A 56,152-nucleotide genomic window follows, 5' to 3' on the forward strand; every position below is an offset into this window, starting at 1 on the left:
CGTTCGACGCGCTGGCGATGGCGTTGAAGGAGATCGACCAGACGCGGGGCACGGGCGGCAACTATGCCTTCTACCTGTCGGTGCCGCCGAAGTTCTTCCCCGCCGTGGTGAAGCAGTTGAAGCGGACGGGGCTGGCCGACGCGCCGGAGGGTTCGTGGCGGCGGGTGGTGATCGAGAAGCCGTTCGGTCACGACCTGAAGAGCGCCCACGAGCTCAACGAGATCACCAACGAGGCCTTCCCGGAGTCGTCGATCTTCCGGATCGACCACTACCTGGGCAAGGAGACCGTCCAGAACATCATGGCGCTGCGCTTCGCCAACAACCTGTACGAGCCGATCTGGAACCGCTCCTACGTCGACCACGTGCAGATCACCATGGCCGAGGACATCGGCCTGGCCGGGCGGGCGGGCTACTACGACGGCATCGGCGCGGCCCGCGACGTGATCCAGAACCACCTGCTGCAGCTGCTCGCGCTGGTGGGGATGGAGGACCCGACCTCCTTCGAGGCCTCGTCGCTGCGCCGGGAGAAGGAGAAGGTCCTCAAGGCGGTACGCCTGCCGGCCGACCTGAAGAACAACACCGCCCGGGGCAAGTACGCGGCCGGCTGGCAGGGCGGCGAGAAGGTCGTCGGCTACCTGGAGGAGGAGGGCATCCCGGCCGACTCCACGACCGAGACCTACGCCGCCATCAAGCTGGAGATCGCCAACCGCCGCTGGGCGGGCGTCCCGTTCTACCTGCGCACGGGCAAGCGGCTCGGGCGCCGGGTGACCGAGGTGGCCGTGGTGTTCCAGCGCGCCCCGCACCTGCCGTTCAGCAAGGACGACACCGAGATCCTCGGCCAGAACGCGCTGGTCATCAGGGTGCAGCCGGACGAGGGCATCACGGTGCGCTTCGGCTCGAAGGTGCCGGGCACCGCGATGGAGGTGCGCGACGTGTCCATGGACTTCGCCTACGGCGAGTCGTTCATGGAGTCCTCGCCCGAGGCCTACGAGCGGCTGCTGCTGGACGTCATGATCGGCGACCCGCCGCTGTTCCCGCACCAGCGCGAGGTGGAGCTGTCGTGGAAGATCCTCGACCCGATCGAGGAGTTCTGGGCCACGCAGGGCCAGCCGGAGGACTATCCGGCCGGCTCGTGGGGCCCGCCGTCGGCCGACGAGATGATGGCCCGTGACGGGCGTGTGTGGAGAAGACTGTGACCACTTTCATGCTGACGGACACGACCGCGGGGAAGATCTCCGCGCAGCTCATGCACCTGCGCCACCAGATGGGCGCGCCCGCCATAGGGATGGTGCTGACGCTGGTGGTGATCTGTGACGAGCGCGACCAGTACGACTCCCTGCGCGCGGCCACCGAGGCTGCCCGCGAGCATCCCTCGCGCATCCTCGTGGTGATCAGCCGGGAGGCCGACGAGGCCAACCGGCTCGACGCCGAGCTGCGGATCGGCGAGTCCACGCCGGGCGAGGTCGTGGTGCTCCGCCTGTACGGCGAGCTGACCGAGCACGCCGACTCCGTGGTCAGCCCGCTGCTGCTGCCCGACACGCCGGTGGTGGCGTGGTGGCCCGGCGCGGCGCCGCGGGTCCCGGCCAAGGACCCGATCGGCGCGCTGGCCCAGCGCCGCATCACCGACGCCAAGGCCGTGCACGACGGCATCAAGGAGCTGGCGACCCTGGCCAAGGGCTACGCGCCCGGCGACACCGACCTGTCGTGGGCGCGGCTGACGCCGTGGCGCAGCCTGCTGGCCGCCGCCTTCGACCAGCCGGTGGGCAAGCTGAAGAAGGGCGTCGTGGAGGCCACCGCCGGGCACCCGAGCGCGCCGCTGCTGGCGGCGTGGCTGACCGAGCGCCTGGGCGCGCCGGTCAAGGTGGCGGACTCGGCGGGTCCCGGCCTGACCTCGGTACGGCTGTCGCTGGCCGACGGCGAGCTGACCGTGAGCCGCAGCGACGCCCGCCTGGCGACGCTGTCGCGGCCCGGCCAGCCCGACCGCAACGTGGCGCTGGCCAGGAGGACCACGGCGGAACTGCTGGCCGAGGAGCTGCGCCGCCTCGATTCCGATGAGATCTACGAGGCGGCGGTCAAGCGGCTGGCCAAGTCCTACAAGGGGTGAGAATGCCGGTGAGTGTTCCTTCTGTGGTCGTCCATCGCGACGCCGACGTGCTGGCCAAGGCCGTGGCCGCCCGGATCATCACGCGGCTGGTCGACGCGCAGTCGGCGAAGGGGTGGGCCTCGATCGTGCTGACCGGCGGCTCGGTCGGCATCGCCACGCTGGCCGCGATCGCCGCGACCCCTGCCCGCGACGCCGTCGACTGGCCGAGGCTGGACGTGTGGTGGGGCGACGAGCGGTTCCTGCCGGAGGGCGACCCCGAGCGCAACGAGACCGGCGCCCGCAAGGCGCTGCTCGACCACGTCGACCTCGACCCGGCCCGGGTGCACGTCATGCGCGGGCCGGACTCGGGGATGACCGCCGAGGAGTCGGCCGACGCCTACACCGCGGAACTGCGTGCGGCGGCGCGGCCGGAGGACCACGGGCCGGCGCCGAGCTTCGACGTGATGCTGCTCGGCATGGGGCCCGACGCCCACGTGGCCTCGCTGTTCCCGGGAATGCCGGCGCTGTACGACACGCGGCCGGTCGTGGCGGTGCACGGCTCGCCCAAGCCGCCGCCGACGCGGATCTCGCTGACGCTGCCGACGATCCAGGCCGCGCGCGAGGTGTGGGTGGTGGCGGCTGGAGCGGAGAAGGCCGGGTCGGTGCGGCTGGCGCTGTCCGACTCCGGCCCGGTGCAGGTGCCCGCGGCGGGCGCGCGCGGGCGCGGCCGTACGTTGTTCCTGCTAGATCGCGCCGCGGCGGCGAAGATACCGGCGGGGCTTGGCCGTATCGCCTCGCCGTGAGACGCGGCCCCACGGCTTGAAGATCGACAGCACGACGGCGACCAGCAGCAGGCTCGGGGCCACGAAGATCGGGTAGAGCAGCTGGTCCGGCGGCTGCGCGGCGGTGTCACCCGCCGCCAGCCGCCGTCCGTGCTCGGCCGCCTCGTACAACCCCGGGCGCAGGGAGAAGTAGATCAGCGTCGTCATGGCCAGGTTGATCGTCAGTTTGGCCGCCACCCACCAGTAGCGGATCAGCCCGTATCTGCCGCCCAGGCCCAGCGTGACACCGGTGGCCAGGCTGAGCAGGCTGGCGATGAGCATCGGCCAGACGGCGATCAGGTGCGCGGCCTGGAAGGCGGTCGCGGCGGTGGCGGTGTCGTCCGTGAGCATCGCGGTCAGCACGAGCACGCCGAGCGCGAGGTCGATGCCGATCCACGCGCTCACCGAGACGACGTGGCCGACCAGGACGACCTTGCGGGTTCTCGTTCCCAGTCTCATGACGTCCAGGGTCCGGGTTCGCGGCTCTGGCCGCGTCCGGCGCGGAGAGTCCGTGCGGGTACCGCGCCGCGTGTACGCGCGGGCGGGCGGGATCGGCCCCTGGGTGTACGCCCGCCGCCTGACCAGAAATGTTAGGCCTTGTCATGAGCAAGAGTCGCGTTTAGCTTCGGGGGCGAATCCTCACGAAGGGATACCCCCATGGCGTTATTCCGCTGGGCAGCCGCCCTGGCCGCGGCCGCCGCCACCGTCCTGGCGAGCACCACCCCCGCGCTCGCCGACCCCGCCCCGGCCATCCTCACCCCGGAGGCCGAACCGATCCCCGGCAGCTACATCGTGGTGCTCAAGGATTCCGGCGAGGTACGCGCACGGGCCGGCGACCTGACCGCGCGGCACGGGGGCACGACGTTCGCCGAGTACCGGCACGCGCTGCGCGGCTTCGCCGTGAACGCCACCGAGCGGCAGGCGCGCCGCCTGGCCGCCGACCCGGCCGTCGCCTACGTGCAGCAGAACGCCGTCCACCGCGCCTCCGACACCCAGCCCAACCCGCCGTCCTGGGGACTGGACCGGATCGACCAGCGCAACCTGCCGCTCAACAGCTCCTACACCTACGGGCCCACCGGGCAGGGCGTGCGGGCGTACATCATCGACACCGGCATCAGGCCGAGCCACGGCGACTTCGGCGGCCGCGCCTCGATCGGGTACGACGCCATCGGCGACGGCCAGAACGGCAACGACTGCAACGGCCACGGCACCCACGTCGCCGGGACCACCGGCGGCACCGCCCACGGCGTGGCCAAGCTCGTGACGCTGGTCGGCGTGCGCGTCCTGAACTGCCAGGGCTCCGGCACCACGGCCCAGGTCGTGGCCGGCATCGACTGGGTCACCGCCAACGCCGTCAAGCCCGCCGTCGCGAACATGAGCCTCGGCGGCTCCGCGAACACCGCGCTGGACGACGCGGTGAAGGGCTCGATCGCCTCCGGCGTCGGCTACGCGATCGCGGCGGGCAACGGGCTGTTCGGGCTGTTCGCGCTGGACGCCTGCACGCAGTCGCCGGCCAGGGTGCCCGAGGCGATCACGGTGTCGATCACGAACATCTCCGACACCAAGCCGTCGTGGGGCAACCGCGGCCCGTGCGTGGACCTGTTCGCGCCCGGCTACAACATCACCTCGGCCTGGAACACCTCCGACAGCGCCACCAACACGATCAGCGGCACCTCGATGTCGGCGCCGCATGTCGCGGGGGCCGCCGCCGCGTACCTGCAGGGCCATCCGACCGCGACCCCGCAGCAGGTCCGCGACGCCATCGTCGCCAACTCCACCACCGGCGTCGTCCGCAGCCCCGGCTCCGGCTCCCCCAACCGCCTCCTCTACACCCCGGGCCTGTGACGCCTGCGGGTTTCGGTTCGGGTTTCACCGCCCTTATGGGTTACGGCAAGCCGGGCTGACCCGCACGCGCCGACGTGCGCGGGCCCCCGTCCTGGCCGGTCGTGAGGGCCCACGGGGCCGCTCGCCGTGACGAGCGCCCCGTGGGCCCGCGCCGTGGCAGGGGGTGCCCGGTGGCCGCGTTCAGGGGGTCGGCACTGCGTCGATTTCGGCCAGGAGGGTGTGCTTGGCTTCCTTGGGCAGGTAGGAGGCGTTCACGCCGTTGCGGGCCAGCTGGGCGAGTTGGTCAGCCCCCAGGCCCAAGGTGTGGGCCACTCGGTACTCCTGGGACAGCGTGGTCGCGAACATGGGCGGGTCGTCGCTGTTCAGCGTGACGTACAGGCCCTCCTCCAGCAGGCGCGGCAGCGGGTGGTCCTCGATGCGGGCGACCTGGCCGGTGCAGACGTTCGAGGTCGGGCAGACGTCCAGCGGGAGCTGCGTCTCGCGCAGGTGGGCGACCAGGCGCTCGTCGCCCAGGCAGTTGATGCCGTGGCCGACGCGCTCGGCGCCCAGGCCCTCGATGACCTCCCAGATCGTCTCCGGGCCGGACATCTCGCCGCCGTGCGGGACACTGTGCAGGCCGGCGGCGCGGGCCGCGGCGAAGGCGTCGCGGAACGTGTCGCGGAAGGGCGGACGCTTCTGTTCGATCCCGCCCAGGCCGAAACCTACCAATGCGGCGGGAGGTTCGTTGAGCGCGTGGTCGAGCGTGATCCGGGCGGCCTCTTCGCCGCACTCGCCGGGGATGTCGAAGATGTAGGCCATCTCGACGCCGTGGTCCTCGCGGGAGGCGGTGGCGGCGAGGTTCAGGGCCTCTGTCACCTCGCGCATCGGCATGCCCGTGATCGCGTGGGCGTACGGGGTCACCTGGAGTTCTGCGTAGCGGGCGTTCTGGGCGGACAGGTCGCGGGCCAGGCCCAGCACCAGGGTGGCGACGTCCTCCGGGTCGCGGACCAGGGCGTTGACCGCCTGGTAGACACGGGCGAAGTGGGGGAAGTCGGTGAAGGTGTAGAAGGCGCGGAGTTCCTCCTCGCTGGTGGGCACGCCGCTGCCGGGGTGGCGCCGCGACAGTTCCAGCACCGTGGAAACCGAGGCGGAGCCGACCAGATGGACGTGGAGTTCCACCTTGGGCAGGGCGTCGATGAAGGCGTCGATCGTCATGCGGACGACCATAAGTCGCCCCAAACGGGCAACGACAGGCTTTACAGCGAAATTTCACACAAGAATGTGAGCTTTAGGGTTACAAGACGCGCCCCCGGCATCTCCCCCGCTAGGCTGCCGACCGTGACCAACCCCCAGGTGTACGCCCGCGGCTTCGCGAGCCTCACCGCCCACACCGTGGACCCGCTGCTCAACCTCGTCCGCAAGAGCCGCGCCCCACGACTTCTGGACCTCGGCTGCGGCACCGGCGTGGTGACCGCGGCGGCCCTGGCGCTGGGCGCCGACGTCACCGCCGTGGACTCCGACCTGGACATGCTGGAGTACACCGCCCGCGCCCACCCCCACGCCGCCGTCCGGCTGGCCACCCTGCCCGAGCTCCCCTTCCCCGAGGGCGGCTTCGACGCGGTGGCGGGCAACTTCGTCATCCAGCACGCCCCCGGCACCCCGGCCACCCTCGCCGAACTCCACCGCGTCCTGCGCCCCGGCGGCACCCTCGCCCTGAGCTGGTGGAAGCGCGACGAGATGCCCGCCACCACCCTGCTGGCCGACGCCGCCGCCTCCGCCGGACTCCCCCGGGACCCGGACCCGCCGCGCGACTTCGACCGGTACACCAGCCCCGCGGCCTTCACCGCGCTGCTCGGGAAGACCGGCTTCTCCGGCGGCGCGGTCGACACCATGCGCTGGCGCCACCGCGTCGACCTCGCCACCTGGTGGGACGACGTCACCGGCGCCGCCGGGCCGCGCTTCGCGTTCATCCTCGAACAGGACGCGGCCACCGTGGAGCGCGTCCGCCAGGCCTACTTCGCCCTGGCCGCCCCCTACGCCGAGCAGGGCTTCCCGGTCTGCGCCCACCTGGCCCACGCCACCCGCTAACCGGGGCGGCGATGACTTCGCGCGTCCGGAAGGGTCTGCCCTACACGTGAGCCGAACGCAAGGAGGCGCTTCAGGTGCGCAAGATCGTGTTCCACATGCAGACCACCCTGGACAACCGCATCGCCAACGCCGCCGGTGAGTTCTGGGAGCCGTTCCCGTGGGGCGAGGAGGAGACCGCGTACATCACCGGGCAGTTCGCCCGTGCCGACACCTGGGCGCTGGGCAGGACGGCGTACGAGACGATCGTGCCCTGGTGGGACCGGGTCGCGCGCGGCGAGAACCCCGGCGACGGCCCCCTCACCGCCGCCGACCACGGCTTCGCCCGGCGGCAGCGGGCCATGGCCAAGGTCGTCTTCTCCCGGACCCTGCGCTCCACGCCCGAACGCCTGGTCGTCGGCGGCGACCTCGTCGCCGAGCTCACGGCGCTGAAGCGCGAGGACGGCGGGGACGTCATCCTGTCCTGCGGCCCGGACACGCTCGCGCCGCTCGCCGCCGCCCCCGGGCTGATCGACGAGTACCTGTTCGCCGTCACCCCCGCCGTCCTGAGCTCGGGACCGAGGATGTTCGACGGCCTGACCGCCGGCCTCGGCCTGGAGCTCGCCGACACGCGGGTGTTCGACGGCGGCGCGATCGTCGCGCGCTACCGCGTCGTCAGCCCGCTCTAGTGCGCCTTCTCCAGGCGCTGGCGGGCCAGGCGCTCCTCCCGGCGGGCGACCTCGACGCGCTGGTGGCTCTCGTTCTGCTTCTTGCGGGCCTTGGCCAGCTTCTTCTCCAGCCTGGTTACCTTCTCCGAGCGCTCGTCCAGCTCCTGAACGGCCAGCGCCAGCGTGTCCCGCCACTCCTGGTAGTCGGACTCGGCCTGGGCCAGTTCCCTGGCCCGCCGTTCCCCGGCCTCGCGCCGCTCCCGCTCCACCTCCTCCGGTGAGCGGGTGGCGCGGCGGGGCCGGGCGGAGGTACGGCCCAGCCCCGGCCCGGCCGACGGCAGCCCGGAGGGTCCGCCGAAACCGCTGTAGCTGAGTGGCTTCACCAGGCGGCCGAGCCGTACGAGGCCCGCCGCCTCCTCGTCCACCACGGCCGCGTCGAGGGTCTGGTCGGCCTCCGTGGCCGCCGCGCCGGACAGGCCGCTCTGGCGCAGGAGCCGGGCGAGCTTGCCGGTCACCTCGCCGCGGCGCCTGGTCAGTTCGGCGAGCGCGTCGGCGTCGCCCTCGGCCCAGGCGGCGCGCAGGTCCTCCCCCACCGACAGGAGCTCGGCCAGCAGGTCGGGATGTTCCCTGCGGGCGCGGTTGACCGCTCCGGCCGAGACCGTGGGCTTGCGCAGCGCGGCGATCTCGCGCGCCAGCCGTACCTGCCCGGACTCCTTCGCCGCGGCGGCCTCGGCGGTGCGTGCGGCGGTGAAGTCGGCAGGCGGGAGGCCATACAGGCGGTCCGCCACCTCGTCAAGATCCACACCTGTCAATTACCCCACATCGGGGGGTTTGTAGCGCATAGTGGAGTCAGCCCTCTTAGCCGGGAGGCCCCCGTGTTCGAGCGTTTCACCGACCGTGCCCGCCGCGTGGTCGTTCTGGCCCAGGAAGAGGCCAGGATGCTCAATCACAACTACATCGGCACCGAGCATCTCCTGCTCGGGCTGATCCATGAGGGCGAGGGAATCGCCGCCATGGTGCTGCGGGAGAACGGCATCGCGCTGCCCGAGGTCCGCGTGGAGGTGGAGCAGATCATCGGGCACGGCCAGGCGTCGCCGTCGGGGCACATCCCGTTCACGCCGCGGGCCAAGAAGGTGCTGGAGCTGTCGCTGCGCGAGGCGTTGCAGCTGCACCACAACTACATCGGCACGGAGCACATCCTGCTCGGCCTGATCAGGGAGGGCGAGGGGGTGGCCGCGCAGGTCCTGGTCAAGCAGGGCGCGAACCTGAGCGCCCTGCGAGCGAAGGTCGTGGAGAAGACCCGCGGCCGCAACCCGGAGAGCCTGGCCGATCCGCTGATCGGGCCGCGGGCGACCCATCTGGAGGAACGGCTGACGCGCATCGAGGCGAGCCTGCGGCGGATCGAGCGGCACCTGGGCATCGCCCGTCCGGACGACCCGCCCGCCGAGGGCCGCGAGCCCGGCGGAGAGGACGACGGGGGCGAAGCCGCATCAGGCTGAGGCCTTTCCGCGGCGGGGACGTCAGGCCGAGGTCAGGGCGCCGACCGGAAGGCGCGACTCGACCACGCCGGGGTCGTCGGTGTAGCCCAGCGTCGCGCCCAGGGAGACGAGCAGGCGGCGCATCCTGACGTTGTCGGAGAGCATCGTGGCCCGCACCTCGGCGTAGCCCTGGTCGCGCGCCTCGGTCACCAGCATCCTGGCCAGCGCCGCGCCCAGACCGCGCCCCTGCCAGCGGTCCTCGACCAGGAAGGCCATCTCGGCGATGCCGGGATCCGGCGTGAACATCAGGTTCGCCATGGCCACGACCTGGCCGTCGTGCCCGGCCACGAGGGAGTGGCCGCGGGTGCGGTCGCAGAGGCGCTCGAACATGCGCGGCGGCAGCGCCGGCATCGAGGTGAAGTAGCGGAACCTGCGCGCCTCGGGCGAGCACCGGTCGTGCAGGTCGCGGACGGCCTCGCGGTAGATGCCGGTGAGCGGCTTGACCGTGACCTGGGCGCCGTCGGCCAGCCGGACGCCCTGCTCGGCGGTGGAGTGGTCGGGGGCGGGCTGCGCCAGCCGCACGAAGGAGGCCGCCCGCGCCGCCTCGGTCAGCGTGAAGGGCAGGTCCGCGCGGCGCAGCCGTACGGCGCGCCGGGCGGCGACCGGCACCACCAGCCGCGTCGGGTCGGGAAGATCGCTCACCGCTTCACCATAGGTCCATCGGCCGTCGTCCGCGCGCAGCAGCTCGGCCAGCAGCTCCGGCAGGCGCCACGGCATCGAGCGCAGCCGGGAGGCCAGCAGGAGCGCCCTGGTGGGCTCGTCGGTCAGCTCGTGGGCGGTGGCGGGCACCACCTGGACCCGGCGTCCGCCGGCCGCCTCCAGGGCGGTGCGGACGGTCTCGGGTGTGGCGGAGATCTCGGCGACGAACTCGTCGACGGTCCCGTCGGCGTCGGTCTGCACGCTCAGGCCGAGGATGTTGCCGCCCCGGCCGGCCAGGGCGGCGGCCAGCGAGGCGAGACGTCCGGGACGTTCGTCGACCGTGGTGCGGATGCGCAGGAATGCCATGTCTTCCAGCATGCGGGGAGGCTGTTTCGGACAAGCTAACACTCTGTTTCGCTCACACCCCTTTTCGATGCAGCGTGTTACATCCCGAATGCTGGAAGATGGGGTGCTATGAACGCGCGTGTGCCACTAGCTGAGGACTTCGTCAATGGCGAGGTGTCTTTCTGGTATCGCTCCTCCGGCGTACCGGAGCCCGGACCGCGCCTGAACGGCGACCTCCGGGCGGACGTGGTCATCGTCGGCGCCGGCTTCACGGGGTTGTGGACCGCGTACTACCTCAAGAAGGCCCGTCCCTCGCTCGACGTGGTGGTGCTGGAGCAGGAGTTCGCCGGGTTCGGCGCCTCCGGGCGCAACGGCGGCTGGCTGACCGGCGCGCTGGCCGGCTCCCACGGGCGCTATGCCAAGACCCACGGCGAGGACGGCGCGCGGGCGCTGCAGCGGGAGATGTACGCCACGATCGACGAGGTGATCGCGGTCTGCGCCAAGGAGGACGTGGACGCCGGCATCGTCAAGGGCGGCGAACTCACCGTGGCCCGCACCGGCGCCCAGGCCGGACGGCTGCGCGAGCTCGTCGCGGACGCGCGCGCGACGGGCCTGCGCGAGGAGGACCTGCGCGTGGTGGACCCCGCCGACCACCTGCGCGTGGCCGGCGCGGTGGGCGCGGTCTGGACGCCGCACTGCGCCCGCATCCAGCCCGCCAAGCTCGTGCGCGGCCTGGCGCGCGTGGTGCGCGACCTCGGCGTGCGCGTCTTCGAGCGCACCCCGGTCACGCGCATCCTGCCGCATCGGGCCGTCACGCCGTACGGCACCGCGGAGGCCCGGCACGTGATCCGCGCCACCGAGGGCTTCACCTCCCAGCTCAAGGGCCTGCGCCGCCAGTGGCTCCCGATGAACAGCTCCATGATCGTCACCGAGCCGCTGCCCGCGGCGTTCTGGGACACGGTCGGCTGGCAGGGCGCCGAACTCCTGGGCGACCTCGCCCACTACTACATCTACGCCCAGCGCACCGAGGACGACCGCATCGCCTTCGGCGGCCGCGGCCGCCCCTACCTGTACGGCTCCCGCGTCGACGCCCGCGGCAACACCCACGACTGGACCGTCGAGGCGCTCTGGCAGATACTGATCGACTTCTTCCCCGCCGCCGCCTCCTCGAAGATCGCCCACGCCTGGTCCGGCGTGCTGGGCGTGCCGCGCGACTGGTGCTCGACCGTCCACCTGGACCGTGACACCGGACTGGGCTGGGCGGGCGGCTACACCGGCCACGGGGTCACGACGACGAACCTGGCCGGCCGTACCCTGCGCGACCTGATCCTCGGCGAGGACACCGAGCTGACCGCGCTGCCGTGGGTGGGCAGGAAGGTGCGCGCCTGGGAGCCGGAGCCACTGCGCTGGGCGGGCGTGCACTCCATGTACCGCCTGTACCGTATGGCCGACCAGCGCGAGCGCTCCATGACCCGCACCTCGGCCCTGGCCCGCCTCGCCGACCTCATCACCGGCCACTGAAGGAGAACACTCCCCGATGACGACCCTCTTCCGCGGCGGGCGCGTGTTCACCGCGCTCGGCGGCTTCGCCGAGGCCGTACTCGTGCGCGACGGCGTGATCGCCGCCGTGGGCGACGAGGCCGACCTGGTACGGCAGGCCCCCCGCCACGAGAGCGTGGACCTGGACGGCGGCCTGCTGGTGCCCGGCTTCACCGACGCGCACATCCACCCGGTCCAGGCCGGGCTGGAGCGCGCCAAGTGCGACCTGAGCGAGGTCTACGGCCTCGACGCCTACATCGAGGAGATCAGCCGCTACGCCGCCGGCCATCCGGGCAAGGAGTGGATCGACGGCGGCGGCTGGGACATGTCGGCCTTCCCCGGCGGCCTGCCTCACCGCGCGCAGCTCGACTTCCTCGACCGCCCCGCCTACCTGATCCAGCGCGACCACCACGCCGCCTGGGTCAACACCCGCGCCCTGGAACGGGCCGGGATCACCAAGGACACCCCCGACCCCGCAGACGGCCGGATCGAGCGCGACCCCGACGGCACCCCGAGCGGCGTCCTGCACGAGGGCGCCATGGACCTCGTCGGCCTGCTGACCCCGCGCGCCACCGCCCAGGACGCCGACGACGCGCTCGTGGACGCGCAGGCGCACCTGTTCTCGCTGGGCATCACCGGCTGGCAGGACGCGATCGTCGGCTCCTACGCCGGCTCCGACGACCAGTTGCCGACCTACCTGTCGGCGGCCCGCTCAGGACGGCTGAAGGCCCGGGTGGTGGGCGCGCTGTGGTGGGACCGCACCCGCGGCGCCGAGCAGATCCCCGGCCTGGTGGAGCGCCGCGCCTCCGCCGAGGGACTGGAGCGCTTCCGCGCCACCTCGGTGAAGATCATGCAGGACGGCATCACGGAGAACTTCACCGCCGCGACGCTGGAGCCGTACTGCCAGTGCGGCGGCACCGGCCTTTCCTACGTGGACCCGGGCAAGCTCAAGGAGTACGTGCGCGAACTGGACCGGCTCGGCTTCCAGGTGCACTTCCACGCCATCGGCGAGCGGGCGGTGCGCGAGGCGCTGGACAGCTTCGAGGGCACCGACCCGGCCAACCGCCACCACATCGCCCACCTGCAGATCATCGAGCCGTCGGACGTGCCGCGCTTCGCCGCGCTCGGCGTCACCGCCAACCTGCAGCCGCTGTGGGCCACCCACCACGCCCAGATGGACGAGCTGACGCTGCCCTTCCTCGGCGAGCCACGCTCGTCGTGGCAGTACCCCTTCGCCGACCTGCTCGGCCACGGCACCCGCTTCTGCGCGGGCAGCGACTGGCCGGTCTCCAGCGCCGACCCGCTGCAGGGCCTGCACGTGGCGGTCAACAGGACCGAGCCCGGCGGCTCTGTGCACGCGAACTATCCGACCGCGCGCACGCCGTTCCTGCCCGGCCAGCGGATCGGCCTGGCCGAGGCGCTCACCGCGTACACGGCCGGATCGGCGTGGATCAACCGCTCCCCGGCGGGCGTCATCGAGCAGGGCCGTCCCGCCGACCTGGTTGTGCTCGACCGCGACCCGTTCACGCTGCCCGACAGCGAGATCTGGACGACTCGCGTGCGCCGTACGTTCGTGGACGGCGAGCAGGTCTACGCCGGCTGAGCACGGGAGCGTTGTCCGCGCCTTCACCGAAGGTTCCCCTCGTGTCGTCGTCGCGGACACCGATGCTGTGAAGGATCGGGCTGCGCGTCCACCACCCCGGAGCGCGCACGCCGGGAACATGCGGAAGCCCCCGCGAGGGCGCGGGGGCTTCCGTCGAACCGGGTCAGCGTCTACCAGGGCGACTTGTTGTTGCGCAGGCGCTCGAGCGCCTCCTCCAGAATCGCCTTGCCGTCCTTGTCGCTCCGGCGCTCCTTCACATAGGCCAGGTGCGTCTTGTACGGCTCGTTCTTCGGAGGAGCGGGCGGGGCCGCCTCGTCCTGACCGGCCGGGAGGCCACAGCGCGGGCAGTCCCAGTGCTCGGGGACGGCCGCGTCACTGGCGAAGCTGGGTCGCGTCTCATGCATGTTGGCGCACCAGAACGAGACCCGCACTCTGGGAGCTGCCTCGCCGCGCTCGGCCTCCCCCATCGGGCCGGCGCCGACACGGCTGCCACGGATCGCGTTGCCACTACCCACGGATGAACTCCTTGCTCGATCGCCCCGCGAGCGGCGGGGGGAGAATCACTGTCACGCGTCGCCGGGAAGCTCAGGGCTTGAGCAGCAGGCCGAGCGCGATGATGCAGACGAACCAGACCACGCCGGTGATGACGGTCAGCCGGTCGAGGTTGCGCTCCACCACGGACGAGCCGCCGAAGTTCGACGAGAAACCGCCGCCGAACATGTCAGACAGACCGCCACCCTTACCCTTGTGGAGCAGGACGAGCAGGATCATGAGAAGGCTCGCCAGGATGAGGGCGATGGAGATTCCGATTTCCACGGTATGCCTGTTCCTTCAATCCACTGTTACGCGTGACGATTCAAACTTGCTTCTAGAGGGTACGACCTGGTGTCAAGTCGCACCCCCTGAACGACCCAGTTAGCCGGACAATTCGCCGAATCGGCAGATCTTGACGTACTCCCCGGCGTCGATGCTGGCGCCGCCCACGAGCGCGCCGTCGACGTCGGGCTGAGCCATGATCCCGGCGATGTTGCCTGACTTCACCGATCCTCCGTACAGGATACGGACCGCGGCGGCCACTTCGGCGTCGTAGAGCTCAGCGAGTCGCTTTCGCAGCGCCCCGCAGACCTCCTGCGCGTCCTGTGGGGTGGCCACCTCGCCGGTGCCGATCGCCCAGACCGGTTCGTAGGCCACCACTATCGATTTTGCCTGCTCCGGCGTGACTTTGCGCAGAGCGGCATCGAGTTGTGACACGGAATACGCCACCTGGCCGCCCGCCTGCCGTACCGGCAGGCCCTCGCCCACGCACAGGATCGGCGTGATCGAGTGCCGGTAGGCGGCCAGTACCTTGGCGTTGACCAGCTCGTCGTCCTCGTTGTGGTACTCGCGCCGCTCGGAGTGGCCGACGGTGACGAACGTACAGCCCAGCTTGGCGAGCATGGCGCCGGACACCTCGCCGGTGTAGGCGCCGCCGTCGTACTGGCTGATGTCCTGCGCGCCGTACACGATGCGCAGCTTGTCGCCGTCGACGAGCGTCTGCACGCTGCGCATGTCGGTGAACGGCGGCAGCACCGCCACCTCTACCTTGTCGAAGTCCTTGTCGTTCAGGGAGAAGGCGAGCTTCTGCACCAGAGCGATGGCCTCGAGGTGGTTGAGGTTCATCTTCCAGTTGCCGGCGATGAGCGGCTTTCTCACTGAAGGGCCTCCAGCCCGGGAAGGGTCTTTCCTTCGAGGTACTCGAGGCTAGCGCCACCACCGGTCGAGATGTGGGAGAAGCCGTCCTCGGGCAGGCCCAACCTGCGTACGGCCGCGGCGGAGTCGCCGCCGCCCACGACCGTGAAGGCCTGCGAGCGGATCAACGCCTCGGCGACCGCCCGTGTTCCCCCGGCGTAGTCCTCGAACTCGAAGACGCCCATCGGGCCGTTCCAGAAGACGGTGCGCGCGTCGGCGAGCTTGGTCGCGAACAGCTCGCGGGTCTTCGGGCCGATGTCGAGCCCCTGGCGGTCGGCCGGGATCTCGGTGGCCGCCACGACCTCGTACGGCGCGTCCTCGGCGAAGTGCGTGGCCGCCAGGACGTCCACCGGGAGCACCAGCTCCACGCCGCGCTTGATCGCCTCGGAGAGGAAGCCGCGCACCTGGTCGAGCTGGTCCTCCTGCAGGAGCGACTGGCCGACCTCGTAGCCCTGGGCCTTCAGGAAGGTGTACGCCATGCCGCCGCCGATCAGCAGCCGGTCGACCTTGGTGAGCAGGTTGGCGATGACGCCGAGCTTGTCGGAGACCTTGGCGCCGCCCAGGATCACGACGTAGGGGCGCTCGGGGTTCTCGGTGAGCCGCTTCAGCACCTCGACCTCGGCCGCCACCAGCCCGCCCATGACGTGGGGCAGCAGCCGCGGCACGTCGTAGACGCTGGCGTGCTTGCGGTGCACGGCGCCGAACCCGTCGCCGACGTAGAGGTCGGCCAGGCCCGCCAGCTCCCGCGCGAAGGCGCCGCGGGCGTCGTCGTCCTTGGACTCCTCGCCCGGCTCGAACCGCAGGTTCTCCAGCAGCGCCACCTCGCCGTCCTTGAGGCCGTCGACGAGCTCGCCGTCCACGACCTTCCCGGAGAAGGCGACCTCGCGGCCCAGCAGCTCGCCCAGGCGGGCGGCGACGGGCTTCAGCGAGTACTTCTGGTTGTGCTCGCCCTTGGGGCGGCCCAGGTGGGCGCAGACGACGACCTTGGCGCCCTGCTCGGCCAGGGCCCTGATCGTCGGCACCGAGGCGCGGATGCGCCCGTCGTCGGTGATCGTCTCGCCGTCCAGCGGCACGTTGAGGTCGGCGCGCACCAGCACGCGCCGGCCCCTGACGTCGGTGTCTGCGAAGGTCACAGGTCCTTGCCCACCAGCTCGATGAGGTCGGCCAGGCGGTTGGAGTAGCCCCACTCGTTGTCGTACCAGCCGATGACCTTGACCTGGTTGCCGATCACCTTGGTGAGCCCGGCGTCGAAGATGCAGGAGGCCGGGTCGGTGACGATGTCGCTGGAGACGATCTCGTCCTCGGTGTAGGTCAGGTAGCCCTTGAGCGGGCCCTCGGCGGCGGCCTTGTAGGCGGCCTTGACCTCGTCGACGGTGACGTCGCGGCGGACCTCGACGGTGAGGTCGGTGGCCGAGCCCGTGGGGATCGGCACGCGCATCGCGAAGCCGTCGAGCTTGCCCTTCAGCTCGGGCAGCACCAGGCCGATCGCCTTGGCGGCGCCGGTCGAGGTGGGCACCACGTTCAGCGCGGCGGCGCGGGCGCGGCGCAGGTCGCCGTGCGGGCCGTCCTGCAGGTTCTGGTCCTGCGTGTAGGCGTGGATGGTGGTCATCAGGCCCTTCTCGATGCCGAAGGAGTCGTTGAGCACCTTCGCCAGCGGGGCCAGGCAGTTGGTCGTGCAGGAGGCGTTGGAGATGACCGTGTGGCTGGCCGGGTCGTAGGTGTCGTGGTTGACACCCATGACGACGGTCACGTCCTCGTTCTTCGCCGGGGCGGAGATGATGACCTTCTTCGCGCCGTTCTCGGCGTGCACCTTGGCCTTGTTGGCGTCGGTGAAGAAGCCGGTCGACTCGACCACGACGTCCACGCCCAGATCGCCCCAGGGCAGCTTGGCCGGGTCGCGCTCGGCGAAGGCCTTGATGGTCTTCCCGTCGACGACGATCTCGTCGGCAGTGGCCTTCACCTCGTACGGCAGGCGGCCCAGGATGCTGTCGTACTTCAGCAGGTGGGCGAGCGTCGCGTTGTCCGTCAGGTCGTTGACGGCCACGATCTCGATGTCCTTGCCGCTGGCGGCGACCGCGCGCCAGAAGTTACGACCGATGCGGCCGAAGCCGTTGACGCCTACGCGGATGCTCACGGGAACCGATCTCCTCGAACGTGATGGCGGGCTGAAACCTCAATCACGAACCCTATCGGACCTAAATTGGTTTAGACCACTGCAACCCCCGCCCTGCGTATGACAGATCAGGGAGCGCAATTTGCGGCATTGAAGTAAAGTGCCCGACTCGTCGGAGTAAATTCGCGGCATTCTCTGGGGGCTGAGATGTCACAACCACGATCCGGCCTGGTACGAGGGCTATTCGCCGGGTTCGTCGCCATGCTGGTCGCCGGAGTCGCGTACAGCGCGGGCTCCTACGGCTTCACGCAGCTGCCGTACAACGTGAGGTGGTTCACAGGCGACCAGCGCCTCCTGGCCCACACCGTTCTCGGCCTCGTCATCGCCGTGATCATCTGGGTGGCCCTGTGGCTGACCCGCCCGCGCAGCCTGCTGGTGCCGGTGCTGGCCGCCCTGTTCGCCTTCGGCGCCCGCACGATCGGCTCGATGGGCTCCGAACTCGGGAACTACGTCAGGGCGGGCTTCCCGTGGCCGTCGCTGGACGACCACGCCCTGCGCATCGTCTCGGAACTGCCCGAGCTCCTCCGCACCTCCCCGATCTTCTGGACGGGCGTGGCGATCGCCGCGACTCCGGCCTTCCTCCTCACCCTGATCCGCGTCCTGCGCCTCCGCCGCCGGGACCGGGCGCAGGCCGCCGCCCTCGCCGCCCCATCACCCGCCTCCCCCGCACCCGAAGGCCCCGCCGCACCCGCGCCAGACCAGCCCGCGACCGCGGAACAGTTCGATTCGTTCACCCGCTCCGCTACGTCCGCACAGCCCACCCGGCCCGGTCCGCCGGCGCGTTCCGGTTCCCCCGCTTCACCCGCACAGGACCCCCGGTCCGCGCAGCCCGCCCAGGACCCCGCGGCCGCCGGGCAGGCCGCCGGAGGAGCCACGGTGGACCACGAGGCGTTCCGCCGGCCCGCGAGCGAAAGGGATGCCGCGGAGGCCCGCGGGGCCGAGAAGGAGCACGGGGTCGAGAAGAGCCCCAGGGAAGCCTCGGAGGAGCGGAGCAACGCCGAGGAGCGTGGAGCGTTCGAGCCGCTTCAGCCCCCCGCGCGCCGTCCCGTCCCTGACATGTTCGCCCCGCCTCGCGAGCCGGGAGAGTCCTGATGCGTGCCCTGATCTTCGGCTTCCTCGCCATGGCCGTCAGCGCCACCGCCCTCGCCTGCGCCAGGCTCTTCGGCGACCGCCTGCCCGCGGTCATCACCCAGACCGCGGACGGCCTGCCCTGGAGCACCGCCCAGGCCCTGCTGCCCGGCCTCGTGGTGGGCCTCACCCTGCGCATCGGCCGCCCGCGCAGCCTCCTGGTCCCGTTCCTGGCCCTCCTGTACGCGGGCGCCGCCATGACCCTGGGCCTGATCATCGGCGCCGCACCCGCGGCCTACACGCGCTCCGCCACTCCGGCCGCCGAGCACCTGATCACCCTGGACACCGTCCTCGGCGGCTTCCGGCAGGCGGCCACGGCCTACATCGAGCCCATCCAGCGCTCCTGGCCCTACTGGACGCTCACCACGATCCCGGCCCTGCTCGCCTTCGCCCTGGTCACCTTCAAGGTCCGCCGGACACGCGGAACCACCCCAGCCACCACCCCGGACACCCCCGGCGCCCCGGACCACGGCGGCTCACTCGACGCCGTCCAGCCGCCGGAGCAGCGCGGGGCGTTCGAGCCGGTCCAGCCACCCGAGAAGCGCGGCGCCTTCGACCCCGTCCAGCCACCCCGCCCCGCCGGCACCCCCTTCGCCTCATCCCACCAGGACCGCCGGCCATAACCCCACCGGGCCATCGGCAGTCTCCACGCGTGCCAAGGTGGCCGATGCCATGGCGGCGGGCCAGCGCCTTCGTGTGGCCCCGCAGCATTGGGGCGCTTGTGTCGTCACCTGGCAAGGCGGCCACGGAGCCCGGCCCACAGGGCGCTCGTCACGGCGAGCGACCCCGTGGGCCCTCACGACCGGCCAGGACAGAGGCCCGCGCACGTCGGACCGTGCGCGGTGGTGGGGCGGGAGCCGTAACGGATGCAAGGGCCGAAACAGCAACAGACACACAGAGAAACTGCAACGAAGGGACGGCGGAGAGAAGCCGAACAGACGCGGATCAGGGGGCGAGCATGTCCGAGGTGAGGTTGGCCTCGGTGCTGGGGATGCCCAGGTCGGAGGCGCGTTTGTCGGCCATGGCCAGCAGGCGGCGGATGCGGCCCGCGATCGCGTCCTTGGTCAGCGGCGGGTCGGCGATCTGCCCGAGTTCTTCGAGGGAGGCCTGCTTGTGCTCCACCCGCAGCCGCCCGGCGATCACCAGGTGGTCGGGCGCGTCGTCGCCCAGTATCTCCAGGGCCCGCTGCACCCGCGCTCCCGCCGCCACCGCCGCGCGGGCCGAGCGGCGCAGGTTGGCGTCGTCGAAGTTGGCCAGCCGGTTGGCGGTCGCCCGCACCTCGCGGCGCATGCGGCGTTCCTCCCAGGCCAGCACGCTGTCGTGCGCCCCGAGGCGGGTCAGCAGCGCGCTGATCGCGTCGCCGTCACGGACCACGACGCGGTCGACGCCGCGCACCTCGCGGGCCTTCGCGTGGATCTTGAGCCGACGCGCCGAGCCGACCAGGGCCAGCGCCGCCTCCGGCCCCGGGCAGGTGACCTCCAGGGACATCGAGCGCCCCGGCTCGGTCAGCGACCCGTGCGCCAGAAACGCCCCGCGCCAGGCCGCCTCCGCGTCGCAGGCGGCCCCCGCCACCACCTGACGCGGCAGGCCGCGCACCGGCCGGCCGTGGTTGTCGATCAGCCCGGTCTGGCGGGCCAGCGCCTCGCCGTCGCGGTAGACGCGCACGACGTAGCGCGAGCCCTTGCGCAATCCGGCCGGCGCGAGCACCAGCACTTCCGCCTTGTGCCCGAACACCTCGCCGATGTCCTTGATCAGCCGACGGGCGGTGGCATTCGTGTCGAGTTCGGCCTCGATCACGATCCGCCCTCCCACCAGGTGCAGGCCGCTGGCGAACCGCAGCAGCGTCGAGACCTCCGCCTTGCGGCAGCACGGCTTCAGCACCGGTAGTCGGCTCAGTTCGTCCTTGACCACACCTGTCATCGCCATAAGCGTTAGTCCTCCCCCATTCAGACCGGCCTCACAGCAGTCTCTCGCACCTTTCGGGCCGCCGCCCCCGATAGGTGGCCTTGATCAGCGCTTCTGGAGGAAAATCTCGTCCAGGACGGAGGCAAGTCGGCGTGGGTCGTGCCTGGGCGAACCGTCGGAGGCCGCGACGTCGGCCATCACGAGCCGGCCGCCGAGCGCCGCCGCCGCCTTCTCCAGGGCGTCGCGGTCGTCGACCACCCCGGTGTCGGCGAGTACGACATCTACCGAAAGATCGGGCGCGTGCTGCCGGAGCACCTCCAGGTGCTGCTGCGGCGAGAAGTCATCCGTCTCCCCCGGCTGGGGCGCCAGGTTGAGCGTGACCAGGCGGCGCGCCCGCGTCTCGTGCAGCGCCCTGGCCAGTTCCGGCACCATCAGATGCGGCAGCACGCTGGTGAACCACGACCCGGGCCCGAACACCACCCAGTCGGCCTCCCGCACCGCCGCGATCGCCTCGGGCCGCGCCGGAGGATCCTCGGGCACCAGCGACACGGACTGAACCCGCCCCGGCGTCAGCGCGCAGGCGACCTGCCCGCGCACGGTCGAGATGTTCCCGTCGAGCTCCACCCGGGCCACGATGTCCAGCGGCACCGACGCCATCGGCAGCACCCGGCCGTGCGCCTTGAGCAGCCTGCCCACCCAGTCGAGCCCGGCCACCGGATCTCCCAGCAGTTCCCACAGCGCCACGATCAGCAGGTTCCCGACCGCGTGCCCGTGCAGGTCGCCCTCGGAGCGGAAGCGGTGCTGCACGACCTCGCTCCACGTGCCGCCCCACTCGTCGTCGCCGCACAGCGCCGCCAGCGCCATCCGCAGGTCGCCCGGAGGCAGCACGCCGAGCTCACGCCGCAGCCGCCCGCTGGACCCGCCGTCGTCGGCCACCGTCACCACCGCGGTCAGCTCGCCGCTCACCCCGCGCAGCGCCGACAGCGACGCGTAGAGCCCGTGCCCGCCGCCCAGCGCCACCACCCTCGGCCCGTCCCGCCGCGTCCCGCCGCGTCCCGCCGGCACGGATATCTGCCCCTCCATCCGGTACGGCACCGCCGCCCCGTCCCCCAGCAACACCCCGAGCACGTCGGAAACCGCCGCAGGGCCGGGTGCCCCGGAACCGGCACGCGGATACGCCGAACGGGCGCCGGAAGCCGCCGTGGAAGCGTCTCCCGCGCCCGGAAGTTCATCAGTCACTCGCGGCCCACATCCCGGTGGCTCACCTGGATCTCCATCCCGCGGTCGCGCAGCCGGGCGGCGACCTGTTCGGCCATGGCCACGCTGCGATGCTTGCCGCCCGTGCAGCCCACCGCCAGCGTCGCGTAGCTCTTGCCCTCACGCGCGTAGCCGGCGGCGACGACCCCCAGCACCTCCTCGTACGCGTCGAGGAACTCCTTGGCGCCCGGCTGGCTGAGCACGTAGTCGCGCACCGGGGCGTCGAGCCCGTTCATGGGACGCAGGTCCGGCACCCAGTGCGGGTTGGGCAGGAAGCGGCAGTCGACGACGAGGTCGGCGTCGACGGGCAGGCCGTACTTGAAGCCGAAGGAGAGCACGTTGACCCGCAGGCCGGGCCGGTCCTCCCCGCCGAAGTAGGCGACGATCTTGTTGCGCAGCTCGTGCACGTTGTGCGCCGAGGTGTCGATGACCAGGTCGGCGTTGGCCCGCACCTCGCGCAGGATGCCGCGTTCGCGGGCGATGCCGTCGACCAGGCGGCCCTCGCCCTGCAGCGGGTGAGGGCGGCGGACGTTCTCGAAGCGGCGGACGAGTTCCTCGTCGCTGGCCTCCAGGAACACCACCCGGACGCGGACGCCGCGGCCTTCGAGCTCCTCGATGGCGGCGTTGAGGTCGGTGGTGAAGGCCAGGCTGCGCACGTCGACGACGGCCGCCACCTTGTCGGCGGCGAGCTTGACCTTGCCGGCCTCCTCCGCCATGGCGAACAGCAACCCGGGCGGCAGGTTGTCGATCACGAACCAGCCCAGGTCTTCCAGTGCCTTGGCCGCTGTGCTGCGCCCCGCCCCCGACATGCCGGTGACGATCACGAACGCCGGCTCGGTGGTGCTCACTGTCCTTCCCCCTTCAGCCTCGACACGATCATCTCCGCGGTCGCCTCGCCGATGCCGGGGACCTCGCGGATCTCGGCCACCGTGGCTTCCTTGAGCTTCTTGACCGAGCCGAACCTCTTGAGCAGCGCCTGCTTGCGCGCCGGACCGAGGCCGGGCACCGCGTCGAGCGCGCTCTCCTTCACGGACTTGGACCTCTTGGCTCGATGGTAGGTGATGGCGAAGCGGTGTGCCTCGTCACGCACACGCTGCAGCAGGTAGAGGCCCTCGCTCGAGCGCGGCATGATGACCGGCTGGTCGTCGGTGGGCAGCCAGACCTCCTCCAGCCGTTTGGCCAGGCCGCACACGGCCACGTCGTCCACGCCGAGCTCGTCGAGCGCCCGTTGCGCGGCCGCGGCCTGGGGGCCGGCGCCGTCGACGACGACGAGGTTGGGCGGGTAGGCGAACTTGCGCGGCCTGCCCGTCTCGGGGTCGATCGGGCCGGAGGCGACGCCCTCGACGCCCTCCTCGTCCTCACCCGCCTCCGGCGTCAGCTCGCCGGTGTTGGAGCGCTCTTCGAGGTAACGGCGGAAACGCCGCTTGATCACCTCGTAGATCGAGGCGACGTCGCCTTCCTTGGTCTTCACCGCGAACCGGCGGTACTCGCTCTTCCTGGCCAGGCCGTCCTCGAAGACGACCATGGAGGCCACGACGTTCTCGCCCTGCAGGTGGGAGACGTCGTAACACTCGATGCGCAGCGGCGCCTGGTCGAGGTCGAGCGCGTCGGCGATCTCCTGCAGCGCCTTGCTGCGGGTGGTCAGGTCGCTGGCGCGGCGGATCTTGTGCTGGGCCAGCGACTCCTTGGCGTTGCGCTCGACGGTCTCCATCAGCGACTTCTTGTCGCCGCGCTGCGGCACGCGCAGCTCGACCCGGGCGCCGCGCTGCTCGCACAGCAGCTCACCGACCGCCTCCGGCTCCGGCGGCAGTTCGGGGACCAGCACCTCGCGAGGGATCTCGCCCTCGGAGTAGATCTGCAGCAGGAAGTGCTCGACCAGCTCGCCCGGCGTCGTCTCCTCGACCTTGTCGACCACCCACCCCCGCTGCCCGCGAATGCGCCCGCCACGCACGTAGAAGACCTGGACCGCCGCTTCGAGCGGATCCTCCGCCAGCGCGATCACGTCGGCGTCGGTGGCGTCGCCGAGCACCACGGCCTGCTTCTCCAGCGCCCGCTGCAGCGCCTGGATGTCGTCGCGCAGGCGCGCGGCCCGCTCGTACTCCTGCTCGGCGGCGGCCTGGCGCATGTCCTGTTCGAGGCGCTTGATCCAGCGGGTGGTGTTGCCCGCCATGAAGTCGCAGAAGTCCTCGGCCAGCTCGCGGTGCTGGTCGGGGGTGACCCGGCCGACGCACGGCGCCGAGCACTTGTCGATGTAGCCGAGCAGGCAGGGGCGCCCGATCTGGCCCGCCCGCTTGAACACCCCGGCCGAGCAGGTACGCACGGGGAAGACGCGCAGCAGCAGGTCGACGGTCTCGCGGATGGCCCAGGCGTGGGAGTAGGGGCCGAAGTAACGGGTGCCCTTGCGCTTGGCGCCCCGCATCACCTGCACGCGCGGGAAGTCGTCGCCCATGGTGACCGCGAGATAGGGGTAGGACTTGTCGTCGCGGTACTTGACGTTGAAGCGCGGGTCGAACTCCTTGATCCAGGAGTATTCGAGCTGCAGCGCCTCCACCTCGGTGCTGACGACCGTCCAGTCGACGTCGGCGGCGGTGGTGAGCATCGTCTGGGTACGCGGGTGCAGCCCGGCGAAGTCCGCGAAGTAGGAGTTGAGCCGCTGCCGCAGGCTCTTGGCCTTGCCCACGTAGATCACGCGGCGGTGCGCGTCCCGGAACCGGTAGACCCCTGGGGAGTCGGGGATGGAGCCGGGTCGGGGGCGGAAACTGAGTGGGCTGGACACGGATAGAAGCCTAGCCCGCCCGACCGACAACCTCATGCGGGCCGGGAACGCGGGAGGACGGAGCGGCCCGCCGTGCACGAGGCGCGACGGGCCGCTCCGGCGCTCTCAGGCGAGCTTGATCTGATCGCCCTCGACCGTGACGCCCTTGGCCGGCAACGGCTTCGCCGCCGGTCCCTTGACCACCGCCCCGTCCGCGATGGCGAACTTGCTGCCGTGGCACGGGCAGTTGATCGTCCCGTCGGAGACGGAACCGACGGTGCACCCGCTATGCGTACAGGACGCGCTGAAGGCCTTGAACTCCCCGGCCTTCGGCTGCGTCACCACGATCTTCTCGGACGCGAAGATCTTCCCACCGCCGACCGGCACGTCGGCCGTGCTGCCCAGCCCGCCCGCGGGCGCCTGCGGCGCGGCGGAACCCGAGGTCGCCGGGGCGCCGGAAGCCTCCGCCGACGTCTCGGCGGAGCCACCGCCACAGGCCGCCAGCGCGAGCGTGAGCCCGCCCGCGCCGACGCCGGCGATCATCGTCCTACGGCTCTGAAGGTCATCTCCCATGCGGGACAGACAACCGCACCCGCGTGAGAATTGCATGAATCAGCCCGTGTCAGGCGAGCTTGATCTGGTCTCCGTCGACCGTGATCTTCTTCTTGGGCAACGGCTTGGGCGCCGGGCCGCCGGTCACCGAACCGTCGGAGATGTCGTACTTGCTGCCGTGGCAGGGACAGTTGATCGTGCCGTCCGCGACGTCGGCCACCGTGCAGCCCGCGTGCGTGCACGTCGCGCTGAACGCCCTGAACTCCCCCGCGGTCGGCTGCGTCACCACGATCTTCTCGCTCTCGAAGACCTTGCCGCCGCCCTCGGGGATGTCGGCGGTGGCCGTCAGCGCCTTGCCACCGGCGGCCGGCTTCTTGCTCTTCTTCGGTTCCGTGGCTCCGTAGCTCGGCGCCTCCGAACTGGGTGCGGCCGCGTCCTCCCCGGCTGGCTGTCCGTATCCCGCGCACGCGGTCAGCACCGCCGCGCCGGCGCCCAGCACCACGGCCCTGCGTGTCGTCTCCGCCATATCCGGTCCTCCCAGGTCGTTTGCTCACTTCAGGTACGGCCGGCGCACCGGCACCGGTTCAGCCTGAGGCGTGCCGATCCTGGGAACCACGCACAATTACCGGTTCAGACGATGACGATCCCGTCGCCCTGAACCTTGACCTGGTAGGCGGCCAGCGGCGCCGTGGCCGGCCCTTTGAGGCACTTGCCGTCGTTGGCGTCGAACTCGCTGCCGTGGCACGGGCAGGTCATGACGCCTTCCTTCGGCGAGGCGACCGCGCAGCCCTTGTGCGTGCACGCGGCGCTGAACGCCTTGTAGACGCCGGCCGTCGGCTGGGTCACGACGATCTTCCACTTGGAGATCACCTTGCCGCCGCCCACGGGGACGTCGGCCGCCTTGGCGATCTCCTTGCCCTTGATGCCGGGCGCCGCGCCCTTGGGCTCGCCGCCGCATCCGGCCAGAGCCACGCCGCACGCGGCCACGCCCGCCGCACCCAGCACCGTCCGGCGGCCGACTTCCGGCATGACGACATCACGCTCAGAACTTGTCATTTCCCGACCCTTCCGCGTCGCCCGTGACCCCCAACAGGCCAGGTCGTTACCCGTCGCACCAATCTATTGGCCGCCCAGGGCGGTCCCGTCAGCGGGTGGTAGACCGACGGTCAGCGCTCCGCCCGACTCTGAACGCGCACACCGCGTCACCTCCAGCGTCCGGTCTCCGGGTACCGGACCTCAACCCCGGCAACCCCCTAAGGAGTTCTCGTGACCGACACCATGCGAAAGGCCCCTGTGCGGCTCGCGCCGGCCGCACAGGGGAGGTGTCTCGTCTCAGACGGACAGGATCTTGCGCAGGAAGCGCCCGGTGTGGCTCTCCTCCACCGCCGCGACCTCTTCCGGCGTCCCCGCCGCCACCAGCGTGCCGCCCCTGGATCCGCCCTCCGGGCCCATGTCGATCACCCAGTCGGCCGTCTTGATGACGTCGAGGTTGTGCTCGATGACGATCACCGTGTTGCCGCCGTCGACGAGCCGCCCAAGGACGCCGAGCAGGCGCCGGATGTCCTCGAAGTGCAGACCGGTGGTCGGCTCGTCGAGGACGTAGATCGTCCGCCCGGTCTGGCGGCGCTGCAGTTCGGAGGCGAGCTTGACCCGCTGGGCCTCGCCGCCCGACAGCGTGGTGGCGGGCTGGCCGAGCCGTACGTAGCCGAGGCCGACGTCGTTGAGCGTCTGCAGGTGGCGCCTGATCGCCGGGATCGCGTCGAAGAACCCGAGGGCCTCCTCGATCGGCATGTCCAGCACCTCGGAGATGGTCTTGCCCTTGTAGTGGACTTCCAGGGTCTCGCGGTTGTAGCGGGCGCCGTGGCAGACCTCGCACGGGACGTAGACGTCCGGCAGGAAGTTCATCTCGATCTTGATGGTGCCGTCTCCCGCGCACGCCTCGCAGCGACCGCCCTTGACGTTGAAGCTGAAGCGGCCCGGCTGGTAGCCGCGCACCTTGGCCTCGGTCGTGGCCGCGAACAGCTTGCGGACGTGGTCGAAGACCCCGGTGTAGGTGGCCGGGTTGGAACGCGGGGTACGCCCGATCGGCGACTGGTCGACGTGGACGACCTTGTCGACCTGGTCCATGCCGTTGATCCGGGCGTGGCGGCCGGGCACCGTGCGGGCGCCGTTGAGCTCCTTGGCCAGGGCGTTGTAGAGGATGTCGTTGACCAGCGTCGACTTGCCCGAGCCCGAGACGCCGGTGACCGCGGTGAACACACCGAGCGGGAAGTCGATGTCGACGCCCTTGAGGTTGTGCTCGCGCGCGCCCTTCACCGTGATCTGGCGCTTCTTGTCGCGCTTGCGGCGCTTGGGGGGAACGGCGATGGACCTGCGGCCGGACAGGTAGGCGCCGGTCATCGACTCCTCGCTGGACAGCAGGTCCTGGACGGTGCCGGAGACGACCACCTGCCCGCCGTGCTCGCCCGCGCCGGGGCCGATGTCGACCACCCAGTCGGCGGCGGCGATCGTGTCCTCGTCGTGCTCGACGACGATGAGCGTGTTGCCCATGTCGCGCAGCCTGATGAGGGTGTCGAGCAGGCGCATGTTGTCGCGCTGGTGCAGGCCGATGGACGGCTCGTCCAGGACGTACAGCACGCCGACCAGGCCGGAGCCGATCTGCGTGGCCAGGCGGATGCGCTGCGCCTCACCGCCGGCCAGGGTGGCGGCGGCGCGGTCCATGGACAGGTAGTCGAGCCCGACGTCGAGCAGGAAGCCCATCCGGGCGTTGATCTCCTTGACCACCCGCTCGGCGATGTGCATGTCACGGTCGGACAGCTTCAGTCCCGCCAGGAACTTCGCGCACTCGCCGATGGACATGCTCGCCACGTCGGCGATCGACATGTCGGCGACCGTGACGGCCAGCGTGACCGGCTTGAGGCGCTTGCCGTCGCAGGCCGGGCACGGGATCTCCCGCATGTAGCCCTCGAAGCGCTCGCGCGTGGCGTCGCTCTCGGCCTCGGCGTGGCGGCGCTGCACCCACGAGATGACGCCCTCGTAGGTGGTGTAGTAGGAGCGCTGGCGGCCGTAGCGGTTGCTGTAGCGGACGTGGACCTGCTCCTCGTGGCCGAACAGCAGCGACTTCTGCGCCTTCTTCGGCAGCTTCTCCCAGGCCGTGTCGAGGGTGAAGCCCATCGTGTGGCCGAGCGCCTCGGTCAGCCGGATGAAGTACTCGCTGGTGTGGCCGCCCGACCACGGGTGCAGGGCGCCGTCGCGCAGCGTCTTCTCCGGATCGGGCACGACCAGGTCGGGGTCGACCTCCATCTTGGTGCCCAGGCCCGTGCACTCGGGGCAGGCGCCGAAGGGCGAGTTGAAGGAGAACGAGCGCGGCTCCAGCTCCTCGAACGACAGGTCGTCGTAGGGACAGTAGAGGTGCTCGGAGTAGAAGCGCTCGCGGCCGGGGTCGCCCTCGGGCAGGTCGACGAACTCCAGCGTGATCGTGCCACCGGACAGCTGCAGCGCGGTCTCGACCGAGTCGGTGAGCCTGCGGCGCGCCGAGTCCTTGACCGACAGGCGGTCGACGATGACCTCGATGTCGTGCTTCTCGTACTTCTTCAGCGTCGGCGGCTCTTCCAGCCTGATCACGGTGCCGTCGACGCGGGCACGGGCGAAGCCCTTGGTCTGCAGCTCGCGGAAGAGCTCGGCGTACTCGCCCTTGCGGCCTCTGATGACCGGGGCGAGCACCTGGAAGCGGGTGCCCTCCTCCAGGTCCATCACGCGGTCGACGATCTGCTGCGGCATCTGCCGGGCGATGGGCCGCGCGCAGACCGGGCAGTGGGGCTTGCCGATGCGCGCCCACAGCAGGCGCAGGTAGTCGTAGACCTCGGTGATCGTGCCGACGGTCGAGCGGGGGTTCTTGCTGGTGGCCTTCTGGTCGATGGACACCGCGGGCGACAGGCCCTCGATGAAGTCGACGTCGGGCTTGTCCATCTGGCCGAGGAACTGGCGGGCGTAGGCCGACAGGGATTCGACGTAGCGCCGCTGACCCTCAGCGAAGATCGTGTCGAAGGCCAGGCTGGACTTGCCCGATCCGGACAGGCCGGTGAAGACGATCAGCGAGTCTCGCGGCAGGTCCAGCGAGACGTCCTTGAGGTTGTGCTCACGTGCTCCACGCACGATCAGGCGGTCAGCCACGGCGATCCCGGAAGTCGATAAACGGATAGGTCCACGGGGATAGTAGATGGGGGCACCGACAATTTCGGCGGCCCGCTCCCCGGCCCCCGAAAATCCGTCCCACTCAGACTACGGCCTCCCGCCGCGAGGGCAGGCGCTCTTTGGGACTCAACCGCGCGACCTGCGCCTTTATGCCCGCGTACGGCGGCCGCCGCTGGTGAAGAGGCCACCGGCCCTGCTGGAATAGCCGCCATGACGGTCATCCCCGCGCTCCACTCCGAGATCACGGCGGCCACCAACCGTCTCCTGGCCACCGCGGCCGGCCTGTCGCCCGCCGGCCTGTCCGCCCCGTCGAACCTGCCCGGCTGGACCCGCGGCCACGTCCTGGCCCACCTCGCCCGCAACGCCGACGGCCTGCTCAACCTGCTCGCCTGGGCCAGGACCGGGGTCGAGACGCCCCAGTATCCCTCGCTCGCCGCCCGGGTCGCCGGCATCGAGGAGGGCGCCGGCCGTACCCCGGCCGAACATCTCGCCGACCTGGAAGACGGCGCGGTACGGCTCGCCCGCGCCATCCGCGAGCAGCCCGCGCAGGCGTGGAGCGGCATGGTCCGCGCACTGCGCCCGCCCTGGCACCCCGCCTGGTACGTCCTGGTCAGGCGGATCAGGGAGCTGGAGATCCACCACGCCGACCTGGGCGCCGGCTACGGCCCCGCCGACTGGCCCGCCGCGTTCGTCCGGCGCGAGCTGCACGACTGCCTGGCGAGCTGGCCGTACGGGAAGAGCACGGTCGGCGAGATCACCCTCCTGGGCGAGCCCCCGCACACCTGGAGCGACCTCGGCGGGAACGCGGCGGCTCCCGGCGGACGGCTGCCCGCGGTGGCGGGCAGACCGGTGGACGTGCTCGCCTGGCTCACGGGTCGCTCGCGTGGCGAGGGGATTAGGGTGGTGCGCGAGGGGCACGCCGTTCCTGAGCCGCCGCCCTGGCTGAGCCAGCCGGCCCCGCCCGGCCTTCCGGCGGCGCCCCCCGACGACTATCCGTGATCGGGCCCCGAGGAGATCTCATGACCTACACCGGCGACGTCACGGTCGGCGGTCCCGCCGATGTGCGGCAACTGCCCGCGCTGAGCATCGCCAAGCTCGCCGTCGGCCCCTTCGACAACAACGCCTATCTGCTGCGCTGCGCCGTGACCGGCGACGGCCTGCTCATCGACGCGGCCGCCGAGGCCGACCGGCTGCTGGCGCTGGTCGACGAGCAGGCGATCAGCACGATCGTCACCACCCACCAGCACGGCGACCACTGGCAGGCGCTGGAGCAGGTGGCCAAGGTCACGGGCGCCCAGGTGATCGCCCACCCGCTCGACGCGCCCGCGCTGCCCGTCGAGCCGGCCCGCCTGGTCGAGCACGGCGACCACGTCACGGTCGGCGAGGTCACGCTGGAGGTCATCCACCTGCGCGGCCACACACCGGGTTCGATCGCCCTGCTCTACGACGGCGGCGAGACGATCAAGCACCTGTTCACCGGCGACTCGCTGTTCCCCGGCGGCGTCGGCAACACCTGGGACGACGCCGAGCGCTTCACCCAGCTCTACACCGACGTGGCCGAGCGGGTCTTCGACCGGCTGCCGGACGAGACCTGGGTCTACCCGGGCCACGGCAAGGACACCACGCTGGGCGCCGAGCGCCCGTCGCTGCCGGAGTGGAAGGCCCGGGGATGGTGAACCCGGCCGCGAGATGAGCTACCTGATCGGCCCGAGGATCCTGGCGATCCGGTCGGCGGCCTCGGCGGGGTTGGTGGTCGACTCCACCACCTCGCCCCAGGACCAGCGGTAGTACCAGCCTTCGGCGATCGGAACGCAGTCGACCGTCTCGGTCAGCAGCCGGGCACCGGGGTCGCCGACCCGCAACGAGGGCGGGTCGGCGCGCAGCGTGGCATCGAGGCCACGGAACTCCAGCTCCCTCGCGAGCTTGCCGAGGAAGTACGTGCGAGTGTGTTCGCGCGCCATGCCTCCATCAAAGCCGATGACGCCCGGCTTGAGGAGGCTCAGTTGTCGACGCGGTGGGCTTCCTTGCGCTGCTCGCGCTTGTAGAAGAGCATCCGCAGCGGGATCGCCGCCACGAGCGCGATCTGCATGGTCGCGCCGATCTTGATCGGCAGGTCGCCGCCCTGGGGGAAGGCCACCCAGAACGTCAGGAAGGCGACGTTGACCATGATCCAGCCGAGGACGACGGCGGCGAGCTGGCCCTTGGGCTTCGGGTACTCCACGCGGCTGACCATCAGCCAGGACACGCCGAGCACGGCCAGCAGCGACCAGATGTTCGCCTCGAACAGCATGACGATCGAGATGACGGTCATACAGCCCATGGGGATGGGCAGGCCCATGAAGTCGCCGCTCTTGGTCTTCACGCAGGCGAAGCGGGCCAGCCGTACGACGCCGGCGATGAGCACGGAGGCGGCGGCGGTCAGCACCCACCAGATGGGCACGGTGCCGTTGAAGCCGCCCCAGATCACCACCATGAAGGCGGGCGCGAAGCCGAAGCTGATGACGTCGGCGAGGTTGTCGAGTTCGGCGCCCATCGCCGAGGCGCGGAAGCGCCGCGCCACCAGGCCGTCGAACAGGTCGCAGGTGGCGCCGATGAGCAGCAGCACCACGGCGGTGGCGAAGAAGCCGGGCTGGATCACCAGGCCCTTGTTCGCCTGCAGGGAGGTGACGGCCGAGGTGGCCAGCACGCACACGGCCAGGAAGCCGCACAGCGCGTTGCCCAGTGACAGGGAGTCTGCGGCGGAAAGGCGGAACGCCTTGCCGACGGGCCCACGGGGGTCCTCGTCGTCGGCTTGCCAGCCGCCTGCGTCAGCCGTGGTCAATTCGGGTCACCCCCGCAACCGTCTTCTCACCCACGGCGACCGCGGGCGTGATGCCTTCGGGAAGGTAGATGTCCACGCGCGAGCCGAACCGGATCAGGCCGATCCGCTCCGTCTGGGTGACCTTGGCCCCCGCGCTCAGGTACGGCACGATCCTGCGCGCCACCGCGCCCGCGATCTGCACCATCTCGATGTCGCCGAGCGCGGTCTCGAAATGCCACACCACGCGCTCGTTCTGGTCGCTGTCCTTGTTGAATGCCGGCAGGAACCCACCCGCCACATGCTGCACGGAGGTGACGGTTCCCGCAAGGGGTGCGCGGTTGACGTGCACGTTCAGCGGGCTCATGAAGATCGCCACCCGGGTCCGGCCGTCCGGCCACGGGTCGATGCTCTGCACCACGCCGTCGGCGGGCGACAGAACGCGGCCCTGACCGGGCGTCCGGTCGGGGTCGCGGAAGAACCAGAGCATCCCGCCCGTGAGTGCGCTCAGCGGCACGGCGGCCAGCGCCCAGCGCTTGTCCTTGCGGGTGAGCAGCGTGGTCGCGGCGGCGGCCGCCACGGTCGGGAGGAGCCACGGGGACACCCCGCGCGCCAGGCGCACGCGGGCGGTCTTAGCTGAATCGTCTGACACGGACAACCTTTGGAGTGGTGAACGAACCGGCGCTTTGCCGTGATGTTACAGAACTTGCAACTATGACACGACGCAACTAGACACAGCAAAGCGCCTAGAACGCCTTTTAGCTAGCCCCGGTCTGGCTCGCGCTCTTCACGCCCTTGCGCGCGTCGCTGCGGGACTTGAGCAGGCTGGCGACGGTGGTGACGACCATCGTGACTCCGATGACCGCGAGCGAAAGCTGGATGGGCACGGTGGGCGCCCAGGAGACGTCGCTGGCGTGCAGAGCCTCCAGAACCAGCTTAACCCCGATGAAGCCGAGGATGAACGCCAGGCCGTAACTGATGTAGACCAGGCGCTGGAGCAGCCCGCCGAGCAGGAAGTAGAGCTGGCGCAGGCCCATCAGGGCGAACGCGTTGGCGGTGAAGACGATGAACGGGTCCTTGGTGAGCCCGAAGATGGCGGGGATGGAGTCGAGCGCGAACAGCAGGTCGGTGGTGCCGATCGCGACCATGACGATGAGCATCGGGGTGACCATGCGGCGGCCGTGCATCCTGACCATGATCTTGGAGCCGACGTAGTCGGGCGTGGTCGGGAACGCCCTGCGCACCCACCGCAGCACCGCGTTCTCCTGGAAGTCCTCGTCATCGCCCTTGAGGTGCTGGCGGACGATGTTGATCGCGGTGTAGACGAGGAAGGCGCCGAAGACGTAGAAGAGCCAGCTGAAGCGCTCCAGGGCGGCCGCGCCGAGCGCGATGAAGATGCCGCGCATGACCAGCGCCATCAGGATGCCGACCAGCAGCACCTTGTGCTGGAACTGCTTCGGCACCGCGAACCGGCTCATGATGATGAAGAAGATGAACAGGTTGTCGACGCTCAGGCTGTACTCGGTGATGTATCCGGCGAAGAACTCACCGGCCTTGCCGCCCCCCTCGGTCACCCACAGCAGCACACCGAAGGCCACGGCGAGCGCGACGTAGAAGGAGACCCAGTAGGTCGCCTGCCGCATGGAGAATTCGCGGGCCTCGCCCCTGTCGACGATCCACAGATCGATGGCGATGACCAGGAGGAGCCCGCCGATCACGGCGATCCAGGCCCACACGGGTACGGTCACGTTTTCCTACCTCCGGCACGCATGACTGACAGCCGGAGGTCTCTCCCGCCGGCGCTTTCGGCCGACCGGCAGCCCCGGGGGCCCCGTGGAGCGGGGCTACACCGTGATGACGAGGCTGCCGCGAAGGGATACTCCCCTCCCCTAACCAACGCAGTATAGGAGAACGCGGGGTCGCGGCCTAATCTTCCCGGGGGTCTTCACGCGGTGTAGACGCCCAGGACAGCGTCCACCGCGTCGTCGTCGTGGGGCAGCGCCGCGCCCCTTTCCGCCGCCGCCCGAGCGTGCCGCTCCGCCTCGCCTGGCTCCTCCAGAACCGCCCGTACGGCCGCGCGCGCCGCCCCCACCTCCCCGTACGGCACCAGCGTCCCGGCACCCCCCAGCAGGTCAGGGATGCCACCCACCTCGGTGGCCACCACCGGACGGCCCGCCATGAGCGCCTCGCTGAGGCTGAGCGGCTGCCCCTCCCAGCGGCTCGGCCAGAACACGAGGTCGGCCGCGGCCAGCAGATCGGGCACGTCGTCGCGGTCGCCCAGCAGCCGCACGGGCAGTTTCTCCCTCTCGATACGTTCCTGGAGCTCCCGCTTCAGCGGCCCCTCCCCCGCGATCGCGAACACCGGCTCCCGCCCGCCCCAGGGACCGGCCGCCACGTCCAGCAGGAACTCCAGCCCTTTCTGCTGCGCCAGCCGCGCGACCGTCAGCACCACGGGCCGCTCTCCCGCGCCGAGTTCCTCGCGCACTCGCGCGGCGGCGCGTGACGGCGGCCTGGGCACGGGGGCGGGCACCACGGCCGGGCGCACGTCACGGGCGCCGAGGGCGGCCATCCGCTCCCCGAGATCCGGTGAGACGACCAGCACACGTCCGGCGCCCCGTGCCACGATCCGCTCCAGCACGCCGTGGACCGCGCCGACGAAGCCTCCGGCGGTGAGCGCGTTGTGCAGGGTCACCACCGGCGCCGGGCGGGCCCTTCCGAACCCGGCCAGGACGGCGAGGGCGCCCGCGCGCAGCCCATGGGCGTGCACGACGTCGGCCTCACGGGTGATGCGGCGGATCGCGGCGACCGCCGCCAGGTCGCGGGCCGGGTGCGGCCGGTCGGAGACCGCGACCGGCGTGAACCGCGCCCCGGCCGCGCCGAACCCGAACGCCTCACCGACCGCCGCAGGCCCGGCGACCACGACCTGGTGGCCGCGCCGTAGCAGGCCTTCGGCCAGCATGAGCACGTGCCGCCCCGTCCCGCCTGACGTGGTTCCGAGCACGAACACCACCCGCACGACGTTTCTCCTCTCAACCGTCCGCTGAAGCCCGTTCCGGTCCCCGTCGGCGCCGCGTGGCCATCCCGGCCAGGGCGCGGGCGTCGTCGCGGTCCAGCAGCGCCGCGACCGCGGCCCCCGCCACGATCGCGACCGCCCCGGCCAGCGCCGTGGCCCCGAGCCGGGGCCAGAGCCCGTCGGCGCCGATCAGTCCCGCCGCCCACGCGCCCGCCAGGAACCCCGCGGCCCCTCCGGCCACCGCCGCGACCGCCGCCCTGACCAGCCCCGCGGCCGCCGCCCTGCCACGGGCCCGCAGCACCGCGACCAGCAACCAGAGTCCGCCCACGGTCATCCCGGCGCTCATCCCGAGCGCCATCCCGGCGATCTCCCACTCATCCGGCAGCACCAGCACGAACCCGGCCTGCGCCACCATCACCACCAGCCATCCGGCCACGGTCCCGGCGGCGGCCTCCCGGCCCTTGCCCGCCGCGTACAGCACCCGGCTCAGGTGCGCGATCAGCCCGTACCCGATCAGGCCCGGCGCGAACAGCGCGATCGTCCGCGCGAACTGCGCGTGTGGCACCGCAGACTCCGACCCCAGCAGGAACACCTCCGCGCCCGGCCCGGACACCGCCGCCAGCGCCCCCGCCGCCAGCCCCGACACCAGCACGACCGCCCGCGTCGTGCGCGCGGCCAGGCCCGCGAAGCCCTCCTCGTCGCCGCTCTCCGCCCGCGCGGACAGCCCGGGAAAAGCACTGGTCGCGATGGGTACGGCCAGCACCGCGTAAGGCACGAGGTAGATCGCCCACGCGTAGTTGTAGACCGCGATCGCCCCCACGCCGATCCCGTTGGACAGGTACAGCACCACGACCGTGGCCGCCTGCTGGGCCAGCAACCCGGCGATCCCGGCGAACGCCAGCCCGCGCACCTGCGCGGCGACCCCGTCGGGGAAGCGCAGCGTGGGCCGCCAGCGGAGCCCGAGCCGCGAGGCGGGCCCGGCGACGGTGAGCACGAGCGCGAGCACGCCCAGGCTGGTCCCGACCGCCAGGACGGTCTCGCCCGCGTCGAGCGGGCTGACCGGCTCGCTCGTGCCGCCGCTGACCGGGACGAACACCAGGTAGGCGGCGATCACCACGATGCTGGACACCAGCGGCGCCACGGCGGGTCCGGCGAAGCGCTTGTGCGCCTGAAGGACGCCGTAGAGGACGACGGCCACGCCGTACAGCGGGATCTGGGGGGCGAAGACGACCAGCATGTCCGCGGTGACGGCCCGCACGGCCTCGACCTCGCATAGCGGGAGCGCCGAGCCGTAGAAGAGTCCGGCGACGGGGCCCGCCAGCACCGCCACGCCCACGGCCAGCGGGACCAGCACGACCAGCACCCAGGTCAGCAGTGCCGAGGAGACGCGGCTCACGTACGCGTGGGCCTCGACGGGCGAGGCCGCCACGGCCTGGGCGCCGCGGGCGGCCTCCGGGGAGTCGGGTTCCTCCAGCGGCGGCTCGCCCCACGGCCGGGCGCGGGCGGCGGCGCCGGCGAGGACCGGGACCACCATGCCGGCCAGCGCTCCCCCGACCACCACCTCGAAGACGATGTTGGGGATCTGGTTGGCGGTGAAGTAGGCGGTGGACAGGCAGCCGGTGCCGACGGTCTGGGCGAAGACGTACTGCTTGGCGAAGCCGGTGACACGCGCGAGGATCGTGATCGCGCCGATCAGTACCGCGCCGCCCGCGACGCCCCGCGCCAGCCGTCCGGTCACGGGGCGGGGCGGCGGCCGAGCATGTCGATGCGGTTGAGCACCGGGTTGCCCGCGATGACCTTGGTGAAGGAGACCTTCTCCGAGGCGGCGGTCAGGACGGCGACGGTGCCGAGCACGGCCAGCCGTCCCGGGCGGCCGAGCGTGGTGACGGCGGCCAGGCCGAGCAGGGCACCCAGGGCGTTGGCCCCGGCGTCGCCGAGCATGGCGCGCTCGCCGAGGTCGTCGGGCAGCAACGCGGCGGCGGCGCCCAGCGGGACGGCGGCCAGCGCCGCGCCCGACGGGGAGCCGCGCAGCAGCGAGGCGGCCAGCAGCGGGCCGCCGGTCAGCAGCGCGACCTTGATGGCCCGGCCGGGCCGCAGGTCGAAGAGGTTGGCCAGGTTGGCGGCTCCGGCGATCGTGGCGCCGTTGGCGAGGGTGTCGAGGGGGCCGCGGGAGACGAGCGCGGCGGCGGCCAGGCCGGTGGCGCCGATGCCGAGGATCTTGACGGCGCCGCTGGTCACCTCGCCCTTGGCCAGGGCGCTGAGGTGGCCCTTGAAGCCCTTGGAGGAGGTGCTGCCGTAGAGGTCGTCGTAGGCGCCCAGCGCGCCGCTGCCGGCTCCGGCCAGGAGGGCGGCCAGCCGTACGCGGGGGTCCAGGCCTGGGGCGAGCGCGGTGGCGGCGCTCGCGCCCGCCACGAACGCGGGGCCTTCGAGCAGCGTGATCGGCTCGCCCCGGTGGTTGCTCCGGGTCCAGGTGGCGGCGGCGCGCAGCCCGCCCGTGGCCACGACCTCGCCGGACGGCGTGGCCGTCTTCTCGGGAGCCTCGGCCACACGCGCGGTGAAGGCGGAGTAGGCGGCGCGGGCGGCGACGGCGCCGAGTGCGGCTCCGGCGAGCGCGCACAGCAGGGCACGGGCCATGGGTTCAGCTCCCTGACGAGGTGGGGACGGGGGTGGGACTGGGCAGCGGCGGCTGGAAGTCGGTCACGCCGGTGCCGATGCCGTACTGGCCGGCCCGCCCGGCGATCTGCTCGCGCAGGGCGTAGACACTGACGACACGGCCGGCGGGCATGTCGAGGGTGTCGATGCTGGAGACCCGCTGGCTGATGTCGCCGGAGTCGCGCAGTTCGGTGATGACGCCGCCGGGGGCCACCGCGGTCGTGCTGCCGGCGATGAGCGCGCCCCTGCTCCCGGCGTCGAGGCCGGCGGCGAGGGAGACGAGCGCGGCCGCCTGCGTCTCGGCGCGCTCCCCCTCGAAGGGCTTGTCAGGCGCGAACATCACCGCGAGCGTGGCGCGCTTGTCGACGTCGCCTTCGACGCTGATGAAGCCGCCCTTCTCGAACGCGGCCAGCACGGCCGCTGTCTCGGCGTCGGCGGTGCCCGCCTGGGTGGGGTCGGCGGTCGTCAGCGTCGCGGCCAGGAGCTGGGCGACCTTGTCGTAGACGCTCGCGCCCGCGGTGTAGGTGAGGCCGGCGGGCTTGAGCTGGGTGGCCAGGCCGTCGAGGACGCCTTCGCTGTCGAGGGCCAGGAACTTGTCGCTGATCGTCACCCGCTGGCCGACGGTCGCGCCGGCCTGGTCGAGCACCTGCTGTTGCGCCTCGCGCAGGGCGCCGGTGGAGCCGGGCGTGTCGACCAGCAGCACGCGCTGGCCGCTGAGCCCGCCCGCGACCAGGGCCAGCACCGGGGTCATGTCCTTGACGAAGGAGTCGTTGCCGGCCTGGCGCCTGGCCAGGTCGTCCTTCTCGGCGCGCAGCTCGCTGTTGTTCTTGATCAGCCCGTCCGTGGTCTCCTTGGCCATCTGGATGGCCGGATTCTGCAGCAGCGTGGTGCCCATGACGATGCCGACCGCCAGCGCGAGAAAGATGGCGACGATGGAGACGAGGTGATAGCGGAAATCGATCACGAGAAAAGTCCGACCAGCCAGAAGATGAAGGCGTTCCAAAGGTCTTGCTGGCCGTTGAGCCAGGTCTGGCCGATGGGCGAGCTGAACAGAGCGACCCCCATCGTGACGAGCGCGGTGCCCACCAGCAGCAGCAGTTGCTGCGTGGAGATGCGGCTGCGGTAGAGCCTGCTCACGCCCTTGGCGTCGATGAGCTTGCTGCCGATGCGCAGCCGGGTGAGGAAGGTGCTGGCCATGCCGGAGCGCCCCTTGTCGAGGAACTCCTCCAGCGTCCAGTGGGTGCCGACGGCGACGATGAGCTCGGCGCCCTTGTCGTCGGCCAGGAGCATGGCGATGTCCTCGCTGGTGCCGGTGGCGGGGAAGATGACGGCCTCGCGGCCGAGCTGGTGCACGCGCTCCAGGCCGGGCGCGCGGCCGTCGCGGTAGGCGTGCACGATGAGCTCGGCGCCGCAGGTGAGCGCCTTGGTGGAGACGGAGTCGAAGTCGCCGACGATCACGTCGGGCAGGTATCCGGCCTCCAGGAGCGCGTCCGCGCCGCCGTCGACGCCGACGAGGACGGGGCGGTATTCGCGGATGTACGGCCGGAGCGTGGCGATGTCCTCTTTGTAGTGGTATCCGCGCACGACGATGAGAACGTGCCTGCCCTCGATGGGGGTGCGGATCTCCGGCACGCCGACTCCGTCGATGAGAAGCCTGCCCTCACCACGAACGTACTCCATCGTGTTGACGGCGAAAGCCTCAATCTGCACGGAAAGTCCGGCGCGAGCCTCGGCCATGGCGGCCTCGACGGTCTCCTCGGTCGCGACGTCGCCCTTGCCGACCATCTCCTCGCCGAGGTAGACGATCCCGTCGCAGACGCGGACAGGTTCGCCGTCGGCCACCCGCTCGAACAGCTCGGGCGTGGCGTTGTCGACGAACGGGATGCCCGCCTCGACCAGGATCTGCGGACCCAGGTTGGGGTAGCGCCCGCTGATCCCCGCCGCGACGTTGACCACGGCGGCGGCGCCGCACGCGACGAGCGCCTCCGCGCTGACCCGGTCCACGTCAACATGGTCGATAATCGCAATTTCCCCCGGCCGGAGGCGCTTGGTTAGCCTCTTCGTCCGCCGGTCGATTCTCGCCACTGCCGTGAGGCCGGGAAGGTCACCGACCTTCCTGCCGCGGAGGCCCGGCAACTTGTTCCCCGGTACCTTCATCAAGACCATCCTGCCAGAGCCGGAGAGCCCGGGGGCCACGCACTGCACGGCGTGTCTGATATGTCACGCAGAGTCGGCGGCGGCGAGCCCGAGCAGTTCTTCCGCATGGGCCCTGCCCAGCTCGGAATCCTCCAGGCCCGCCAGCATGCGCGAAAGCTCGCGTACCCGGCCCTCGTGGTTGAGCGTGACGACGCCGCTGCGCACCACGCTGCCGTCGCTGGCCTTCTCCACGACGAGGTGCTGGTCGGCGAAGGCGGCCACCTGCGGCAGGTGGGTGACGACGATGACCTGGGCGGTGCGGGCGAGCCTGGCCAGGCGGCGGCCGATCTCGACCGCGGCCTTGCCGCCCACGCCCGCGTCGACCTCGTCGAAGACGAAGGTGGGCACGGGGTCGGCGCCGGCGAAGACGACCTCGATGGCGAGCATGACGCGGCTGAGCTCGCCGCCCGAGGCGCCCTTGTTCAGGGGCAGCGGCGGCGCGGCCGGGTGCGCCGCCATGCGCAGCTCGACCTCGTCGACGCCCTCGGGGCCGAACTCGGCGCTCTGGGCGAGCTGCACGACCACGCGGGCGTGCGGCATGGCCAGCGCGGTGAGCTCCTCGGTGACGGCCTCGCCGAAGCGCTCGGCGGCGGCCTCGCGCACCTTGGTCAGCTCGGCGGCCAGCTCGGTGAGCCGCTCGGTCAGCTCGTCGAGCTCGCGGGTGAGCTCGTCGATGCGCTCGTCGTCGCCTTCGAGCTCGGTCAGGCGCGCCGAGGACTGCTGCGCCCAGGCCAGCACGCCGGCGCTGTCCTCGGCGTACTTGCGGATCAGGCCGGTCAGCAGCGAGCGGCGCTCCTGCACGATCGCCAGCCTGGCCGGGTCGGCCTCGATCGACTCGGCGTAGGCGGCCAGGTCGGTGGCCACGTCGGAGATGAGGTAGCCCGCCTCGGCCAGCCGGTCGGCCACCTGGGCGAGCTGCGGGTCGAAGTCGCGCACGCCCTCGACCGCCGAGCGGGCCTCACCCAGCAGCGAGATCACGTCGTGGGTGCCGTCGGCGGACTCCATCGGGTCGCCGAGCAGCGCCGTGTGGGCGCCGGTGGCCGCGGAGCGCAGCGCGTCGGCGTGGGAGAGCCGCTCCTCCTCCGCGCGCAGCTCGACGTCCTCGCCGGGCTTGGGGTCGACCTTCTCGATCTCCTCCAGGCCGAAGCGCAGCAGGTGGGCCTCCTGGGCGCGCTCGCGCGCCCGGGTCGTCAGCTCCTCCAGCAGCGCGGCCACCTGCTTGTGCCGCTTGTACGCCTGCGAGTACGCCCGCAGCGGCTTGACCAGATCGTCCCCGGCGTACCGGTCGAGCGCGGCGCGCTGCCTGGCCGGCTGCAGGAGGCGCTGCTGGTCCATCTGCCCGTGGACGGCCACCAGGTCGTCGGCCAGGTAGGTGAGCGTGCCGACGGGGACGGTGCGCCCGCCCAGCCAGGCGCGCGAGCGGCCCTCGGCGGAGACGGTGCGCGAGATGATCAGCTCGCCGTCATCGACCTCGCCGCCGATGTCCTCGACCTGCTGGCCGACGCGGCCGCCGGCCTCGATGACCAGCGTGCCCTCGACGGTCGCCTTGTCGGAGCCGGGGCGGATGCGCGAGGGGTCGGCACGGCCGCCGAACAGCAGGCCGAGCCCGGTGACGACCATGGTCTTGCCCGCTCCGGTCTCGCCTGTGACCACGTTGAATCCCGGCGAGAGCTCGAGAACGGCCTCGTCGATGACACCCAGCCCCTGGATGCGGACCTCTTCGACCCTGGGTCGCACCGGCCACTCCTGTCGCTGCCTGCGTTTACGGTCGCACCCGGCTTCGGAGCCCACTGTCCGAACACACGTGCGCAAGCGATCCTACGCGCTCCTGAGCCCATTGACTCAGGGACGCACCCTTCCGCGCCACCCCTGCACGGGAAGTTCGAACTTGGCGACCAGCCTGTCGGTGAACGGCGCGCCGGTGCTCTCGATGCCGTGCAGGCGGGCCACGCGCACCGGGTGCTCGCCGCGGCGGACCTCGACCCGGGTGCCGGTCGGCAGGTCGAAGCGGCGGCGGCCGTCGCACCAGAGCACGCCGCCCGGCGTGCCGGGCAGGATCTCCACGGCGAGGGTCGCGCGCGGCGAGACGACCAGGGGCTTGGCGAACAGCGCGTGGGCGCTGATCGGCACCATGAGCAGCGCCTCCACCTCCGGCCAGACCACCGGGCCGCCGGCGGAGAAGGCGTAGGCGGTGGAGCCGGTCGGGGTGGCGCAGATGACGCCGTCGCAGCCCCAGCGCGACAGCGGGCGGCCGTCGACCTCGGCCACGACCTCCAGCATGCGCTCGCGCTTTTCGACGGTGGCCTCGTTGAGCGCCCATGTGTCGGCGATCACCTGGCCGTTGAGCCGGGCGAGCACGTCGATGGTCATGCGCTCCTCGACGTCGTAGTTCCCGGCGACGACGCTGTCGACGGCGGCGGCCAGGTCGTCGACCTCGGCCTCGGCCAGGAAGCCCACGTGGCCGAGGTTGACGCCGAACAGCGGGGTGCCGGCCGAGCGGGCCAGTTCGGCCGAACGCAGCAGCGAGCCGTCGCCGCCCAGGACGATCATCACCTCCGCGTCCTTGGCCGCGCCGGGGTCGCACGGCACCACCTCGGCGCCGACACAACCGATATCCACGGCCTCCTGCTCCAGCACGCGCACGGTGATCCCGGCGTCGACCAGGCGGTTGACGACAAGGCGGGCGCTCTCGACGGCGGCGCCGCGCCCGGTGTGCACGGTGACCAGAACGGTCCGGTTCATTGGGGCCCTTCTTCTACGGCGCGCTGGATCTCGGCGTCGAGGTCGAGGAGCCCGGCGACCGGCGGCTCGCCCTCCCCCTTGCCCAGCCAGAGCAGGTATTCGACATTTCCCGACGGTCCCGGCAGCGGGCTGGCCGTGACGCCGCGCACCGCCAAACCTATGTCCTGTGCCTTGGCGGCGGCGTCGCGGACCGCCTGCGCGCGCAGCGCGGGCTCGCGCACCACGCCGCCGGCGCCGACGCGCTCCTTGCCCACCTCGAACTGCGGCTTGACCAGCATGACGAAGTCGGCGGCCGGCGCGGCCACGGCGGCGAGCGCGGGCAGCACCAGCCGCAGCGAGATGAACGACAGGTCACCGACGATCAGGGTGGGGGCCTCGCCGACCATCTCCTGCGTCAGGTCGCGCACGTTGACGCGTTCCATGACGGTGACCCGCTCGTCGGTCCGCAGCGACCAGGCCAGCTGTCCGTAGCCGACGTCCACGGCCAGGACGTGGGCGGCGCCGTGGCGCAGCAGCACGTCGGTGAAGCCGCCGGTGGAGGCGCCGGCGTCGAGGCAGCGGCGGCCCTCGACGCTCAGGGCCTTGAAGGCCTCCAGCGCGCCGAGCAGTTTGTGGGCGCCGCGCGAGACGTAGTCGGGGCCGTCGGGCGAGTCGGCCACGACGATGGCGGCGGCGGTGCCGACCTGGGTGGCCGCCTTGCCGGCGACCTGTCCGCCCACGCTGACCCGGCCGGCCTCGATGAGCTGGGCCGCCTGTTCGCGGGAGCGGGCCAGGCCGCGCCGTACGAGCTCGCTGTCGAGCCGGACGCGTCGGCTCACTGCTCGTCCATCGCGGCGAGGGTCTCCTCCAGCCCGGCGAACGCGTCGTCGTAGACGGCGGCGTGCTCGCCCACGGGCAGCCCGGACAGACGCTCCAGACCTGCGAGAACGGCGTCGACCCGCTCGTCGCCCGTCCCCTCCGGGATCTCAGTCATGACACGACCGTAACGCCTGGCACCGACACCCGGCACCTCGGCAGGCGTGTCACACGTTATGCAGTCGTATGGAACGCTACGGTCCGTGTCAGTGGGGAGAAAGGAAGCGCATCCATGGCAAGCGTCGAGGACTGCCGGGCCGCTCTGGCCAAGCTCGTCGCCAATTTCGACGAGATCAGCGACGAGGACCGCGCCAAGCACGTCGTCGAGCGGACGGTCAGCTGCCGCGTCTCCGACCTCGACGTCTTCTTCTACGGCCGGCTCAGCCACGACGGCCTGGATCCGTTCACCGAGGTGCCTCCGGCCGACGGCAAGGAGTCCGACGTGAAGCTGACCATCACGAGCGACGATCTGATCGCGCTGGTCGACGGCGAACTCGACCTGGCCAGGGCACTGCTGGGCGGCCGGGTCAAGGTGGACGCCAGCTTCGGCGACCTCCTGCGGCTGCGGAAGTTGCTCTGATATGCTTAACGCATCCGTTAAGTACTTGGGGTGCGTCCATGGGAATGATCATCGACGCGGAGCGGCTCAGCCGCCGCTTCGGGCAGAGCACCGCGGTTGACCAGCTGACCCTCACGGCCGGCGCCGGCGAGGTCGTCGGCCTGCTGGGTCCCAACGGCGCCGGCAAGACCACGACCATCCGGATGCTGGCCACTCTGCTCCCGCCGAGCTCGGGCACGGCGCGGGTGTGCGGCTTCGACGTGGTACGCGCGGCCGGCCAGGTACGCCTGCGCATCGGCTACGTGATGCAGCAGGTCTCCCCGATGGGCTACTACATGCTCACCGGCCGGGAGAAGACCGAGATCGAGGCGGCCCTCTACCACGTGCCCAGGAAGCGGGTGAAGGCCAGGGCCGCGGAGGTCCTGGAGCTCGTGGGCCTGAGCGCCCATGCCGACCGCCTGGTGCAGGCCTACTCGGGCGGCATGCAGAAGCGGCTGGAGCTGGCCTGCGGCCTGCTGCACCGGCCCGAACTGCTCATCCTCGACGAGCCGACGCTGGGCCTGGACGTGCAGTCGCGCCACCACGTCTGGGACCACATCAGGCAGCTCTGCCAGGAGGGCATGACCGTCCTGCTGGCCACCAACTACATGGACGAGGCCGATCGCCTGTGCGACCGGCTGACCATCATCGACCACGGCCGCGAGGTGGTCTCGGGCACCCCGGCCGAGCTCAAGGCGGAGATCGGCGCCGGCAGCCTGGACGAGGTCTTCCTGCGCCACACCGGCCACGCGCTGCGCGAAGAGGCCGCGTGATGTGGGCCCAGGAGGTACTGGCGCTGTCGCGGCGCTGGCTGCTGATGACCCTGCGCGAGCGGCTGAACCTGCTGTTCAGCGTGCTCCAGCCGGCGGTGTGGCTGGTGTTCTTCGCCGGCTCGCTGGGCGGCGCCATGAACGCCGAGGTCGTGGGCACCACCGACTACCTCGCCTTCGCGGTGCCCGGCATCATCGCCTTCACCGTCGTCGGCAACGGGGTGAGCGCGGCGATGCCGCTGCTGTTCGACAAGGAGACCGGCTACCTCGACAAGCTGATGAGCATGCCGATCAGGCGCAGCTCGCTGATCGTCTCGCGCTTCGTCTTCCAGATGGGCATGAACTCGGCGCAGGTGCTGGTCATCCTGCTCGTCGCACTCCTTCTCGGGGTACGGCCGGCCACCGGACTGCCCGGCGTGCCGGCGATCCTGCTGACCGCGGCGCTGCTGACGCTGGCGATGACGGCGGCGGCGATGGCGCTGGCCTGCGCGGTCCCCTCGCACGGCACGTTCTTCGCGGTCACCGGGTTCGCCTCGCTGCCGCTGCTGTTCATGTCCAACGCCTTCGTGCCGCTGACCGCGATGCCCGCCTGGATGCAGGTCGTGGCCACGGCCAACCCGCTCACGTACGCGATCGAGGCCATGCGGCTGCTGATGCTGGACGGCTGGAGCGCCGGGCTGCCGGTGGCGATGGGGGCGCTGGTGCCGGCGTCCGCGCTGCTGCTCGTGGTGGGAGCGTGGCAGTTCGGACGCCAGACCAGCGAACGCGTCGCCTAGAGGAGCGGCTGGGCGCGGTCCAGGGCGGGCGGGCTCACCGGGCCGCCGCCGAGGTAGGAGCGCAGGGCCTCGTAGTCGCGGGGCCCGCGCACGGCGTCGGTGTATCCGGTGAAGGCGCTGTAGCCGTCGGCGCCGATCAGCGTGTAGGCCAGGGCTGCCAGCCGGTAGGTGCGGGCGGCGTCGAGCGGCTTGCCGTCGATGAGGACGTTCTGGACGCGCTCGCCGACCGGCTTGCTCGCGTCATAAGAGAAGCGGACATTTCCTGATACGGCCAGCGGGGCGAAGCGGACCGTCCCGTTGGGCTGCGTCTGCCACTGCTGCTCGAGCGCCTGGTCGATCTGGCCGCCGTTCACCGACACGGTCAGGACCGGGTTGGCATAACCCCACGCCGCCCATGCCTGGGCGAAGGTGACCGCACCGGCCTTGAGGTCGCCGCGCAGCGAGTTGGAGCCCTTCACCGGCGCCACCGCCACCATCGCCAGGTCGGCGCCGTCGGAGGCGGCCTTCTCCGCGTCGGCCGCGAGGTTGCCCAGCGTGCTCTCGCCGTCGGCGTCGCGCACCCTGGTCACGTCACCGGTCAGCGTGCCGATCTGGCGAGCGCCGGTCTCCTTGGCCTTGGCGTTCCAGTAGTCGACCATCGCGACCATCTCGGGGTCGGCCGGCACGTCGCGGGTGACGGGGTGGTTGCGCGCGGTGGTGGCCGGCCTGATCACGTCGCGGGTGCGGCGGTCGATCTTCAGGTTGATCTCGTTGATGAGCCGGCCGTGGTTGGCCGCCTCCACGACCGGGCGGAGGTTGCCCGCCGGGTCGGGCAGCGAGCAGTTGAAGAACCAGTGCCAGTGGCCGGTGACGATCGCGTCGATGTCGGGTGAGGCGTCGCGGGCGAAGTCCCAGATCGGGCCGCTCTTGGTCGCCCCGCAGCCGTTGAAGTCCTGGCCGGCGGCGCCGCCTTCGTGCACGTTGGCGACGATGGCCTCCACGCCCATCCGCTTGAGGATCGCGGCGTACTTGTTGGCCGTCTCCACCAGCGGCAGGTTGTCCAGCGTGGGCTGGTAGGAGGTCGAGCCGGCGACCGTCGTGGGCGTGGTGAGGTTGATGAAGCCCACCGGCACGCCCTGGAAGCGCTTGATCACGAACGGCTCCAGCACCGGCCGGGTGCTGCCTTTACGGGTCATGTTGGCCGAGGAGATCTCGAAGCGGGCGCCGGGGAAGCGCCTGCCGGAGGAGTCGGTGAAGCAGCTGTCCAGGCCGACCTCGCCGAAACACCTGCCCTTGCCCATGTGGTCGCGGGTGAACTCCAGCGACCGGTCGAACTCGTGGTTGCCCGCCGCGGTGAACTGCACGCCGATCCGGTTCAGGAACTCGACGGTCGGCTCGTCGGCGTGGTGGGAGACCTCCACCGGCCAGCCGCTGAAGTCGTCGCCCGTGGTGAAGGTGACGGAGTTGCGCTTGCCGTTCCGCAGATTCTTCAGGTGGGTCGAGACGTACGGCGCGCCGCCCACCACCAGCGTGTTGCCGGCGCCGTCCTTGATCGTGCCGTCGGCGGCGTTGCTCTGCGGGGTGATGTAGCCGTGGAAGTCGGTGATGGACAGCAGTTGCACGTCGACGGGCTGGCGCCCGGCGGCGGAGGCGGGCTGTGCGGTGAGCGCCACGAGGGCGGCCGCGCCTATCAGCAGGGGTAAACGCATGGGGATCTAACCCTTCGTTCCGGTGAATGCGATTCCGGCGATGAGCTGCCGCTGCATGATCACGAAAAGCACGATGACCGGCAGCGAGGCGACGATCGATCCGGCGAACAGGATCGGGAAGTTGGTCTGGAACTGGCCGCGCAGCGAGGCCAGCCCGGCGGCCAGCGTCATCTGCTCGGGGTCGGTGTTGACGACGAGGGGCCACAGCAGACTGCTCCACGACCACATGACGCTGAGCAGGCCGAGCGCCAGCAGCCCCGGCCTGACCAGCGGGAGCATGACGTGCCAGTAGATCTGCAGCGGGCTGGCACCGTCGAGGCGGGCGGCCTCGTCGAGTTCGGTGGGCAGCGTGAGGAAGAACTGCCGCAGCAGGAACGTACCGAAGGCGCCGAACACGCCGGGCGCGATGAGCGCCTGCAGCGTGTTGAGCCAGCCGAGACCCTGCATGATCTCGTAGCGGGGCAGCAGGAACAGTTCCTGCGGCACCATCAGCACGGCCAGGAACACCATGAAGATGGCGCCCCGCCCCGGGAAGCGCAGCCGCGCGAAGGCGAAGGCGGCCAGCGAGCACAACAGCAGCTGCCCGGCCGTGACCGCGGCGGTGACCACAACGGTGTTGAGGAACTGCCGCCCGAGCGGCACCGTCTTGAACACGTCGGCGAAGTTCTCCCACCGCCACGACGGCGCGAGCACCGGCGGCACCCGCAGCGAGTCGCTGAGCGTCTGCAGGGAGACGATGAGCTGCCACACGAAGGGCGCCAGCATGACGAGCGCCCCGGCGATCAGCGTCACGTGCGCGGGCCAGGTCCTACGCATAGTGCACCCATCTCTTCTGCAGCCTGAACTGGATCGCGGTGAGCACGAGGATCAGGCCGAGCAGCACGACGGCGATGGCGGCGGCGTAGCCGCGCTGGTTCTGCACGAAGCCCTGCTCGAAGAAGAAGTAGACGATCGTGCGGGCGCCGGGCAGCGCCGGGCTCTTGAGGTCGAAGATGAGGTAGACGAGGTCGAAGACCTGCAGCGCGTTGATCAGCGTGATGACGAGGACGAAGAAGGTGGTCGGGGTGAGCAGTGGCAGCGTGATGCGGAAGAACTGGCGCAGCCGCCCGGCCCCGTCGATCTCGGCCGCCTCGTAGTAGTGGCGGGGGATGCCCTGGAGCCCGGCCAGGAACAGCACCGCGTTGTACCCGATGGAGCTCCAGATGCCGACGAGGGCGAGGGCGTAGATCGCCACGTCGGGGTCGGCCACCCAGTACGGGCCGTCGATCCCGACCACCGCCAGGAGCTGGTTGATCGGCCCGAAGTCGCCGTTGTACAGGTAGCGCCAGGTCAGGCCCACGGCCGCGGGCATGGTGACCACCGGCAGAAAGTAGATCGTCCGGTAGAAACCCAGCCCGCGCAGCCCGCGTACGTTGAGCAGCGCCGCGACCACGATCGACAGGGGCACGCCCGCCAGCACCAGCACCGCGTACAGCAGCGTGTTGCCCAGCGCCCCCGTCATCTCCTCGTCGGCGGCCAGCGCGGTGAAGTTGTCCAGGCCGACCCAGGTCTGCCCGCCGAACACGCCGGACTCGGTGAAGCTGAGGTAGAGCGTCTGCGCGATCGGCCAGACGTAGAACACGGCCAGGCCCAGGGCCATCGGGGCGATCAGCGCATAACCCCAGAGCCGTTCCCTGCCTTTCATTCCTTGGCCAGGATCTCGTTCATCTTGACCGCGATCTCCTTGGCCACCTCGGCCGTCGGCCGCTTGCCCGTCCAGGCGTCGACCAGCAGCTTGTTCTGCACGTCCTGCCACTTCGCGGTGTCGAGCGTCACGGGGTACTCCACGCCGTGCGGCATCGAGCCCTCGAACAGCCCCTTCAGGTCGAAGTCGGGATAGGCCTTGTAGAAGCCGTCCTGGGTGCCCTCGCGGGCCGAGATCGAGGCGCCGCCCGCGTCGCTGAAGATCTTCTGGCCCTCCTCCGAGGCGAAGAAGGCGGCGAAGGCGGTGGCCTCCTTCGGGTGCTCGGTCTTGGCCGAGACCGCGTTGGCCAGCGAGGCCACGATCATGCCTTCCTGCGCCGGGCCCTTGGGCAGCGGGACCAGGTCGACGCGGGACTTCACCTCGGGGTTGGCGGCGTAGGTGGCGGCGAACCAGGACCCGCCGTACTGCATGCCGATCTTGCCCGTCTGGAACAGCTGCAGCGGCTCGGTGTCGTTGTAGACCTGGGCCTGCGGCGCGACCTTGTCCTTGATCATCAGGTCGGTCCAGAATTCCAGGCCCTGGATGGAGCCGGCCTCGTCGAAGCCGGACTTCTTGCCGTCGGCCGACAGCACGCGCCCGCCGGCCTGGATCATCGTGTTGTAGAACCCGCCCTGGTCCCACATCGGGGCCATGATGCCCCACTGCTTCTTGGCCGGGTCGGTCAGCTTCTTGGCGGCGGCCTTGACGTCGTCCCAGGTCCAGTCCGCGGTCGGGTACTTCATGCCGGCGGCGTCGAAGATCTTCTTGTCGTACCAGAGCGCGGGCAGGCTCACACTGAACGGCAGCGCCCACAGCTTTCCGTCGTAGCGGTACCCGGCGACGGTGGCCGGGGTGAAGCCGGCCGTCTTACTCTCGTCGGCCGGGGCGATGACGCCGCCCTTGGCGTACATGCGGACGTTGAGGCTGCTCATCCAGAACACGTCGGGCGCCGATCCGCCGGCCGCGGCGGTCTGAAGCTTGGTCCAGTACTGGTCCCAGGGGGTGATCTCCAGCTTGACCGTGACGCCGGGGTTGGCCTTCTGGAAGGCGTCGATGATCTTCTGGGCGGCGGGGGCGTCGTTCTTCTCCCACAGCGCATAACTGATCTCGATTTTTCCGGGCTTCTCGGGCTCGCTGGAGCCGCAGCCGGAAGCTAACAGGGCCAGTCCGAGCAGCCCGGCGATGGGCAGGCGCTTACGCATGGTCGTTCTCCAAACAGGGGGTGTGGCTACGGCCAGCGAAGGTTGGCCGTCCAGGCGGCGAGCTCTGCGTCGATCTCCGCCCGGGTTCGTGGGTGGCCCGGCGCGTCGGGGCGCCGTTGCCAGGGATGCGGCCCGCCGGCCGGGCGATACTCCACGCCCAGCGCGTCCAGCCGCCTTTCGTGTACGGCGAGGCGGCCGAGGAAGTCCTCGAAGTCGCGCCCGTCGTTCCATACCGCCTCCGCGAACGCGGCCAGGCGGGGGAAGGCCATGTAGTCCAGCAGCCGGGGCGAGTCGATGTGCTCGGTCCACAGCGCCGCCTGCGCGCCCAGCACCCGCTCGCGTTCGGCCGCCGAGAGCCCGGCCGGCACCGGGTCGAACCCGTGCACGGCGCGCAGCCCGGTCACGCTGCCGATCGCGACCGGCTCCTGCTCGCCCTCGGCCTGCCGGAAGTCCAGGTAGGTCTCGGCGAAGGGCGAGACCACCACGTCGTGGCCCGCCCGCGCGGCCATCGCCGCGCACGCCTGCCCGCGCCAGGCGGCGACCGTCAGGCCGGGCGGCAGCCCGCCCGCCAGCAGCTCGTCCCAGCCGACGGGCTTGCGGCCGCGGGCGATGAGGTAGTCGGTGAAGTGGCGCACGAACCAGCTCTGCAGTTCCTCGGCGTCGCGCAGGTCAAGTTCGCGGATGCGCTCCTTGGCGGGGACGCTCTCGTTCCACTGGCCCTTGGGCACCTCGTCGCCGCCCACGCACACGTACGGTCCGGGGAAGAGCTCCAGCACCTCGTCCAGGACGTCCTTGAAGAAGGCGATGGTGGCGTCGGCGACGTTGAGCACGTTCTCGCCGACGCCCCACTCGGTGCGCACCGGCAGGGTCGTGTCCAGGTTGCCGAGTTCGGGGTAGGCGGCGATGGCGGCCTGCGTGTGGCCGGGCAGGTCGATCTCCGGCACGACGGTGACGAAGCGGTCGGCCGCGTAGGCGACGATCTCCCGGATGTCGTCCTGGGTGTAGTAGCCGCCGTGCGGGCGGCCGTCCCATCTGCCGTGCTTCTTCGCGCCGAGCGGGGACTCGTGGCGCCAGGCGCCGATCTCGGTGAGCTTCGGGTACTTCCTGATCTGCAGCCGCCAGCCCTGGTCGTCGGTCAGGTGCAGGTGCAGGACGTTCAGCTTGTGGGCGGCCAGCAGGTCGATGTAGCGCAGCAGGTCGTGCTTGGGCAGGAAGTGCCTGGCCACGTCGATCAGGCAGCCGCGCCAGCCGTACCGGGGACGGTCCTCGATCGTGACGGCGGGCACCTGCCACGGCCCCTGCGCGGTACGGCCGGCGCGGAAGGCGGCCGGGCCGAGGAGCTGACGCAGGGTCTGGGCGCCGTAGAAGGCGCCGGGTGCGGTGGTGGCCTCGATGAGGACGCGGGCGGGGGTGGCGGTGAGGCGGTACTCCTCCTCCGCCATGCCGGGCACGTGGCGGATCTCGATGCCGCCGGGGCCCTCCGGCAGGGGTGATCCGGTGGCGGGGCCGAGCGCCTCGCGCAGCCAGGCGGCGGCGCGGGCCAGGGCGGGGTCGGCGGTGAGCGTGGTGGCCGGGCCCAGGCTGAAGGCGCCCTGCCCGGGGACGGCGGCGACGGGTGCGGGAACGAGCGTCACAGGGTCACCACCGTGCCGGTTTCGCGGGCCCGTTCCGCCGCCCACACCAGCAGGTGCCCGGCGAGCGCGTCGGTGGCGTCGCCGCCGAGCCCGCTCTGGTCCCGGGTGGCCACGGCGTCCACGAACGCCTCCACCAGGCCGCCGTCCCCGCCGCCGTGCCCGTCGGACAACGAGGCGCCGCCGCCCGTGGCCTCGACGGTGTGCTCCCGGCCGGTGCGGAAGTCGACGACCCTGATCGAGGCGCCGTCGCCCTCGGCGTAGCCGTGCGAGCCGAAGATCCTGGTCTTGCGGTGTTCGAGCGGGGTGAAGGCGGTCATGGTGAAGGCGACCGTCGCGCCGCGGGCGAACTCCACGATCACGACCTGCTGGTCGACCACGTCGTTGTCGGCCGCGTAGACGCAGCGCCCGTACGGTCCCGTCTCCAGCGCCCGCGTGACCCCGGCCACACTGGCGTCGGCCGTCACCGCGCCCAGTGGCCAGAACTCCTTGTGCGGGTCCCCGATCATCTCCAGGTAGAACCGCTTCGCCGAGTACGGGCAGGCCGATTCGATCTCCAGCGGGCACGACACACAACGGTCGGCGGCGCCGGCCGGCCGGTTCTCGGGACGGAAGTGGACCAGCGAGCCGAAGGAGGCGACCCGGGCGGGCTCGTCCTCGACGACGTGCAGCAGCCAGTCGAGGTCATGGCACGACTTGGTGAGCAGCATCGGGCCGGATCCGGCCACGTCGCGCCACGCCCCGCGCACGAACGAGTGCGCCTGATGCCACCACCCCACCGGCTCCAGGTGCTGCACGCTGGCGATCTCGCCGAGCACGCCGGAGGCCAGGACACGCTTCAGCTCTCTCGTGTACGCCGTGTAGCGCAGCACGTGGCCCACGGCGAACACGACCCCGGCCCGCTCGACCGCCTCGACGATCCGGCGGGCCTCCTCCTCGGTCGGAGCCAGGGGCTTTTCCAGCAGCATGTCGTAGCCGAGCGCGGCGAAGGCGACGGCCGGGCCGGCGTGCTGATGGTCCTGAGTGGCGATGACCACGGCGTCGGCCAGCTTCGGCACCGCCGCCAGCTCCTCCCAGCCGGGGAAGCAGGCCTCCTCGGGCAGCCCGTGCTCACGGGCCACGGCCGCGCGGCGCCCCGGATCGGGATCGGCCACGGCCACGACCCTGGCCCGGCCGGAGGCGGCCGCCGCCCTGGCGTAGATCTGCCCGCGCGCTCCGGCGCCGGCGATCGCGATGGTTACGGTCATCGATGTGTTTCACTCCGCGACTTATGTGGGAGTCCATAAATATTCATGGATGACCGGCCGTGGTCAAGCCCCCGGTTCCGATGTGGCGAAGACGTCGCCTGCCGTACATAATGAGGTTTCCATCAAAAAAGGAGGGGCACAGACGTGCACGTCAGCGGTGGGGACCTGCAGCGGTTGCGGCAGCTGAACTCGCTCAGCAGCATCCGCGCCCTGCGCGACGCGCGACGCCCGCTCACCCTCACCGAACTCGCCGCCCACACCGGGCTCTCACGCGGCTCCATCGTCGACGTCGTCACCGACCTGCAGGAACGCGGCTGGATCGCCGAGGTCGAACCCTCACCCGGCGGCATGGGCCGGCCCGCCCGCCGCTACCGCTTCCGCTCCGACGCAGGGCACGTCCTCGGCATCGACATCGGCGTGCACAAGGTCCTGGCCACCATCACCGACCTCAACGGCAGGGCCATCGCCAGCGGCCGCACCTCCGTCAGCCCCGGCACCCCGCGCGAGCAGCGCCTCGACGCCATGAACAGAGCCATGGACGCCGCCCTGATCGCCGCCGGCCTCACTCCCGGCCAGATGTGGGGCGTGGCCGCCGGCACCGTGGGCGTCGTCGACCGCGAAGGCGTCATCACCCGCGTCCAAGCGCTGCCCGACTGGGCCGGCACCGACCTCATCGGCCACCTCGGCGCCCGCCTGCCCTGCCCCATCACCATCGAGAACGACAGCAAGCTCGCCGCCCTCGCCGAACAACGCCTCGGCGTCGCCGCGGGCGTACGCGACCTCGTCTACCTCCACGCCGGCCGCCGCCCCGGTGCCGCCCTGATCCTCAACGGGCGCCCCTACCACGGCTTCAGCGGCGCCACCGGCGAGGTGGGGCTGATGGAGATCACCGGCTGGCGTACCATGACCGACCACCTGGAATCCTGCCCCGTCGCCGCCGGCGCACCCGCGGAGGACGCCGCCGCCCTCGTCTTCGGCGCCGCCCGCTCCGGCGACCCCACCGCCCGCGCGGCCGTCGAGGCCTACGCCCGGGACCTGGCCCTGGGCACCGCGGCCATGGTCCTCACCCTGGACCCCGAGGTCGTGGTCCTGGGCGGCGGCTTCTCCCGCTCAGCCGACGTCCTGCTCGCCCCGCTACGCCACGCCCTGGCCCCGCACTGCCTGCGCGTACCGGAGATCCGGCCTTCGACGTTGGGCGAGGAATGCGTGGTTCTGGGGGCGGCCTGCCTGGCCCTGGACCACATCGACCACCTGTTCTTCTCCCCCGAGGGCGCCCTCACTCACCCCACCGCCCCCCAACGCCCAGCCCCCGCCTAACCCATCACCCACCAGGACCCCACGCCCCGGGCGAACCGCGCCCGAGCGACCCGCACCCCGGCTCCCCGCGCAACCCGGCCCCCGGCGGCAACCCCAAGGCCACCTCCAAGGGCCTAGCGCCTCAGCCCACGCCCGCCTTGCCCAGCCCCTCGGCCCACCTCCGCCTCACCCAGCAGCCCAGGTCGGCCAGCGCCCGCCTCACCCCACGGCCCCTCGGCCCGCGCCCGCCTCACCCCACGGCCCCTCGGCCCGCGCCCGCCTCACCCCACGGCCCCTCGGCCCGCGCCCGCCTCACCCCGAACCCAGCAGCCCCACCCTCGGCCACTTGCCCCAGCCACCCCCGGCGCCGGACCGCCCGGCACCCGATCCCGCCACTCTGCGCCCCGCCTCGCCCTGCGGACGTCCCACCCCTTCGGCCCGTTCCCCCACGAGCGCCCCCGATCCCGGCGGCGGGATCCGCGCCGCTACCCCAGGTCAGCCGGCCTGGAGGCGTTCCAGTACCGGTTTGACGCTGTCCTCGTCCACCCGCCCCGCCCCGGCCGCCGCCCAAGCCGCCTCGCAGGCCGTCCGGAGCCCGTCGATCCAGGTCCCGTCGCCTTCCAGGCGGAGGCTCCCGTCGGCCCACGTGGCCCGCCAGCCCCGCCGTACCTCGGGATAGTCCTCGCCCAAAGCCCGCAGATCCTCCGCGATGTAGGTGGGCCGCTGCTCAGGCGCGGCCGTCAGCACGTCAAGCGGACCCGCCACCCCCGTCAGCACCAGCAGACTGTCCACGCCCGCATTGCGGGCCCCCTCGATGTCGGTGTCCAGCCGATCCCCCACCACGAGCGGCCGCTCAGCGCCCGTCCGCAACATCGACTCCCGATGCAACGGCGGCGCCGGCTTACCCGCATAGACAGGCTCCACCCCGGTAGCCGCGGCGATCACCCGCACCATAGCCCCGTTACCCGGCAGTTCCCCCCGCCCGGAAGGCAGCGTGCTGTCCCCATTGGACGCCACGAACAGCGCCCCCTGCCGAACCGCCAGAGCCCCCTCAGCCAGCAGCCCGTACGACAACCCGGCCGCCATCCCCTGCACCACCGCCACTGGCTGGTCCATGGCGGTCGTCACCACCCGAAGCCCCTGATCCCGTACGGCCAGCCGCAACCCCGTCCCACCCACCACCAGCACCGGCGCCCCAGGCTCGAACCGCTCAGCGATCACCCGGGCCGCCGCCTGCGCCGAAGTGACCACGTCCTCCCGCTCCGCAGGCACCCCCAGCTCCCGGAGATGCCCCGCGATGGCAGCGGGAGTACGCGAAGCATTGTTCGTCACATAAGCCAGCCGAACCCCCCGCCCTTTGGCCGCCACCAACGACTCAGCCGCCCCAGGCACGGCATGAGCCCCCAGATAGACAACCCCATCGAGGTCAAGCAGCAAGGTGTCGTACCTGTCGACCAGCACCACACATCCCCTAACTCGCGACCAACACCGCCAGCGACTCTAACCCCCGCGCCTTCACAACCAGCTGCCCAGCCGCACACAGGAGAACCTCAACGACGCCGAAGGCGAAACCCAAGAACAAGCCCAAGAGGCAACACCCAAGAGCCGAACCCGAGACCCGAAGCCCGAAGCCCGAGACCCGAGGTTCAGAGCCCCGAGACCCGAAGCCCGAAACCCGAGGTTTCAGAACCCGAGGCCCGAAGTCCCAGCGCCCATGCCAAGGACAAAGCGGCAGCCGTCGGCGACGGATCCCGCACACACGAAGCCCAGCGGCGCAGACTCCAAAAGCCCCTACGCACAGAACCCAAGCGCCCCCTCGGCAGAGCTCCGAACCATCAGAAGATCGACAGCTGCCCAGAACCCGCCCGCACACGCATCAAGCACCTACGCAACGCCCAGCCCTGCCGGCCAAGCCGCCCAGAGAACCGGAACGACACCGAACCCCTCACATAGCCCGCCGAGCCCGCAACGTCGCCCGCACATTCCTCAAAGCCGTCACATAGTTACGCTCATCCGGCCGCATGGCCACGGCGATAGCCAACGGCTCCTGAGCCGCTTCCATATCCCCTGTACGCCACAACGCCAGCCCAAGCCCGAAATAGGCGTAATCCTCCGCCGGATTGGCATCCACAATCCACCGAAAGGTATCC

Annotated in this window: 54 protein-coding genes and 1 pseudogene (2 of these 55 cut by a window edge); 17 read left to right on the forward strand and 38 right to left on the reverse strand. The window is 71.3% G+C overall.

Annotated elements, in window-relative coordinates; translation table 11 throughout:
• The 3 genes in view from zwf to pgl are tightly spaced (at most 8 nt apart) and all read left to right on the forward strand, a layout consistent with a single transcriptional unit that may run on beyond the window.
• Positions 1-1,196, forward strand: the 3' portion of a protein-coding gene (gene zwf / locus ACIBI5_RS24025; RefSeq protein ID WP_397250206.1) for a glucose-6-phosphate dehydrogenase. The gene continues 406 nt to the left of window position 1, outside the view; the window shows 1,196 of its 1,602 coding nt (coding positions 407-1,602); its start codon lies off the left edge, out of view; its stop codon occupies positions 1,194-1,196.
• Positions 1,193-2,104 (forward strand): glucose-6-phosphate dehydrogenase assembly protein OpcA, encoded by a 912-nt coding sequence (opcA, locus tag ACIBI5_RS24030; protein ID WP_397250208.1) that lies wholly within the window; start codon positions 1,193-1,195, stop codon positions 2,102-2,104. The genes zwf and opcA overlap by 4 nt, the downstream gene beginning before the upstream one ends.
• Positions 2,105-2,112: 8 nt before the next feature.
• Positions 2,113-2,886 (forward strand): 6-phosphogluconolactonase, encoded by a 774-nt coding sequence (gene pgl / locus ACIBI5_RS24035; protein WP_397250210.1) that lies wholly within the window; start codon positions 2,113-2,115, stop codon positions 2,884-2,886.
• On the opposite strand, the gene ACIBI5_RS24040 is transcribed toward pgl, so the two are convergent.
• Positions 2,827-3,363, reverse strand: a complete 537-nt coding sequence (locus ACIBI5_RS24040; RefSeq protein WP_397250212.1) for a hypothetical protein — start codon at positions 3,361-3,363, stop codon at positions 2,827-2,829. The two genes, pgl and ACIBI5_RS24040, sit on opposite strands and share 60 nt — an antisense overlap.
• Positions 3,364-3,561: 198 nt before the next feature.
• Between ACIBI5_RS24040 and ACIBI5_RS24045 the strand changes: the two genes are divergently transcribed.
• Entirely contained in the window at positions 3,562-4,749 is a 1,188-nt protein-coding gene (locus tag ACIBI5_RS24045; protein ID WP_397250214.1) for a S8 family serine peptidase, read from the forward strand.
• A 180-nt stretch (positions 4,750-4,929) separates the two neighbouring features.
• Here ACIBI5_RS24045 and add read toward each other — a convergent pair whose 3' ends face one another.
• Positions 4,930-5,943, reverse strand: coding sequence for an adenosine deaminase (gene add / locus ACIBI5_RS24050; RefSeq protein WP_397250216.1), 1,014 nt, complete (start codon positions 5,941-5,943; stop codon positions 4,930-4,932).
• A gap of 123 nt (positions 5,944-6,066) precedes the next feature.
• On the opposite strand from add, the gene ACIBI5_RS24055 reads away from it, so the two are divergent.
• Complete coding sequence (locus ACIBI5_RS24055; RefSeq protein WP_397250218.1) at positions 6,067-6,816, forward strand: class I SAM-dependent methyltransferase; 750 nt, start codon at positions 6,067-6,069, stop codon at positions 6,814-6,816.
• A 74-nt stretch (positions 6,817-6,890) separates the two neighbouring features.
• Positions 6,891-7,481 carry a dihydrofolate reductase family protein gene (locus tag ACIBI5_RS24060; RefSeq protein WP_397250220.1) on the forward strand — a complete coding sequence of 197 codons (591 nt, stop codon included), beginning with the start codon at positions 6,891-6,893 and terminating at the stop codon, positions 7,479-7,481.
• Here ACIBI5_RS24060 and ACIBI5_RS24065 read toward each other — a convergent pair.
• Positions 7,478-8,248: a hypothetical protein gene (locus ACIBI5_RS24065; protein ID WP_397250222.1), complete on the reverse strand. Its 771-nt coding sequence runs from the start codon at positions 8,246-8,248 to the stop codon at positions 7,478-7,480. The two genes, ACIBI5_RS24060 and ACIBI5_RS24065, sit on opposite strands and share 4 nt — an antisense overlap.
• Before the next feature lie 87 nt (positions 8,249-8,335).
• On the opposite strand from ACIBI5_RS24065, the pseudogene ACIBI5_RS24070 reads away from it, so the two are divergent.
• Positions 8,336-8,732, forward strand: a pseudogene (locus tag ACIBI5_RS24070) (Clp protease N-terminal domain-containing protein); the annotation flags it as partial.
• A gap of 248 nt (positions 8,733-8,980) precedes the next feature.
• Here the strand turns inward: ACIBI5_RS24070 and ACIBI5_RS24075 are convergent.
• A complete protein-coding gene (locus ACIBI5_RS24075; RefSeq protein WP_397250224.1) occupies positions 8,981-10,015 on the reverse strand; it encodes a GNAT family N-acetyltransferase in 1,035 nt (344 codons plus the stop codon).
• Positions 10,016-10,111: 96 nt separating this feature from the next.
• Between ACIBI5_RS24075 and ACIBI5_RS24080 the strand changes: the two genes are divergently transcribed.
• Positions 10,112-11,503, forward strand: coding sequence for an NAD(P)/FAD-dependent oxidoreductase (locus ACIBI5_RS24080; RefSeq protein WP_397250226.1), 1,392 nt, complete (start codon positions 10,112-10,114; stop codon positions 11,501-11,503).
• A 16-nt stretch (positions 11,504-11,519) separates the two neighbouring features.
• On the forward strand, positions 11,520-13,124 hold the full coding sequence (locus ACIBI5_RS24085; protein WP_397250228.1) for an amidohydrolase: 1,605 nt from the start codon (positions 11,520-11,522) through the stop codon (positions 13,122-13,124).
• Between the two features lie 170 nt (positions 13,125-13,294).
• Here ACIBI5_RS24085 and ACIBI5_RS24090 read toward each other — a convergent pair whose 3' ends face one another.
• The 5 genes from ACIBI5_RS24090 to gap form a co-directional block, all read right to left on the reverse strand.
• Complete coding sequence (locus ACIBI5_RS24090; RefSeq protein ID WP_184974105.1) at positions 13,295-13,639, reverse strand: RNA polymerase-binding protein RbpA; 345 nt, start codon at positions 13,637-13,639, stop codon at positions 13,295-13,297.
• Between the two features lie 70 nt (positions 13,640-13,709).
• Positions 13,710-13,940: a preprotein translocase subunit SecG gene (gene secG / locus ACIBI5_RS24095; protein ID WP_184974103.1), complete on the reverse strand. Its 231-nt coding sequence runs from the start codon at positions 13,938-13,940 to the stop codon at positions 13,710-13,712.
• A gap of 99 nt (positions 13,941-14,039) precedes the next feature.
• Positions 14,040-14,816 carry a triose-phosphate isomerase gene (gene tpiA / locus ACIBI5_RS24100; RefSeq protein WP_397250230.1) on the reverse strand — a complete coding sequence of 259 codons (777 nt, stop codon included), beginning with the start codon at positions 14,814-14,816 and terminating at the stop codon, positions 14,040-14,042.
• The gene (locus tag ACIBI5_RS24105; RefSeq protein ID WP_397250232.1) at positions 14,813-15,985 is read right to left on the reverse strand and encodes a phosphoglycerate kinase; all 1,173 of its coding nucleotides are present in this window, start codon (positions 15,983-15,985) and stop codon (positions 14,813-14,815) included. Before ACIBI5_RS24105 ends, tpiA begins: the two co-directional genes overlap by 4 nt.
• Positions 15,982-16,986 carry a type I glyceraldehyde-3-phosphate dehydrogenase gene (gene gap / locus ACIBI5_RS24110; RefSeq protein ID WP_379617625.1) on the reverse strand — a complete coding sequence of 335 codons (1,005 nt, stop codon included), beginning with the start codon at positions 16,984-16,986 and terminating at the stop codon, positions 15,982-15,984. The genes ACIBI5_RS24105 and gap overlap by 4 nt, the downstream gene beginning before the upstream one ends.
• 186 nt (positions 16,987-17,172) lie before the next feature.
• Here gap and ACIBI5_RS24115 point away from each other — a divergent pair, with 186 nt between their 5' ends.
• On the forward strand, positions 17,173-18,117 hold the full coding sequence (locus ACIBI5_RS24115; RefSeq protein WP_397250234.1) for a hypothetical protein: 945 nt from the start codon (positions 17,173-17,175) through the stop codon (positions 18,115-18,117).
• Positions 18,117-18,776: a hypothetical protein gene (locus tag ACIBI5_RS24120; RefSeq protein WP_397250236.1), complete on the forward strand. Its 660-nt coding sequence runs from the start codon at positions 18,117-18,119 to the stop codon at positions 18,774-18,776. The genes ACIBI5_RS24115 and ACIBI5_RS24120 overlap by 1 nt, the downstream gene beginning before the upstream one ends.
• Before the next feature lie 322 nt (positions 18,777-19,098).
• On the opposite strand, the gene whiA is transcribed toward ACIBI5_RS24120, so the two are convergent.
• The 8 genes from whiA to uvrA all read right to left on the reverse strand — a co-directional run bounded on the left by whiA (position 19,099) and on the right by uvrA (position 28,795).
• On the reverse strand, positions 19,099-20,079 hold the full coding sequence (gene whiA / locus ACIBI5_RS24125) for a DNA-binding protein WhiA (protein ID WP_379617619.1): 981 nt from the start codon (positions 20,077-20,079) through the stop codon (positions 19,099-19,101).
• Between the two features lie 84 nt (positions 20,080-20,163).
• Positions 20,164-21,141, reverse strand: coding sequence for a uridine diphosphate-N-acetylglucosamine-binding protein YvcK (gene yvcK / locus ACIBI5_RS24130; RefSeq protein WP_397250328.1), 978 nt, complete (start codon positions 21,139-21,141; stop codon positions 20,164-20,166).
• A 152-nt stretch (positions 21,142-21,293) separates the two neighbouring features.
• Positions 21,294-22,163, reverse strand: a complete 870-nt coding sequence (gene rapZ, locus ACIBI5_RS24135; protein WP_397108564.1) for an RNase adapter RapZ — start codon at positions 22,161-22,163, stop codon at positions 21,294-21,296.
• A complete protein-coding gene (gene uvrC, locus ACIBI5_RS24140; RefSeq protein ID WP_397250238.1) occupies positions 22,160-24,127 on the reverse strand; it encodes an excinuclease ABC subunit UvrC in 1,968 nt (655 codons plus the stop codon). The genes rapZ and uvrC overlap by 4 nt, the downstream gene beginning before the upstream one ends.
• 69 nt (positions 24,128-24,196) lie before the next feature.
• Positions 24,197-24,643 carry a Rieske (2Fe-2S) protein gene (locus ACIBI5_RS24145; RefSeq protein ID WP_397250240.1) on the reverse strand — a complete coding sequence of 149 codons (447 nt, stop codon included), beginning with the start codon at positions 24,641-24,643 and terminating at the stop codon, positions 24,197-24,199.
• Positions 24,644-24,692: 49 nt separating this feature from the next.
• Complete coding sequence (locus tag ACIBI5_RS24150) at positions 24,693-25,148, reverse strand: Rieske (2Fe-2S) protein (protein ID WP_184974084.1); 456 nt, start codon at positions 25,146-25,148, stop codon at positions 24,693-24,695.
• 104 nt (positions 25,149-25,252) lie between these two features.
• Positions 25,253-25,678, reverse strand: coding sequence for a Rieske (2Fe-2S) protein (locus tag ACIBI5_RS24155; protein ID WP_397250242.1), 426 nt, complete (start codon positions 25,676-25,678; stop codon positions 25,253-25,255).
• Between the two features lie 276 nt (positions 25,679-25,954).
• Complete coding sequence (gene uvrA, locus ACIBI5_RS24160; RefSeq protein ID WP_397250244.1) at positions 25,955-28,795, reverse strand: excinuclease ABC subunit UvrA; 2,841 nt, start codon at positions 28,793-28,795, stop codon at positions 25,955-25,957.
• 231 nt (positions 28,796-29,026) lie between these two features.
• Between uvrA and ACIBI5_RS24165 the strand changes: the two genes are divergently transcribed.
• Together ACIBI5_RS24165 and ACIBI5_RS24170 are read left to right on the forward strand one after the other, a co-directional pair.
• Positions 29,027-29,815: a maleylpyruvate isomerase family mycothiol-dependent enzyme gene (locus ACIBI5_RS24165; protein ID WP_397250246.1), complete on the forward strand. Its 789-nt coding sequence runs from the start codon at positions 29,027-29,029 to the stop codon at positions 29,813-29,815.
• Positions 29,816-29,835: 20 nt separating this feature from the next.
• A complete protein-coding gene (locus ACIBI5_RS24170; RefSeq protein ID WP_397250248.1) occupies positions 29,836-30,492 on the forward strand; it encodes an MBL fold metallo-hydrolase in 657 nt (218 codons plus the stop codon).
• An 18-nt stretch (positions 30,493-30,510) separates the two neighbouring features.
• On the opposite strand, the gene ACIBI5_RS24175 is transcribed toward ACIBI5_RS24170, so the two are convergent.
• The 13 genes from ACIBI5_RS24175 to ACIBI5_RS24235 all read right to left on the reverse strand — a co-directional run bounded on the left by ACIBI5_RS24175 (position 30,511) and on the right by ACIBI5_RS24235 (position 43,189).
• Positions 30,511-30,777 carry a hypothetical protein gene (locus ACIBI5_RS24175; protein WP_379617601.1) on the reverse strand — a complete coding sequence of 89 codons (267 nt, stop codon included), beginning with the start codon at positions 30,775-30,777 and terminating at the stop codon, positions 30,511-30,513.
• Between the two features lie 38 nt (positions 30,778-30,815).
• On the reverse strand, positions 30,816-31,637 hold the full coding sequence (gene pssA, locus ACIBI5_RS24180; RefSeq protein WP_397250250.1) for a CDP-diacylglycerol--serine O-phosphatidyltransferase: 822 nt from the start codon (positions 31,635-31,637) through the stop codon (positions 30,816-30,818).
• Positions 31,624-32,265, reverse strand: coding sequence for a phosphatidylserine decarboxylase (locus tag ACIBI5_RS24185; protein WP_397250252.1), 642 nt, complete (start codon positions 32,263-32,265; stop codon positions 31,624-31,626). Before ACIBI5_RS24185 ends, pssA begins: the two co-directional genes overlap by 14 nt.
• A gap of 106 nt (positions 32,266-32,371) precedes the next feature.
• Positions 32,372-33,361, reverse strand: coding sequence for a TerC family protein (locus ACIBI5_RS24190; protein ID WP_397250254.1), 990 nt, complete (start codon positions 33,359-33,361; stop codon positions 32,372-32,374).
• 197 nt (positions 33,362-33,558) lie between these two features.
• Positions 33,559-34,629 (reverse strand): glycosyltransferase, encoded by a 1,071-nt coding sequence (locus tag ACIBI5_RS24195; RefSeq protein ID WP_397250256.1) that lies wholly within the window; start codon positions 34,627-34,629, stop codon positions 33,559-33,561.
• A gap of 13 nt (positions 34,630-34,642) precedes the next feature.
• Positions 34,643-36,364: a murein biosynthesis integral membrane protein MurJ gene (murJ, locus tag ACIBI5_RS24200; protein ID WP_397250258.1), complete on the reverse strand. Its 1,722-nt coding sequence runs from the start codon at positions 36,362-36,364 to the stop codon at positions 34,643-34,645.
• Positions 36,361-37,260, reverse strand: a complete 900-nt coding sequence (locus ACIBI5_RS24205) for a hypothetical protein (protein ID WP_397250260.1) — start codon at positions 37,258-37,260, stop codon at positions 36,361-36,363. The genes murJ and ACIBI5_RS24205 overlap by 4 nt, the downstream gene beginning before the upstream one ends.
• Before the next feature lie 4 nt (positions 37,261-37,264).
• Positions 37,265-38,242 carry a copper transporter gene (locus tag ACIBI5_RS24210; protein WP_397250262.1) on the reverse strand — a complete coding sequence of 326 codons (978 nt, stop codon included), beginning with the start codon at positions 38,240-38,242 and terminating at the stop codon, positions 37,265-37,267.
• Positions 38,239-39,435 carry a putative cytokinetic ring protein SteA gene (steA, locus tag ACIBI5_RS24215; protein WP_397250264.1) on the reverse strand — a complete coding sequence of 399 codons (1,197 nt, stop codon included), beginning with the start codon at positions 39,433-39,435 and terminating at the stop codon, positions 38,239-38,241. Before steA ends, ACIBI5_RS24210 begins: the two co-directional genes overlap by 4 nt.
• Before the next feature lie 63 nt (positions 39,436-39,498).
• Positions 39,499-41,211 (reverse strand): DNA repair protein RecN, encoded by a 1,713-nt coding sequence (gene recN / locus ACIBI5_RS24220; RefSeq protein ID WP_397250266.1) that lies wholly within the window; start codon positions 41,209-41,211, stop codon positions 39,499-39,501.
• A 105-nt stretch (positions 41,212-41,316) separates the two neighbouring features.
• Complete coding sequence (locus ACIBI5_RS24225; protein ID WP_397250268.1) at positions 41,317-42,216, reverse strand: NAD kinase; 900 nt, start codon at positions 42,214-42,216, stop codon at positions 41,317-41,319.
• Complete coding sequence (locus ACIBI5_RS24230; protein WP_397250270.1) at positions 42,213-43,034, reverse strand: TlyA family RNA methyltransferase; 822 nt, start codon at positions 43,032-43,034, stop codon at positions 42,213-42,215. Before ACIBI5_RS24230 ends, ACIBI5_RS24225 begins: the two co-directional genes overlap by 4 nt.
• A complete protein-coding gene (locus ACIBI5_RS24235; protein WP_379617577.1) occupies positions 43,031-43,189 on the reverse strand; it encodes a hypothetical protein in 159 nt (52 codons plus the stop codon). Before ACIBI5_RS24235 ends, ACIBI5_RS24230 begins: the two co-directional genes overlap by 4 nt.
• A gap of 114 nt (positions 43,190-43,303) precedes the next feature.
• On the opposite strand from ACIBI5_RS24235, the gene ACIBI5_RS24240 reads away from it, so the two are divergent.
• Genes ACIBI5_RS24240 through ACIBI5_RS24250 form a run of 3 tightly spaced genes read left to right on the forward strand, consistent with a single transcriptional unit; the run spans position 43,304 to position 45,215 of the window.
• Positions 43,304-43,651 carry an SCP2 sterol-binding domain-containing protein gene (locus tag ACIBI5_RS24240; RefSeq protein WP_397250272.1) on the forward strand — a complete coding sequence of 116 codons (348 nt, stop codon included), beginning with the start codon at positions 43,304-43,306 and terminating at the stop codon, positions 43,649-43,651.
• Positions 43,652-43,689: 38 nt separating this feature from the next.
• A complete protein-coding gene (locus ACIBI5_RS24245) occupies positions 43,690-44,442 on the forward strand; it encodes an ABC transporter ATP-binding protein (protein WP_397250274.1) in 753 nt (250 codons plus the stop codon).
• Positions 44,442-45,215 (forward strand): ABC transporter permease, encoded by a 774-nt coding sequence (locus ACIBI5_RS24250; protein WP_397250330.1) that lies wholly within the window; start codon positions 44,442-44,444, stop codon positions 45,213-45,215. Before ACIBI5_RS24245 ends, ACIBI5_RS24250 begins: the two co-directional genes overlap by 1 nt.
• Here the strand turns inward: ACIBI5_RS24250 and ACIBI5_RS24255 are convergent.
• Genes ACIBI5_RS24255 through ACIBI5_RS24280 form a run of 6 tightly spaced genes read right to left on the reverse strand, consistent with a single transcriptional unit; the run spans position 45,212 to position 52,706 of the window.
• Positions 45,212-46,903, reverse strand: coding sequence for a bifunctional metallophosphatase/5'-nucleotidase (locus ACIBI5_RS24255; protein ID WP_397250276.1), 1,692 nt, complete (start codon positions 46,901-46,903; stop codon positions 45,212-45,214). The two genes, ACIBI5_RS24250 and ACIBI5_RS24255, sit on opposite strands and share 4 nt — an antisense overlap.
• Positions 46,904-46,909: 6 nt before the next feature.
• Positions 46,910-47,719: a carbohydrate ABC transporter permease gene (locus tag ACIBI5_RS24260; protein ID WP_397250278.1), complete on the reverse strand. Its 810-nt coding sequence runs from the start codon at positions 47,717-47,719 to the stop codon at positions 46,910-46,912.
• On the reverse strand, positions 47,712-48,587 hold the full coding sequence (locus tag ACIBI5_RS24265; RefSeq protein ID WP_397250280.1) for a carbohydrate ABC transporter permease: 876 nt from the start codon (positions 48,585-48,587) through the stop codon (positions 47,712-47,714). Before ACIBI5_RS24265 ends, ACIBI5_RS24260 begins: the two co-directional genes overlap by 8 nt.
• A complete protein-coding gene (locus ACIBI5_RS24270; protein ID WP_397250282.1) occupies positions 48,584-49,828 on the reverse strand; it encodes an ABC transporter substrate-binding protein in 1,245 nt (414 codons plus the stop codon). Before ACIBI5_RS24270 ends, ACIBI5_RS24265 begins: the two co-directional genes overlap by 4 nt.
• Positions 49,829-49,854: 26 nt before the next feature.
• A complete protein-coding gene (locus ACIBI5_RS24275; RefSeq protein ID WP_397250284.1) occupies positions 49,855-51,462 on the reverse strand; it encodes a beta-N-acetylhexosaminidase in 1,608 nt (535 codons plus the stop codon).
• Complete coding sequence (locus tag ACIBI5_RS24280) at positions 51,459-52,706, reverse strand: Gfo/Idh/MocA family protein (protein WP_397250286.1); 1,248 nt, start codon at positions 52,704-52,706, stop codon at positions 51,459-51,461. The genes ACIBI5_RS24275 and ACIBI5_RS24280 overlap by 4 nt, the downstream gene beginning before the upstream one ends.
• 144 nt (positions 52,707-52,850) lie before the next feature.
• On the opposite strand from ACIBI5_RS24280, the gene ACIBI5_RS24285 reads away from it, so the two are divergent.
• Complete coding sequence (locus ACIBI5_RS24285; protein WP_397250288.1) at positions 52,851-54,023, forward strand: ROK family protein; 1,173 nt, start codon at positions 52,851-52,853, stop codon at positions 54,021-54,023.
• Positions 54,024-54,497: 474 nt separating this feature from the next.
• Here the strand turns inward: ACIBI5_RS24285 and ACIBI5_RS24290 are convergent, their stop codons facing one another.
• Both ACIBI5_RS24290 and ACIBI5_RS24295 read right to left on the reverse strand, forming a co-directional pair.
• Entirely contained in the window at positions 54,498-55,463 is a 966-nt protein-coding gene (locus ACIBI5_RS24290; protein ID WP_397250332.1) for an HAD-IIA family hydrolase, read from the reverse strand.
• Between the two features lie 484 nt (positions 55,464-55,947).
• Positions 55,948-56,152 carry the 3' portion of a tetratricopeptide repeat protein gene (locus tag ACIBI5_RS24295; RefSeq protein WP_397250290.1) on the reverse strand. Its footprint extends 218 nt past the window's final position, so 205 of the gene's 423 nt are visible here — the last part of the coding sequence; the start codon falls outside the window, past its right edge — the gene reads right to left on this strand; the stop codon is at positions 55,948-55,950.

The organism is Nonomuraea sp. NPDC050540 (assembly GCF_044457485.1).
GTDB lineage: Bacteria > Actinomycetota > Actinomycetes > Streptosporangiales > Streptosporangiaceae > Nonomuraea.

What these genes read in the sequence shown, in the direction of transcription:
- uvrC (WP_397250238.1), bottom strand. Translation starts at nt 24,127, where the DNA reads ATGAGGTTGTCGGTCGGGCGGGCTAGGCTTCTATCCGTGTCCAGCCCA.
- whiA (WP_379617619.1), bottom strand. Translation starts at nt 20,079, where the DNA reads ATGGCGATGACAGGTGTGGTCAAGGACGAACTGAGCCGACTACCGGTG.
- ACIBI5_RS24145 (WP_397250240.1), bottom strand. Translation starts at nt 24,643, where the DNA reads ATGGGAGATGACCTTCAGAGCCGTAGGACGATGATCGCCGGCGTCGGC.
- ACIBI5_RS24150 (WP_184974084.1), bottom strand. Translation starts at nt 25,148, where the DNA reads ATGGCGGAGACGACACGCAGGGCCGTGGTGCTGGGCGCCGGCGCGGCG.
- ACIBI5_RS24280 (WP_397250286.1), bottom strand. Translation starts at nt 52,706, where the DNA reads ATGACCGTAACCATCGCGATCGCCGGCGCCGGAGCGCGCGGGCAGATC.
- ACIBI5_RS24265 (WP_397250280.1), bottom strand. Translation starts at nt 48,587, where the DNA reads ATGAAAGGCAGGGAACGGCTCTGGGGTTATGCGCTGATCGCCCCGATG.
- ACIBI5_RS24085 (WP_397250228.1), top strand. Translation starts at nt 11,520, where the DNA reads ATGACGACCCTCTTCCGCGGCGGGCGCGTGTTCACCGCGCTCGGCGGC.
- ACIBI5_RS24205 (WP_397250260.1), bottom strand. Translation starts at nt 37,260, where the DNA reads ATGGCCCGTGCCCTGCTGTGCGCGCTCGCCGGAGCCGCACTCGGCGCC.
- ACIBI5_RS24080 (WP_397250226.1), top strand. Translation starts at nt 10,112, where the DNA reads ATGAACGCGCGTGTGCCACTAGCTGAGGACTTCGTCAATGGCGAGGTG.
- steA (WP_397250264.1), bottom strand. Translation starts at nt 39,435, where the DNA reads ATGAAGGTACCGGGGAACAAGTTGCCGGGCCTCCGCGGCAGGAAGGTC.
- ACIBI5_RS24120 (WP_397250236.1), top strand. Translation starts at nt 18,117, where the DNA reads ATGCGTGCCCTGATCTTCGGCTTCCTCGCCATGGCCGTCAGCGCCACC.
- ACIBI5_RS24240 (WP_397250272.1), top strand. Translation starts at nt 43,304, where the DNA reads ATGGCAAGCGTCGAGGACTGCCGGGCCGCTCTGGCCAAGCTCGTCGCC.
- add (WP_397250216.1), bottom strand. Translation starts at nt 5,943, where the DNA reads ATGACGATCGACGCCTTCATCGACGCCCTGCCCAAGGTGGAACTCCAC.
- ACIBI5_RS24225 (WP_397250268.1), bottom strand. Translation starts at nt 42,216, where the DNA reads ATGAACCGGACCGTTCTGGTCACCGTGCACACCGGGCGCGGCGCCGCC.
- ACIBI5_RS24245 (WP_397250274.1), top strand. Translation starts at nt 43,690, where the DNA reads ATGGGAATGATCATCGACGCGGAGCGGCTCAGCCGCCGCTTCGGGCAG.
- ACIBI5_RS24170 (WP_397250248.1), top strand. Translation starts at nt 29,836, where the DNA reads ATGACCTACACCGGCGACGTCACGGTCGGCGGTCCCGCCGATGTGCGG.
- ACIBI5_RS24040 (WP_397250212.1), bottom strand. Translation starts at nt 3,363, where the DNA reads ATGAGACTGGGAACGAGAACCCGCAAGGTCGTCCTGGTCGGCCACGTC.
- yvcK (WP_397250328.1), bottom strand. Translation starts at nt 21,141, where the DNA reads ATGGAGGGGCAGATATCCGTGCCGGCGGGACGCGGCGGGACGCGGCGG.
- ACIBI5_RS24075 (WP_397250224.1), bottom strand. Translation starts at nt 10,015, where the DNA reads ATGCTGGAAGACATGGCATTCCTGCGCATCCGCACCACGGTCGACGAA.
- ACIBI5_RS24235 (WP_379617577.1), bottom strand. Translation starts at nt 43,189, where the DNA reads ATGACTGAGATCCCGGAGGGGACGGGCGACGAGCGGGTCGACGCCGTT.
- ACIBI5_RS24165 (WP_397250246.1), top strand. Translation starts at nt 29,027, where the DNA reads ATGACGGTCATCCCCGCGCTCCACTCCGAGATCACGGCGGCCACCAAC.
- ACIBI5_RS24115 (WP_397250234.1), top strand. Translation starts at nt 17,173, where the DNA reads ATGTCACAACCACGATCCGGCCTGGTACGAGGGCTATTCGCCGGGTTC.
- ACIBI5_RS24270 (WP_397250282.1), bottom strand. Translation starts at nt 49,828, where the DNA reads ATGCGTAAGCGCCTGCCCATCGCCGGGCTGCTCGGACTGGCCCTGTTA.
- ACIBI5_RS24155 (WP_397250242.1), bottom strand. Translation starts at nt 25,678, where the DNA reads ATGACAAGTTCTGAGCGTGATGTCGTCATGCCGGAAGTCGGCCGCCGG.
- ACIBI5_RS24045 (WP_397250214.1), top strand. Translation starts at nt 3,562, where the DNA reads ATGGCGTTATTCCGCTGGGCAGCCGCCCTGGCCGCGGCCGCCGCCACC.
- ACIBI5_RS24260 (WP_397250278.1), bottom strand. Translation starts at nt 47,719, where the DNA reads ATGCGTAGGACCTGGCCCGCGCACGTGACGCTGATCGCCGGGGCGCTC.
- ACIBI5_RS24255 (WP_397250276.1), bottom strand. Translation starts at nt 46,903, where the DNA reads ATGCGTTTACCCCTGCTGATAGGCGCGGCCGCCCTCGTGGCGCTCACC.
- ACIBI5_RS24175 (WP_379617601.1), bottom strand. Translation starts at nt 30,777, where the DNA reads ATGGCGCGCGAACACACTCGCACGTACTTCCTCGGCAAGCTCGCGAGG.
- ACIBI5_RS24250 (WP_397250330.1), top strand. Translation starts at nt 44,442, where the DNA reads ATGTGGGCCCAGGAGGTACTGGCGCTGTCGCGGCGCTGGCTGCTGATG.